Source organism: Fictibacillus barbaricus (assembly GCF_031457135.1).
In the GTDB taxonomy this organism is placed as follows: Bacteria; Bacillota; Bacilli; order Bacillales; family Fictibacillaceae; genus Fictibacillus; species Fictibacillus barbaricus_A.
The window spans coordinates 288358-346028 of record NZ_JAVDWA010000003.1; the positions used below are offsets into that span (position 1 = coordinate 288358).

General features: G+C 34.8%; 41 protein-coding genes (2 of these 41 only partly in view). 9 read left to right on the forward strand and 32 right to left on the reverse strand.

What is annotated here, in order from left to right; translation table 11 throughout:
• Window positions 1–594: the 5' portion of a sensor histidine kinase gene (locus tag J2X07_RS10570; RefSeq protein WP_310258664.1), read on the reverse strand. The gene continues 555 nt to the left of window position 1, outside the view; 594 of the gene's 1149 nt are visible here — the first part of the coding sequence; it begins with the start codon at window positions 592–594; its stop codon lies off the left edge, out of view.
• 310 nt (window positions 595–904) lie between these two features.
• Between J2X07_RS10570 and J2X07_RS10575 the strand changes: the two genes are divergently transcribed.
• Both J2X07_RS10575 and J2X07_RS10580 read left to right on the forward strand, forming a co-directional pair.
• Window positions 905–1540 (forward strand): YigZ family protein, encoded by a 636-nt coding sequence (locus J2X07_RS10575; RefSeq protein WP_310258665.1) that lies wholly within the window; start codon window positions 905–907, stop codon window positions 1538–1540.
• Window positions 1541–1697: 157 nt separating this feature from the next.
• On the forward strand, window positions 1698–2711 hold the full coding sequence (locus J2X07_RS10580; protein ID WP_310258667.1) for an LCP family protein: 1014 nt from the start codon (window positions 1698–1700) through the stop codon (window positions 2709–2711).
• Between the two features lie 25 nt (window positions 2712–2736).
• Here J2X07_RS10580 and J2X07_RS10585 read toward each other — a convergent pair whose 3' ends face one another.
• The gene (locus J2X07_RS10585; RefSeq protein WP_310259032.1) at window positions 2737–3795 is read right to left on the reverse strand and encodes a glycosyltransferase family 4 protein; all 1059 of its coding nucleotides are present in this window, start codon (window positions 3793–3795) and stop codon (window positions 2737–2739) included.
• A gap of 148 nt (window positions 3796–3943) precedes the next feature.
• Window positions 3944–5026: a glycosyltransferase family 4 protein gene (locus tag J2X07_RS10590; protein WP_310258668.1), complete on the reverse strand. Its 1083-nt coding sequence runs from the start codon at window positions 5024–5026 to the stop codon at window positions 3944–3946.
• 385 nt (window positions 5027–5411) lie between these two features.
• On the opposite strand from J2X07_RS10590, the gene J2X07_RS10595 reads away from it, so the two are divergent.
• The 3 genes from J2X07_RS10595 (at window position 5412) to J2X07_RS10605 (ending at window position 10052) form a co-directional block, all read left to right on the forward strand.
• The gene (locus J2X07_RS10595; protein WP_310258669.1) at window positions 5412–6899 is read left to right on the forward strand and encodes an O-antigen ligase family protein; all 1488 of its coding nucleotides are present in this window, start codon (window positions 5412–5414) and stop codon (window positions 6897–6899) included.
• Window positions 6896–7540 (forward strand): Wzz/FepE/Etk N-terminal domain-containing protein, encoded by a 645-nt coding sequence (locus J2X07_RS10600; protein WP_310258670.1) that lies wholly within the window; start codon window positions 6896–6898, stop codon window positions 7538–7540. Before J2X07_RS10595 ends, J2X07_RS10600 begins: the two co-directional genes overlap by 4 nt.
• 250 nt (window positions 7541–7790) lie before the next feature.
• Window positions 7791–10052, forward strand: coding sequence for a cell wall-binding repeat-containing protein (locus tag J2X07_RS10605; protein WP_310258671.1), 2262 nt, complete (start codon window positions 7791–7793; stop codon window positions 10050–10052).
• 38 nt (window positions 10053–10090) lie between these two features.
• Here the strand turns inward: J2X07_RS10605 and J2X07_RS10610 are convergent, their stop codons facing one another.
• The 9 genes from J2X07_RS10610 to J2X07_RS10650 all read right to left on the reverse strand — a co-directional run bounded on the left by J2X07_RS10610 (window position 10091) and on the right by J2X07_RS10650 (window position 20926).
• Window positions 10091–10801 carry an acyltransferase gene (locus J2X07_RS10610; protein WP_310258672.1) on the reverse strand — a complete coding sequence of 237 codons (711 nt, stop codon included), beginning with the start codon at window positions 10799–10801 and terminating at the stop codon, window positions 10091–10093.
• 71 nt (window positions 10802–10872) lie between these two features.
• Window positions 10873–11988 (reverse strand): DegT/DnrJ/EryC1/StrS family aminotransferase, encoded by a 1116-nt coding sequence (locus tag J2X07_RS10615; RefSeq protein WP_310258673.1) that lies wholly within the window; start codon window positions 11986–11988, stop codon window positions 10873–10875.
• A gap of 90 nt (window positions 11989–12078) precedes the next feature.
• Window positions 12079–13170 carry a glycosyltransferase family 4 protein gene (locus J2X07_RS10620; RefSeq protein ID WP_310258675.1) on the reverse strand — a complete coding sequence of 364 codons (1092 nt, stop codon included), beginning with the start codon at window positions 13168–13170 and terminating at the stop codon, window positions 12079–12081.
• Between the two features lie 45 nt (window positions 13171–13215).
• Window positions 13216–14445 carry a glycosyltransferase family 4 protein gene (locus tag J2X07_RS10625; protein ID WP_310258677.1) on the reverse strand — a complete coding sequence of 410 codons (1230 nt, stop codon included), beginning with the start codon at window positions 14443–14445 and terminating at the stop codon, window positions 13216–13218.
• Window positions 14446–14475: 30 nt separating this feature from the next.
• Window positions 14476–15528 carry a non-hydrolyzing UDP-N-acetylglucosamine 2-epimerase gene (gene wecB, locus J2X07_RS10630; RefSeq protein ID WP_310258679.1) on the reverse strand — a complete coding sequence of 351 codons (1053 nt, stop codon included), beginning with the start codon at window positions 15526–15528 and terminating at the stop codon, window positions 14476–14478.
• 201 nt (window positions 15529–15729) lie between these two features.
• Window positions 15730–17067, reverse strand: coding sequence for a nucleotide sugar dehydrogenase (locus tag J2X07_RS10635; protein ID WP_310258681.1), 1338 nt, complete (start codon window positions 17065–17067; stop codon window positions 15730–15732).
• A 32-nt stretch (window positions 17068–17099) separates the two neighbouring features.
• The gene (locus J2X07_RS10640; protein WP_310258682.1) at window positions 17100–18113 is read right to left on the reverse strand and encodes a Gfo/Idh/MocA family protein; all 1014 of its coding nucleotides are present in this window, start codon (window positions 18111–18113) and stop codon (window positions 17100–17102) included.
• A gap of 223 nt (window positions 18114–18336) precedes the next feature.
• On the reverse strand, window positions 18337–19662 hold the full coding sequence (locus tag J2X07_RS10645) for a flippase (protein ID WP_310258684.1): 1326 nt from the start codon (window positions 19660–19662) through the stop codon (window positions 18337–18339).
• Window positions 19655–20926, reverse strand: coding sequence for a glycosyltransferase (locus J2X07_RS10650; protein WP_310258685.1), 1272 nt, complete (start codon window positions 20924–20926; stop codon window positions 19655–19657). The genes J2X07_RS10645 and J2X07_RS10650 overlap by 8 nt, the downstream gene beginning before the upstream one ends.
• 289 nt (window positions 20927–21215) lie before the next feature.
• On the opposite strand from J2X07_RS10650, the gene J2X07_RS10655 reads away from it, so the two are divergent.
• The gene (locus J2X07_RS10655) at window positions 21216–22685 is read left to right on the forward strand and encodes a cell wall-binding repeat-containing protein (protein ID WP_310258688.1); all 1470 of its coding nucleotides are present in this window, start codon (window positions 21216–21218) and stop codon (window positions 22683–22685) included.
• A gap of 48 nt (window positions 22686–22733) precedes the next feature.
• Here J2X07_RS10655 and J2X07_RS10660 read toward each other — a convergent pair whose 3' ends face one another.
• The 7 genes from J2X07_RS10660 to J2X07_RS10690 form a co-directional block, all read right to left on the reverse strand.
• Window positions 22734–24941, reverse strand: a complete 2208-nt coding sequence (locus J2X07_RS10660) for a N,N-dimethylformamidase beta subunit family domain-containing protein (RefSeq protein ID WP_310258689.1) — start codon at window positions 24939–24941, stop codon at window positions 22734–22736.
• A gap of 250 nt (window positions 24942–25191) precedes the next feature.
• Window positions 25192–26514, reverse strand: coding sequence for a UDP-glucose dehydrogenase family protein (locus J2X07_RS10665; RefSeq protein WP_310258690.1), 1323 nt, complete (start codon window positions 26512–26514; stop codon window positions 25192–25194).
• A 66-nt stretch (window positions 26515–26580) separates the two neighbouring features.
• Entirely contained in the window at window positions 26581–27711 is a 1131-nt protein-coding gene (locus J2X07_RS10670) for a glycosyltransferase (protein WP_310258691.1), read from the reverse strand.
• A 1-nt stretch (window position 27712) separates the two neighbouring features.
• Window positions 27713–28960 (reverse strand): polysaccharide pyruvyl transferase family protein, encoded by a 1248-nt coding sequence (locus J2X07_RS10675; RefSeq protein WP_310258692.1) that lies wholly within the window; start codon window positions 28958–28960, stop codon window positions 27713–27715.
• 1 nt (window position 28961) lies between these two features.
• On the reverse strand, window positions 28962–30416 hold the full coding sequence (locus tag J2X07_RS10680; RefSeq protein ID WP_310258693.1) for a lipopolysaccharide biosynthesis protein: 1455 nt from the start codon (window positions 30414–30416) through the stop codon (window positions 28962–28964).
• A gap of 24 nt (window positions 30417–30440) precedes the next feature.
• Window positions 30441–31685 (reverse strand): glycosyltransferase family 4 protein, encoded by a 1245-nt coding sequence (locus J2X07_RS10685; protein ID WP_310258694.1) that lies wholly within the window; start codon window positions 31683–31685, stop codon window positions 30441–30443.
• Between the two features lie 26 nt (window positions 31686–31711).
• On the reverse strand, window positions 31712–32479 hold the full coding sequence (locus J2X07_RS10690; RefSeq protein WP_310258695.1) for a glycosyltransferase family 2 protein: 768 nt from the start codon (window positions 32477–32479) through the stop codon (window positions 31712–31714).
• Between the two features lie 365 nt (window positions 32480–32844).
• Between J2X07_RS10690 and J2X07_RS10695 the strand changes: the two genes are divergently transcribed.
• Window positions 32845–33825 (forward strand): LytR family transcriptional regulator, encoded by a 981-nt coding sequence (locus J2X07_RS10695; protein WP_396194008.1) that lies wholly within the window; start codon window positions 32845–32847, stop codon window positions 33823–33825.
• 130 nt (window positions 33826–33955) lie between these two features.
• Here J2X07_RS10695 and galU read toward each other — a convergent pair whose 3' ends face one another.
• The 3 genes from galU to J2X07_RS10710 all read right to left on the reverse strand — a co-directional run bounded on the left by galU (window position 33956) and on the right by J2X07_RS10710 (window position 40041).
• Window positions 33956–34843, reverse strand: coding sequence for a UTP--glucose-1-phosphate uridylyltransferase GalU (gene galU / locus J2X07_RS10700; RefSeq protein ID WP_310258697.1), 888 nt, complete (start codon window positions 34841–34843; stop codon window positions 33956–33958).
• Window positions 34844–35041: 198 nt separating this feature from the next.
• A complete protein-coding gene (locus tag J2X07_RS10705) occupies window positions 35042–36454 on the reverse strand; it encodes a N,N-dimethylformamidase beta subunit family domain-containing protein (protein WP_310258698.1) in 1413 nt (470 codons plus the stop codon).
• 125 nt (window positions 36455–36579) lie between these two features.
• Entirely contained in the window at window positions 36580–40041 is a 3462-nt protein-coding gene (locus J2X07_RS10710) for a S8 family peptidase (RefSeq protein ID WP_310258699.1), read from the reverse strand.
• Between the two features lie 286 nt (window positions 40042–40327).
• Between J2X07_RS10710 and J2X07_RS10715 the strand changes: the two genes are divergently transcribed.
• Window positions 40328–41959, forward strand: coding sequence for a cell wall-binding repeat-containing protein (locus J2X07_RS10715; RefSeq protein ID WP_310258700.1), 1632 nt, complete (start codon window positions 40328–40330; stop codon window positions 41957–41959).
• A 133-nt stretch (window positions 41960–42092) separates the two neighbouring features.
• Here J2X07_RS10715 and J2X07_RS10720 read toward each other — a convergent pair whose 3' ends face one another.
• Window positions 42093–43331 carry a hypothetical protein gene (locus J2X07_RS10720; protein ID WP_310258701.1) on the reverse strand — a complete coding sequence of 413 codons (1239 nt, stop codon included), beginning with the start codon at window positions 43329–43331 and terminating at the stop codon, window positions 42093–42095.
• Window positions 43332–43533: 202 nt separating this feature from the next.
• Between J2X07_RS10720 and J2X07_RS10725 the strand changes: the two genes are divergently transcribed.
• Window positions 43534–44745 (forward strand): acyltransferase family protein, encoded by a 1212-nt coding sequence (locus J2X07_RS10725; protein ID WP_310258702.1) that lies wholly within the window; start codon window positions 43534–43536, stop codon window positions 44743–44745.
• 98 nt (window positions 44746–44843) lie between these two features.
• Here the strand turns inward: J2X07_RS10725 and J2X07_RS10730 are convergent, their stop codons facing one another.
• The 9 genes from J2X07_RS10730 to J2X07_RS10770 form a co-directional block, all read right to left on the reverse strand.
• Entirely contained in the window at window positions 44844–47057 is a 2214-nt protein-coding gene (locus J2X07_RS10730) for a N,N-dimethylformamidase beta subunit family domain-containing protein (protein WP_310258703.1), read from the reverse strand.
• A 159-nt stretch (window positions 47058–47216) separates the two neighbouring features.
• Window positions 47217–48884 carry a cell wall-binding repeat-containing protein gene (locus tag J2X07_RS10735; protein WP_310258704.1) on the reverse strand — a complete coding sequence of 556 codons (1668 nt, stop codon included), beginning with the start codon at window positions 48882–48884 and terminating at the stop codon, window positions 47217–47219.
• Between the two features lie 127 nt (window positions 48885–49011).
• Complete coding sequence (locus J2X07_RS10740) at window positions 49012–50238, reverse strand: LTA synthase family protein (protein WP_310258705.1); 1227 nt, start codon at window positions 50236–50238, stop codon at window positions 49012–49014.
• 81 nt (window positions 50239–50319) lie between these two features.
• Window positions 50320–50886: a hypothetical protein gene (locus J2X07_RS10745; RefSeq protein WP_310258706.1), complete on the reverse strand. Its 567-nt coding sequence runs from the start codon at window positions 50884–50886 to the stop codon at window positions 50320–50322.
• Between the two features lie 113 nt (window positions 50887–50999).
• Window positions 51000–52013, reverse strand: coding sequence for a UDP-glucose 4-epimerase GalE (gene galE / locus J2X07_RS10750; RefSeq protein WP_310258707.1), 1014 nt, complete (start codon window positions 52011–52013; stop codon window positions 51000–51002).
• A gap of 167 nt (window positions 52014–52180) precedes the next feature.
• Window positions 52181–53050: a LysM peptidoglycan-binding domain-containing protein gene (locus J2X07_RS10755; protein WP_310258708.1), complete on the reverse strand. Its 870-nt coding sequence runs from the start codon at window positions 53048–53050 to the stop codon at window positions 52181–52183.
• A 256-nt stretch (window positions 53051–53306) separates the two neighbouring features.
• A complete protein-coding gene (locus J2X07_RS10760) occupies window positions 53307–55289 on the reverse strand; it encodes a cell wall-binding repeat-containing protein (protein WP_310258709.1) in 1983 nt (660 codons plus the stop codon).
• A 137-nt stretch (window positions 55290–55426) separates the two neighbouring features.
• Complete coding sequence (locus tag J2X07_RS10765; RefSeq protein WP_310258710.1) at window positions 55427–57436, reverse strand: penicillin-binding transpeptidase domain-containing protein; 2010 nt, start codon at window positions 57434–57436, stop codon at window positions 55427–55429.
• Between the two features lie 158 nt (window positions 57437–57594).
• Window positions 57595–57671 carry the end of a peptidoglycan-binding protein gene (locus tag J2X07_RS10770; protein WP_310258711.1) on the reverse strand. 1192 nt of this gene lie beyond the right edge of the window, so the window shows 77 of its 1269 coding nt (coding positions 1193–1269); its start codon lies beyond the right edge, outside the window — the gene reads right to left on this strand; it ends in the stop codon at window positions 57595–57597.

A 57671-nucleotide genomic window follows, 5' to 3' on the forward strand; every position in this document is an offset into this window, starting at 1 on the left:
CATTAACTGTGCCGGTCCATCATGAATTTCACGCGATAAGCGTTTTCGCTCTTCTTCTTGTGCTTCAATGATTTGAAGACCAAATTCCTGTTTTTGCTTGGCATCCCGAACGAGCTCATTAATCTTGCGCAAATCACCGTTCAGATAATTCAAGACAACTGAAATTTGACCTGAGAGATTCTCTGCCTTTTGAACCGTTTCCTGTAGTCCAAGAATCCGCCTCTCCAGCTCGTCTCTCTTTTCTCTAAGCTGCTTTTCCGTCTGTCTTATAATCGACAGGTCAATTTGATACTTGTTGGCATTCTCATAAGCGTCACGAATATCGGATTCGCTGTACTTCTGAAAATGCTTGCTCACTTCTGCAAGCCGTGTTCTGGCAAGCATGGCATGATTTTCAGTAAGATCAACCTTACTGATTACTTCTACAACCTGTGCTTTTACCGCTGCCAAATCACGCTGCAGCTGCTGATATTGCTGACGAGAATTTTCATTAATCTCAAAAATTTGAGATTGGCTTTCTGTTACAGTATCGATGGTTTTATTTAAAATTCCGTCTAATAAATGCGGATCTATCGCTAATTTTGCTGCAGACATGTAAATTTCCTCCAATTAAAACGATAAAGAAATACAAACGGAAGTTCTAGAACCATCTTACCTAATTATGAAATAGGACTTCTTATCCATGAAAGTAGTGTAATCATGAAAGAAAAAAATCCACCTTATATAGTACATTCGGCAAGATGTGGAATTTTATGACTTTTTCTGATAAAAAAGTTTACCGATTTGTATGAATATAAATATCACCTTATAATGAAGAATATCATGTATTCCAACGAGATTAAAGATTATTCGACAATTTTGACAATAAAAATTTAATTCTTTACCGTCTTAAAGGAGATATAATATGCTATCCGACTATCTTACTGTTAAAGAAACCGGCCATAATGAGATCATTATTGATAAATCTCGGTTCATTGCCCATATTGCCAGAGCCACAACCGAAGAAGAAGCCGCCGCATTCATACAAGCCATCAAAAAAGAACATAATAGTGCGACCCATAATTGCTCTGCCTATTTAATTGGAGAAACCGACAATATCCAAAAAGCCAATGATGATGGTGAGCCGAGTGGTACTGCTGGTGTTCCCATGCTTGAAGTTATCAAGAAACGCCAGCTGAAAGATACTGTCGCCGTTGTTACCCGTTACTTTGGAGGCATCAAATTAGGAGCCGGCGGATTGATCCGCGCTTACGGAAAATCCGTCTCAGAAGGATTAAATTCAATCGGGGTTGTAAATCGGCAGCTGCACCAAATTGTCCATATCCTAGTGGATTACACCCTCATAGGCAAAATGGAGAATGAGCTTAGAAACTCTGACTATCCGATAAAAGAAATGAACTATACAGAAAAAGTGGAAATTCAAATGTACGTACCGATAAATGATACAGAGACATTTCGCGAATGGATCACAGAACTATCTAATGCACAGAGCGAAATATTATTTGGGGCCAAGGATTATTTGGAAATAGATGTGAAATGATAATGATATCCCCATCTATTTATTTGATCCGCCGAAACGTATAATGTTAATTTTTCGACATTGTTTTTTTAATGAAATGGGATATGTTATGATCAAGAAGTTGTACAGGGATACTATCACTCCAATTTATGATTGGGTTTAAGGAGTTTAGAGGTATATGAATCAACAAAAACCAACAAGACAGCGTAGAAGAAGACGTAAGCGAAGTCCTTTTCGTCGTCTTATACGATTCGTTGCATTAATCGCTATTTTATTTTTTATTAGTGCAGCTAGTTATGGCGGATACTTGGCATACAAAATAAAAGCAAACGCTGATAAAAGCTATGTCGATACAAAAAAATCCGATCTTCGAATGGATAATGTAAAACTTGGAAAAGATCCCGTTACCATATTGTTAATTGGAATAGAGAATTACCAAGAAGGTGATGTCGGACGAGCAGATGTTATCAAGCTCATCACCATTAATCCAGAAACAAAAGAAGCTGCTATGGTTAATATTCCGCGTGATACAAGAACGTATCTATCATCAATAGACAGAAAAGATAAAATTAATCACTCTTATGCATATGGGAAAAAAGGCGAGAGAGAAAAAGCTGTAATGGAAGCAACAGAAAATCTTATGGGTATTCCGATTGATTATTTTGTTTCAACAAACTTTAATGGCTTTGAAGATGTCGTTGATGAATTAGGCGGAATTACGGTAGATGTACCATTTGATTTTAAGCAAGGATCATTTAAACGAATGATTACCTTCAAAAAAGGTCCTATGAAGATGGATGGTGAGGAGGCACTTGCTTTTGTACGTATGCGTAAGCAGGACCCTCGCGGAGATATAGGAAGAAACGAACGTGAAAGTGAAGCAATTCGTGCGATCATGGATGAAGCGATCTCTGTTCGTTCAATTACTAAAGCCGATAACGTAATCGATCAGCTTGGGAACAATGTAAAAACAAATATTACAACTACAGAAATGTTTGCGATGAGAAACTTCTACAAAACGATTAAAAACAAAGAGATAAAACCGATACAGCTTGAAACGTACCCAGAAACAATTAATGGGATCTCGTATGAAATTCCAAGAGATGAATCCATTCAAGAAATCAGAAAGAAGCTATCGAAAATCCTGAATATTGAAGATGAAGTTCCTAAAACCGATAATTCAAATGAATAATCAAAATGGCCCCGGTTTACTGGGGTTATTTTTTTTGATGTACTTTACTAAGTATATTTAAAAATGGGGTAAATCTCTCGTTTACTAACCCAATTTTTTCAGCCAAGAATTGCAGGAACAGGACTAACAGTAAAATAATCACGATCGTTCCTCTAAGCGTTGTTAAAGGTAATATGATGGCTGTTGCACTAAACATTAAACCCATCCCATAAATGAACAAAACCGTTTTTCGATGTGATAAACCCTTTTTTAATAAACGATGATGCAGATGACCTTTATCAGGCTTTACGATAGACTGTTTATTCACAATTCTTCTAATGATGGCAAAAGCTGTATCAAAAATCGGAACTCCTAACAAAAGAATGGGAACGATAAAACTAAATAATGTAACGCTTTTATAAAGACCCAGCAGTGAAAGAATTGCTATACAATAACCAAGAAATAGCGCTCCTATGTCCCCCATGAATATCTTTGCTGGATGAAAATTATATAAAAGAAATCCAACCACACTTCCAAAGATAATGATTGAAATCGTAAATATCATTTCTTTTCCACTTAAGAAAGCCATCACTCCAATTGTAAATACAATAATAGATGATGTTCCGGCAGCCAATCCATCTAACCCATCAATTAGATTAATGGCATTTGTTATAGCGATAATCCAAAAGATCGTTAAGGGATAGGAAAAATAGCCAATTTCGAAAGCACCTATAAAGGGAATATTAATAATTTCAATGATCAGCCCGCTCATCACAACCAGCATACCAGCTACCGCTTGAGCAATCAGTTTTTTGAGTGCCGATAAATGATAAATGTCATCAGCAAATCCAAGTAAAATGATGACTAAAGCACCTAACGTAATTCCCAGAATTTGTTTTTCAAATAATCCGCTTAATAAAAATCCAATACCAACACCAATCACAATGCTGAGTCCGCCTAATCTCGGCATAACTTTTGTATGCACTTTCCTTTGGTTCGGTTCATCTACCGCGTTTATTTTTATTGCCAGCCGAATAACGAGAGGAGTTACTGCGATAACGGTTAAAAAACATAGTAAACCAATTAAAAATGGGTTGTTTATCATACATTCGCCCTCAATCATTGATTTTGCTTCCATCCTATAGAGTTCCATGAAATGGGTTCATTTACTTATGTAAGTTTTTTCCGTAAATGGGTTGAATAAAGTTGATTTTGGGCATAATAAAAAAACTTGCTATATAAGCAAGTTTTTATTATTTTTCAATTTTAATTTGTTGTGTAGAATTTGAATTGAATACTTTTTTCCAAATGAATAATAGTGGTCGATACTTGTAATGCACAAGTCCGATCAGCTCAGCTATTAATTCAAGTAAAACTAACAATCCAGCTGTAATAGCTATGGCTCCCCAAACTGTTGTGGATGAGAAAATAGCTGCAGCAAAACTGAAGATAATACTAAGACCGTAAATCAACAATACCGTATTTCGGTGTGATAGACCTAATTGAAGCAATCGATGATGTAAATGGCCTTTATCAGGTGCTGAGATAGGCTGTTTATTTGCTAACCTTCTAATGATTGCAAACGTTGTATCAAATACAGGTACTCCTAAAATGATAATCGGAACGACAAAACTAAACAATGTAACACTTTTATATAAACCGAGCAGCGAAAGTACTGATATGCAATATCCTAAAAACAATGCTCCTGTATCACCCATGAAAATTTTAGCTGGATGAAAGTTAAAAAATAAGAATCCAATTGTAGAACTTAATACGATAAGTGACAATGTAAGGATCATCATATTACCATTTAATCCGGCCATGATGGCAATAGTCGAGATAACAATAGCAGATATTCCACCTGCAAGTCCGTCCAGGCCATCAATAAGATTGATCGCATTTGTAATGGCTAAAATCCAAAATATCGTAATTGGATATGCCCAGATTCCTAAATCGAACTTTCCGACAAAAGGAATACTTATAAAATCAATTGTTAATCCTGTTCCTACAATAACTAATGCAGCAAGCAGCTGTCCTAAAAGTTTCATTTTTGGTGAGATTGTTAATTTATCGTCGAGAAGACCAACAATCACGATAATAATCCCGCCTAATGTGATACCTGATACAGCTTGATATTGGAGACCTGCAGTAAAATATCCAGCTACTACACCTATTACAATTGCAAGGCCGCCTAATCTCGGCATTACTTTTTGATGTACTTTTCTTTTGTCTGGTTTGTCTGTCACACCAATCAAAATGGCTAACTTAATAACAAATGGTGTAACAAGCAAAACAGTTAGGAACGAAATAAAGCTTGTTAACAGCAATGTTTTCATTATATCCCCTCTTTATTACAAATCACTTTTGTATATGAATTTCATTTATTTTTAGCATTCGTCGAAATATCTGTGTACCTAAGATGAAATTATAAAGATAAACTTTCAAATACACAACCAATAACAAAGAATTTTCATATTCTCTTTACATTATATTTTTCGACAAAATCTTACAATAACTGTCCTTACTTTATTTTAATTGATAATTTCCTTATTATTATTAACGATAAACCTATTAACTGTAATAAATTCAAAACATTGCAAAAAAAGTTACAGTTCTATAACACTCATGTAAAACACTAGTATACCGGATAATAAGCGTCTTAGATTATGATATACTCAGTTATTGTGATAGGAGAAATGGAAAGGAGTTTATGCGCGCTACATGTTATATTCAAAGACACAAAAAAGTCTAATTTATCAGGTTATTACAGCCTTACTATTTTCTTTGCTGATGGGGTGGATCGTTACCTCAAGCATATTTACAGTTAACTCGAATAAAATCCTTCTTTTACCTGGATTTTTAATTTTGTGCTTGCTGATTTTTATTGCTTGCAAACCATTTCTAAATAAACATTCTTTCTTGGAAAACCTGTTGTATTTACTAATCATCAGTTCCTTTTTCGGTCCTGCTGTAGCAAGTGTAAATATTGGTCCATTCAGCTTATTTCCATATAGACTTTTATTTTTAATTGCGCTTCCTGTATTTTTCTTCAAATATTTTCAGAAGGATCAGTTAACTCCCTGGTCAAAAATAAATGTGAAAAATATCATCATGTTTCATGTGGTCTGGGTTACCTATGCCCTTATCTCATTAATATGGGCTAAAACGATTAAAGCAGGAATAGCTGATTTTGTCTTTTTAGTTATTGGGATCAGTTTAATTCTTTTCGTTACCTTCGTTTTTAAAAGAGAGCGAGATTATGTAAATTTACTATACATTTGGGTAGCGATGTTTCTTTTACTCTTGATCTTTGGATTAATCAATCATTTAACTTTAATCCATTTTCCGACTTCAAGATTTTACGGAATAGACACCTATCAGAAATCCATTCCAACATCTGTCTTCGCAAATGAAAATGATTTTGCCAGTTTTATATCGATCAGCTTCTTTTTTGCATTAGCTCTAGCCAATCACACGAAGCATTTAATCGTAAAAGCTGGAGCAGCAGGGATCATGCTTTTTTCGCTTTATATTATGTCTCTGACGTCTTCCAGAGCAAATTATATTGCAATATTGCTTGGACTAGTATTCTGGTTTCTGTTTTTAACTTCACGTAACATTAAAAAAATCATTATACTTGCTGGTGCTTTTATAGGAATACTTGCCATTCTAGCTGTTCCTCATAAAATATATAATGCTTTTATTTCAGTATATGGTTTGATTGCAACACTTGGGAATAATACAGAAGGCAGTTCAGTTGATATTCGCATCAACCTGATAAAAAATTCTTTTCATTTTATAAGCGAATCTCTTGGCTTTGGTATTGGTGCAGGAAACTCTGAGTATTATATGAAAGAATTTGCGCTGTATCCTACTCATACAATTATCAATATTCATAATTGGTGGATTGAAATGATGGTCAATTATGGTATTTTTATATTTACAGGCTATTTGCTTATCTATGTAGGATTGATTTATTATTTGTTTAATATCTTTAGAGAATCTACCGGTAACAATCGCATGATAGCTGAGGCTTTGTGTACAGCACTTATAGCCTTTTTCTTAGCAAGTATTAGCCCTAGTTCTCAAATTACATTGAATTATTTATGGCTGTTGTTTGCTTTTGCTATTGGCTTTATTAATTATTGGAGATCAAGTCAGTTGAATATGGCCTATCATTCAACTTTAAAATCGGAGGAAAACATATGAAAGAAACGTTAGACAGAATATTAGCAAGACTAAAAAAATGGTTTATCTTATTAATTCTAATCCCAATATTAGCTGCTGGTGCGGCTTATTTGTTTCAAAAGGAAGGACCGTCATCTTATACGGCGAATGCAGAAATTCAACTAGCTACATTTGACAAAGATAGCAATCAATTTGACTATACTGATGCAGAATATGCAAAAACGTATATAACTAGTGACAAATTTATTGAAAAGCTAAAAAAGGAAGATTCAAATATAGATCCAGGTAATATTAAATCAAAAGTAACTTTTGTCATTAAGCCAGCTAAAGTACTTGGCCTTAGTTATACCGGTAAGAACGCAAAAGAAGCTAAAAAGACACTAGAATTAGTTGTGAATCAATATATTAATGATTCAAAAGATGCTAAAGAAGATATTGAAAAATTTTACAAAAATTCAAAGTCAGAAGCTGGACCTCAAAAACCTAAGACCAAAAGTGAATATGACATTATCATATTTGGTTTACATGAAGCTAAAGTCTTAAAAAACGTAGATATCGACACAGTGCAAGAAAGCGCAAAGACGAAAACTGTATTCGGCTTTTTGATTGGTTTAATGATTAGTTTTATGATTCTCCTTTTGCCAGAAGTATTTAGAAAATAATAATCTTAATATCTTAAAACACCTTCCGACTTTTATATGTCGAAAGGTGTTTTTTGCATTTTTATTCAAAATTCCCTAAAGAAAGTGAATAACAACCCGATAATGATTATGAACGATAGTTATACAAAAATAATGTAAATATGATATATATTGTATAATTTTATCTTATTTTGTAAATTCATGTCCGTTGTTTTACTATTTTTGGTAGAATTTAATTAGTAATGATTTACTTTAATTAGGGGGAGATCTTTTGAAGAAAAGCAAGAAGATTAATAGACTGTTTGTTTCCACTCTATTAATTTCGTCCATTGTATTTACACCCGTAAGTAAAAGTTCAGCCGCAGAACCATCCGTATCCATTAAATTAAAAAATTACATAGGTAACAAAACTGCATTAAACATTAATACACAAGGAGAGTACAGAATAAATACAGACAATTCATTACGACTTGATGGAGCTAACCGTTTTGTCGTGGCTTCGAAAGTTTCCGGAAATAGTTGGGGCAATAGTGCTGAGACTGTCATTTTAGCAAACTATGATGCCTTTGCTGATGCTCTTTCAGCTGCACCGTTAGCTTACAAATACAAAGGTCCTATTTTATTAACTCAGAAAAACTTTTTAACGGCAGATACAAAAAAGGAAATTCAAGATATCAAGCCTAGCCAAGTCATCATTGTTGGTGGAACTGGAAGTGTTTCTAATCAAGTAATCAACGACATTAAAAATATTAGCAGTAACATTTCTGTAAGAAGAATTGGCGGAGCTGACCGTTTTGAGGTTGCCCAAAAAATCTCTAGTGAATTAGGTACTCCAGGAACGTCTATTGTTGCAAATGGATTGAATTTCCCTGATGCATTAGCAATCGCACCCTATGCAGCAAGAAAAGGATATCCGATTCTTTTAACTCAACCGGACAAATTACCGACTAAAACTGCATCAGCGTTAAAGTCGAACAAAACGACTAAAACGATAGTCGTAGGTGGAGAGGCGAGTGTAAGTAAATCAGTTGCTAGTAAACTCCCAAATGCTGACCGAATAGGAGGAGCAAACCGTTTTGAAGTTGCTGCAAACATTTTAAAAGAATTAAAGATGAGTCCTGATAAAGCATTTGTCGCTACTGGACTTACGTTTGCTGACGCATTAACTGGTTCTGTTTTAGCAGCAAAACAAAATGCTCCATTGCTGTTAACAATGCCTACTTATGTTCCTGCTGCTACCAAGGATGTAATTAACTCGAAAGCCATCTCTGATTTTACGGTTTTAGGCGGAACGGCATCTGTTTCCCCTAGCGTTATGGCAGATCTGCCTGCAGTCTTAGATGATAATACCGATTATACGATTAAAAAAGCTGGTGAAGATCTTGTCTTATATAAAGGATCTACAATAATTAAAGATTTCAATGCATCTTCTTTCACTTTAAGTCCAGATCAGTATGGTACTTCTTCTGTTATTGAACTCGACAACAATTTATCTTATCTTGGTGATATGACATTTGCGGTTGAAGGCAGCTATATTAGACCCACTAACGACAACGTTCCTTTGGAAGATTACCTGAAGGGTGTATTACCAGGCGAAATGAGTTATTCATGGGAAAAACAAGCCTTAAAAGCCCAGGCTATAACAGCTAGAACGTTCGTTTATAGAAAAGGTGACATGGCTATTGATGACACACAATCAAACCAAGTATATAAAGGCTACATTTGGGGTTCTAATGAATATGGGACAAGCAATTCAGCTGTAACTGAAACGAAAGGTATTATTTTGACTCACCCTTCAGAAGTGACAAGTAAAAACCCAATGGGTGTTGCTCAAACATTCTACTACTCTTCAAATGGTGGTCAAACATTATCAAACATGAACTCTTGGGGAACGGCAAGACTTCCTTATTCAATGTCAGTTGAAGATACATTTGACGTAAAAAATGCAAGTAAATACAGTTATTATAAAGGTGATTGGTCATATGAATTAAAGAAAACTCAGATTGACACCTCAAAAATTGATTATACAACTGCGACATCAATAAATAACTGGTGGAATAATGCGAGCGAAACTGATTCAAAAATAATGACACAATTCAAAACGATGCTAAAAGCTGACGGGTACGCTTATATCCCGAAAACATCAGATATAAAAATCATTAAAATAGATAATGTGGATTTCACAACATCTTTTGATGAAGATAACAGATTAGATGGATCCATTACTTTCAAGTACCTTGAAAAAACATCTAACGGTTATGCAATGGCTGATAACAAATTATCGGTTAAAACACTTACCGTTAAACGCCGTTCATATGATATTCGCAACATGATTGGTTCAAGCATTATGTACAGTCCTTATATCAAATCTGTTACTAATAATACGGATCGATTCGTAGTCAATGGAGCCGGTTATGGTCACGGAATCGGTATGAGCCAATTTGGAGCAAAGCAAATGGCAGCTGAAGGTAAAGATTACAATTTTATATTGGATTTTTACTATCCAACAACAGTACAAAAAGATATTTATTAAAAAACAAAAAGCACACGACGAGGTCGTGTGCTTTTTGTTTAGTCTTGATTTCTTAACAATTGATTTTCAGGAACTTTTCTTAATACGCGGGCAGGAGAACCAACTACTAGGTTTTCCTTTTCTACATTTTTCGTTACAACACTTGCTGCAGCTACTGTTCCGTCTTCCTCAATTACTTTACCAGGGAGAATTGTAGAATTAGCTCCTACACGCCCTCCATTTTTGATTGTTACACCTTTAAATTTATCATAGCGTTCTTTAGATCTTGCCATATAATTATCGTTTGTTGTAACAACATACGGTGCGATAAACACGTTATCTCCAAGTTCTGAATAAGCAGTGATGTAACAGTTTGTTTCAAGCTTACACTTTACTCCTACTGTACAATCATTCTCTACTGATACGCCGCGGCCAACAATCGTTTTTTCACCGATTGATACACGTTCACGAACCGTGGCTAAGTCTGCTACAAAAACATCATCAGCTAGTTCAGCATTTGCATAAATAATTGCAGAAGTTCCGATCGTAACTCCTGAACCGATTACAGTTGGAGGAAGTTTTTTGACTTCTGGCAGAATAGAGTTTTTAGCGCGTGTAGGCTGCTTCCCGATCACTGCATTATCTTGAATGATACAATGATTTCCGATTGTTACTCCATCATAAATAACAACATTGTGTCCAATCGTTACATTTTCACCTAATTTAACATCATCACCGATTACTACGTTTTGACCTTTTTGTACTGTCATCAGAGACACCTTCTTCCGTTAATATGTAAAACAGTGTTCACCCAAAGTACGAGTGAACACTTTTTTTGTTATTAGTTTTTATTATAAAATTCAGCAATTTTTTCTACTACATATTGCTGTTGTTCTACTTTTAATTCTGGGAACATCGGTAAAGAAATTGCTTCAGCAGCTGCTTTCTCCGTTTCCGGCAGATCTCCCTCTTTATATCCTAACTCTGCAAATACAGGCTGTAAGTGCAAAGGTTTTGGATAATAGATCATTGTAGAAACGCCTTGTTCTTGTAAATATTTTTGAAGCTCGTCACGACGTTCTACACGAATTGTATACTGGTGGAAAATATGGTGGTTGTAATCTGCAATAAATGGTGTTACTACTTTATCACCTAACTGCTCATTTAACAGCTTCGTATAATTCTCTGCTTTCTCTCTGCGAAGATCGCTCCACTCATCAAGATGTGGGAATTTCACATTAAGGATAGCAGCTTGCAGCTCATCTAAACGGCTGTTGTATCCAAGTACATGGTGGTAATATTTCGGCTTACTTCCGTGTACACGGATAACACGCATTTTTTCAGCAAGCTCATCATCATTCGTAACAACCATTCCGCCGTCACCATATGCACCAAGGTTCTTTGTTGGGAAGAAGCTGTAAGTTGCAGCAGTTCCAAGCTCACCTACGCTCTTGCCTTTGTATTTAGAACCGATTGCTTGGGCAGCATCTTCTACGATTCCTAAGTTATGTTTTTTAGCAATTTCTACGATAGCATCCATATCAGCCATTTGACCATAAAGGTGAACAGGAACAATCGCTTTTGTTTTGTCAGTTACAGCTGCTTCAATTTTTGCTGGATCAATGTTGAAAGTCTTTGGATCACAGTCAACGAATACTGGTGTTGCACCAGCACGGGCTACAGCTCCAGCTGTTGCGAAGAACGTGAAAGATGGAACGATTACTTCGTCTCCAGGTCCTACGTTTAAGGCAGTCAATGCGATATGGATCGCATCACTTCCGTTAGCCACCCCAATACCATGATTGACATTGCTATATTTCGCTACATCCGCTTCAAGTTTTTTTACGTTGTCGCCCAAAATAAATCTTGCATTGGACATTACGTCTTCCATTGCTGGCAGGATGTCGTTTTTAAGGTTTTGATATTGTTCTGTAAGATCAAGCATAGGTACTTTCATTACATTTAACCTTCTCTCTTCAAATTATTAATGATTGTTATTAGCATTTCTACATCATTCAGAATATATGAATGAGCTTTGTTTTTCAATCTATGACAATCTTTCATATAATTCAATCAGGCGTTCGCTTTCTTTCTCCCAATTGTATTTTTCTTCGATTGCCCGTCTTCCGTTCTTCCCCATCTCAGCAGCTTTTTCAGGGTTATCCAGTATGGTTTGAATCGCTTTTGCAATTTCCTCAATGTTTAAAGGATCTACGCAGATGCCGCATTCATTAGCGCTAACGATTTCTTCCCAAAGCGGGAAATTTGAAGCAATAACCGGAAGACCAGCTGACATGTATTCGAACAGCTTGATAGGATAAGAAACGACAAAACGCGGCTCTGGATGCAATAATACGAGCCCTGCATCAGCATGACTAAGCTCTTCTTTCACTTCTTGCCGATTTAGAAATCCAAGATAATTCACATACTTCCATCCACTCATCTTTTTCACTTCATCCTCTAATGAGGCAGGTGCAAAAGATCCTCCTAAGCGGAATGTTACCGGCAGTTTTTCGTTGACCTTCTCAACAGAAGAAATCATTTCTTTTATGCCTCGTAAAAGATAAATACCTCCTAGATAAACAACACTTCTTTGTTTATTTTCAGTTGGAGATGCTGTTTCTGCGCTATCCATCCCTTTCATGAGCTCTTGAAGCAGTGGATAGTTATGAATCGTAACAGTATTTGGATTATATGTTTTAAAACGTTCATTGATATAGGGTGTAGCTGTTACAACCGCATCAAATCGCTTGGACGCATACCTTTCAAAACTTTTAGCGCCATAAGCTACACTTTTTCGGAAAGGAGTTGGAATCCACTGCTTTGAAAGCACTTGTTCAGGCAGATCCTCATGAACATCGTAGATCACTTTTTTTCCTTTTCCTTTAAGCTTAAGTCCGATAGGCATTAGTTCTGGATCATGAAAATGATAAACATCAGCATCTTGCCTAAGAGCTTCCTCGAAAACTAAAGAGGTCGTGTTCATCATTCGTTTCAGACGATTCTTAGCTATCGAAGTAACGCCTTTAATCTTCACACCAAAATGTTCAGCATCTTCGGCATTTGGAACAATATAAACGACTTCATGTCCAGCCTTTTGTAAGGATTGGCACTCTTTAATCAAGATTCGTGTATCCATAGCGGAATGCACTGAGGTTAAATGACAAACTTTCATTTGCATTCCCTACCTTTTCTTATAATCTTGAATATTCTCGAGTAAGTCATCGACAATTCTTCCCCAAGAAAATTCTCGGCAAACGAATTCTCGGCCACTTAAAGAATATTTTTCATATTCTAAATTAGTTAAATTAGCACATTGGATGATCTTTATTGCGATATCTTGATCATCTTCAGGAGCAGCAATGATTCCACTGCCGCTATCCTCAATTAATTTTGCACTTTCCCCTACACCACAATATAAAACAGGAACACCTGAAGCGAGTGCTGGAAAGATTTTTGAAGGTCTTGCACCTTGGAACAAAGCAATGTTTCTAAGTGACACAATACTAAAATCAGATATCGAAAAAACATCGGGCATCATTGTTACAGGAACAGAATCATGGAAAATGACGTTATCTGCCTGAATGCTATTTTTCAACTCGACAAGTTCTTCTTTTTCAGGACCGTCCCCTATAAATAAAAATCTGATTTCCGGATTTGTTTCTTCAACAATTTTAGCTGCCCGTATCACTGAATCAAGACCTTGTGCATATCCCATTCGCCCTGCAAAAGTAAATACTTTTTTCCCTTCAAATCCTAATTTCCGAAGCCATTCTTCATTTTTTACTCCAGGCTGGAAGGTTTCAGTATTAACGCCATTAGGCAACAGGAAAACTTTTTCTTTCTTTTTCCCTTTTTTAAGCATGTAATCGGCGATACCCTCAGTAGCAGTTGCAATTTTCCATGCTTTTTTATATAAAAATTCTTCTAGTTTTTCAGCTAAAGAGATAAACTTTTTATTTTTTAATATGCCTAACTCTACAGCTGATTCTGGCCAAATATCCGCTACATTAAAAACAAACTTAGCTCTTTTAAGCTTTGAAGAGATATAGCCTGTAATCCCTAAAAATAAAGGAGGAGAGGTACAGATAATCACATCTGTCTTCTTCGCCTTGATCATAGAATAAAAAGCGCTGAAGGTGAACGAAAAATAAGACATCAGCCTTCTCCAAAACGTGCCTTTGGGACTTGGATAAATCCAAGAACGGTGCACAGGAATACCTTCATACTCTTCATATTGATAAAACTTCCCTTTGTACTCATCAGGAATAATACCATGAGGATGATGAGGAAAAGCTGTTATGACTTCTACTTCATGTCCTCTTTTTAGTAATTCCTTACTGACTTCATACAAACGGATTTGTGGAGCACCAACCTCTGGAGGAAAGTGCTGACTTAATAAGATGATTCTCATAAATTATTTACCTCATTTTTAAACAACTGTTTAATTGAAATGTTTAGCGATCTTTCCAGCTGCATTTGCGTCTCCAAACAGATTCTTATAAACAGGAGATACATCCTTCCGAACGGCAGCTAAAATTTTCTCTTTGTCTGTACCGACAAGAATATTTGCTTCACTATCGAGAGTTTCTACCCATTCGGTTTGTTCTCTAAGCGTTACGCAAGGAACTTCCATAAAGTAGGCTTCCTTCTGCACACCGCCAGAGTCTGTAAGGATTTTCTTTGCATTGCTTTCTAGCTTTAGCATGTCCAAATAACCAACAGGTTCAACAATCATCAAATTTGGAATAGAATCTAAGCTCAAATTCAAACGTTCAATTACATGCTTCGTTCTTGGGTGCATCGGCCAAACTTTAACTTCTTCGATCTTAGAAAAAGCTGCAAGAATATCAGAAATTTTTTCAGGATCATCCGTGTTCTCAGCTCTGTGTACGGTGATTAAATGATATTCTTTGGAATTAAGTCCGAATGTATCTAAAATATTTGAATTACTTTCTGCGATTTGTCTGTTATATTCCACAGCATCATACATGACATCTCCAACATTAATAACGTTGTGAGTCATGTTTTCATCCGTAAGATTGTTAACAGCTGTGTCTGTTGGACAGAAAAGATATTCAGAAACATGGTCTGTCATGATGCGATTGATTTCTTCAGGCATCTTTTTGTTAAAGCTTCTAAGCCCGGCTTCAATGTGTACAACAGGTACATGAAGTTTTGCAGCGGCAAGCGCACCTGCAAGTGTTGAATTTGTATCTCCATAAACCAATAGATAGTCTGGTTTTTCTTGCAAAATAATTTCTTCGATCTTGCTTAACATTTCACCGGTTTGTTTACCGTGAGAAGCAGAGCCGATTCCTAAATGAAAATCTGGTTTAGGAATATGTAATTCTTCAAAGAAGATATCAGACATATTTTTATCATAATGCTGTCCCGTGTGAATAATCAATTCTTCATGATTTTTTCGCAGTTCACGGGAAACAGGAGCTGCTTTAATAAATTGTGGTCTTGCTCCTAATACAGTTAAGAACTTCATGTTTTAATTACTCCTTCATGTATACTCGATCTATTCCATACATAACAGTTTTCGCACAGCCATTTGCCTAGTTGTCCATTTCTTTCAAAAGCGTGTATATAAAGTTTTTCCAACTCAATAAACTTCAAAAAATTCACATAAAAACCGTTCTAAAATCAGGAAAAGAGATAGCCAAAAAATGGTTATCTCATCCTGTTTCTTTTATAATAAGTGATATTTTTTAATAGAAGGAGCTTGTTCTTTCAATGCATTACGAGTATCAAAGATAACTGGGCTCGTTTCCGCAATCATATTGTAGTCAAAGCTAGTATGATCCGTTGTAAGCATTACGAGGTCCGCACCTTGCAATAATTCCTTCGTTAACTCATGTGTTTTATGCATCTCACCGTTTAATTTAAACTGCTCAACATGAGGATCTACAACGACCCAATCAGCACCTGCCAGCTCTAACTTCTCTAAGATCGGCAATACTGGGGATTCACGCATATCGTCAATGTCTTTCTTGTAAGCAACTCCAAGTAATACTACTCGTGCTCCATTCAAAGCTTTTTTGTCTTCGTTTAGGATTTTCATCGTACGCTCTAGTACGAAATCAGGCATAGAGTTGTTGATTTCACCTGCAGTCTCGATTAAGCGTGTGTGATAATCGTATTCACGAGCTTTCCATGTTAAGTAGAACGGATCGATTGGGATACAGTGTCCGCCAAGTCCAGGACCAGGGTAGAACGCCATGAATCCATAAGGCTTTGTTGCCGCAGCATCGATTACTTCCCAAACATTGATGTTCATCTTGTTACATAGGATTGCCATTTCGTTTGCAAGTCCGATGTTAATGTTACGGAAAGTATTTTCGAGGATTTTTTCCATTTCAGCAACACGAGGGCTTGATACTTCGTGAACGTCTCCTTCAAGTACTGAACGATACATAGACGCTGCGATAGCCGTACATTGTTCTGTAATTCCACCAACCACTTTAGGTGTGTTTTTAGTGTTATAAACTTTATTCCCTGGATCGACACGTTCAGGAGAATATGCTAAATGAAAGTCTTTTCCTGCAACTAAGCCTGTTTTTTCTAAAATCGGTTGCAATACTTCTTCAGTAGTCCCAGGGTAAGTTGTGCTCTCAAGTACAATCAGCATACCCGGGTGAATGAATTTTGCAATTTCTTTCGCTGAGCTTTCAACATATGAAGTGTCAGGCTGCTGGTACTTGTCCAAAGGTGTTGGAACACAAATTGCTACTGCATCCACTTCTTTAATGTAAGAATAATCGGTTGTAGCAAAAATTTGCTTAGAAGAAGTTAGTTCTGCCAACTCTTCATCGACAACGTCACCGATGTAGTTAATACCGTCATTAACCAACTGTGTTCTTTTTTCTTGTACATCAAATCCGATAACTTTATAGCCAGCTTTCGCTTTTTCAACTGCTAATGGTAATCCTACATATCCAAGCCCTACGACACCGATCGTAGCTGTTTTTGATTCGATTTTTCCTAATAATTCTTTTGATACTGAACTGAATTGTAACTCGTTAGACATTCTTATTCCTCTCTTTCAGGGGGGGAGATTCTTTATAGTTTAACTGGTTTATTTGTGTCTGCAGATTCGTATAAAGCAAGAACAAGACTCAATGCACGTTTTCCGTCCTCTCCTGTTACGATAGGCTCACGGTCTTCTTTAATGGCTTCTACCATATCTTCAATGATGCATTGATGACCTGGCTTGCCAAATGGATCAGCTTTCACTGATTCCATAATGTCCGTTACCTGTGCTTCATCCATCTCTTTAACATCCCAATGCTGTATATAATTAGCAGTTTTTCCGCCAATCTTAATTGTACCCGTTTCACCGAAAATACTCAAAGATTCTTCATAATTAGATGGGTAAATAGTTGTAGCTGCTTCAATAACGCCTAAAGAACCGTTCTTAAATCGAACAACACCAGTTGAGACATCTTCAGCTTCAATATTACGCAATCGAGTTGCTGCCATACTATAAACTTCTTCAACTTCGCCCATCGTCCATAAAAGCAAGTCCAAATTATGAATGGCTTGATTCATTAATACTCCGCCATCTAGTGACTTTGTGCCTCTCCAAGGAGCTTGATCGTAATATTCTTGATTACGATTCCAGCGAACAGTTGCATTCGCATGGCTCAGTTTACCCACTAAGTCTCCATCAAGTGCTTTTCTTAATTCCATGATTGCAGGACGGAAACGATTCGGGTGAACTACAGAAAGCTTCACGTCGTTTTCTTTACATGCTTTGATGATTGCATCTGTATCTTCTAAAGTTAGTGCAATCGGTTTTTCAACAACCACATGTTTTTTTGCATTTGCGATTTGAATAGCAAGAGGTGCATGATAGCCGCTTGGTGTACAAATATTGACAACGTCGAGTTCTTCTACTTTAAGAAGCTCTGCTAAATCTGTATATGCTGCTACACCATATTTTTCTGTGTAATATTCCATGCTCTCCGGTACCATATCGCATACAGCGATAAGCTCAGTGCCTTCAGCTTTTTCAATGGCCTCAGCATGTTTTTTTGCGATGTGGCCGCAACCGACAATGGCGAACTTAGTCATCTAGGTAACTCTCCTTTTAACTAAATGTTTGTTAACTAGTTTATTCCAAAACTTATTTTAAACTAATCAACCATAATTTCAATCATATTCACTCTCTATCTAATACTACTAAACATCATTTCGTTCAACATTTCACATTTTTGACTTTATTAGTGTACCCGTTTTATAGGTATTTCCTTCCTCTTTTAATTAATTTTATGAAGATTAGGCTAAGATTAACGTTTTATCTTGCTTTAATCTTTTGTAAGAGCGATTTATAAACGAGGAAATCACTTTTCTTTACGAGAAGGAAATTCAAATAATTTTCACCAGTAAGCCTCTTAAAAATACCAATCTTCAGCAAGAAACTGAACAAGTAAGTGATAGTGGTAGAAATAGCTGCTCCAATAACACCATATTTAGGTACCATAAACAGGTTCAAGATCACGTTGAAAATGACATTATATACGGATAACCACATATTTAAATCTGGTCTGCCTCTTCCTGCAATGTCATTGGAAAGAACTTTCTCTACAGCAAGCAAAGCAAAACCAGGAAGCATAATTCTTAATAGTAAGGGACTCTCCGTGTAATCTTTTGAAAATATTAAATTAACAATGAAATCGGATAGCACAAAAGCAACCACGGCCATAATGATTGTAATTAAGAATACGTTGCGGCTAACTATGGATGTAATACGATTCCGATCTGCTTCTGAATTCGTCGAACTAATTTTAGGATAGAGAACACTTGAAAAAGATACTGCAAAAATAGACAATCTTTCACCTAGATTCATCGCTGCACTATATACCCCTACTAATGCACCTGTTGTAAAAAAACCTAATATAAAAACTACAGTTCGATAATTTAAAAAGCTCGCAAAATTACTAACATGTGCCTTTAATCCATATTTTACAGATATCTTAAAATAATCCCAGGAGAAACTATTCCATTTAAAAGACACACTATGATGCCGAACGAGCTTGTAGATCATTGTAAAGACAGTTACGGCATTCCCTAAAATAAAAGCCCACAGTGCACCTTTTAAGCCAAGGTTCAAAACAACGACAAATAACACTGCCAAGCCTAGGATGGACATTTGATTTTGCACCATTAAAGCGTTGTAAGTCTTAAAATCTTGCAGTCCCTGAAAGACAGTTTGGAAATACTCTCTTAAAAATAAAAACGGCACAGATAACAAACTTAAATACAATAAAGAAGTTGGTGTATCTTTAAACAATTGTTCAGAAAAGAAGATAACTGCAATTAAACCGACAACAATACTGATAAAACTTAATACGGTACCAATTATAATATTGTTGTTAAACACCGTATTTAAATCTACTTCTTTTCGGCTCACAAAATAGATTGTAGAAGTATTTACACCTAATGTTAGAAATGTGAGTAAGACTGTTGGGAATAAAGTTAAAAGCGTATACCCTCCGAACCCTTCCTTACCTAAATAATTTCCTAACACATGAAGCAGGATCATTCCGACAACAATATTTGAAATTTGTCGTGTGAATGTTATGAAGCTGTTTTTTATAAAGCTGCGATCCGTATCACTCATTGTTTTTTCCCTCAAATTCTTTTAACGTCTTTGCAAATAGAGAATAATTTGTTTCTGAATAAAAAGTGCTTTCCCACTTTTTATAAGCTTCTTTTCGATAGTTTTCTCTTTCCTCTTGGCTTAATGCGGCAAAACGGTCAATATCTTTTGCTAATTCCACAGTATCAAAATCTTTTTCAATTAGGTTTCCATTCGTTTCGTCCACTAATTCTTTTGTTCCGCCAACATCTGTCGCAAATGATGGAATTCCAAAGCTATAAGCTTCCATAATAGAAACAGGTATTCCTTCGCTTGAACTTACATTGATAAAAAGATCCACGGGATGTTTTTGATAGTAAGCCAATACCTCTGCATTCTTTTTTCTCCCAAGGAACTCACACTGAACATTTGACGGTAATTCCTCAGTAACCTTCTTCTCCAATTCAGCTTTAAGAGGTCCATCACCAATATGTGACCAGATGATGGATTGCTTGCAATGTTTTAAAGTCTCTATCAGCAAATCTAATCTCTTTACCGGGAGCATGTTAGAACACGAAAAGATTCGTAAAACTCCGTCATACGAAGGAGAGGATTTTCCCGGAGATTTTTTTGTACCTAATCGGCTCACAGAAAACTTCGAAGAAACTTCTGGATATAAGTCACTTAAGTACTCACTTCCGTCTTGTGAGATGACGAAAACTCGATCCAATCTTTTTACGGTTTCCTTCTGTGTTGGCATATAAGGGGTGCTGTGGCGATACGCGTAAAGATCGCCTCCATGTGCTCTGCTTATCACTTTTATGGAAGGCTCGACTTCTTTTACCATAGCTAAAGCAGTTGCTGCAGGTCCAAGCCAGTAGGAATAGAAAATCGTATCCGAAAGATCAAACTGATTTTTCTCAATAATGGATAGTAGATTTTTACGAATTTCCACAGCTAAACCGACCCAGTTAGCGACCTTAAAAAGAGCAGATAGATAACTTGGAATCACATTTTTACACTCTCTAAAAAACCATTGTTTTCCTTGAGGATCTAGAAGCATTTTCTTTATAAGATCTGTTTTTTTAATAGAAGGAAGTTCTGGTTGTAAACCATGGACATGTACATTTTGAGGTATGTCTCGTGGTTGTCTTGAATCATCCCGCTTCACATTGACTGGAATGATATGTATTTCTTGAAATTCATTACTTAAATATTTTATTTCCGTCTCAAAAAATTCCTCACCCGGAGGAAAAGGAAATCTGCTCGTTAACACAACTAATCGTTTATTTTCACTTAAACTCATCTTTTAAAACCCCTATATCATTCAATATAATTTCAAATATCATAACATACTCCATCCAATTATTCGTTTTTCATCTATACATTTTGACGTATGTAAATCGAATTTTAATTATCCGAAAACATAGAATGCTGTCTAAATAGAACGAATTGACTATAAAAATGTAGAAATAAGTACCGATATTATAATCGTAGAAAATATATGTCTTATTTAAAAGAGAGGAGCGTCAATTCAAACGGTTACCGAGAAGAGTAACGAATTGTGTCGGAATAAATAAACAGGAGTGTACCACATGTTACGTAAATGTATTCTAACTCTCTTTCTGGGTGGAATCTTCCTACTGTTCAATCAGCCTCAAGCGGAAGCTGCGGCTCCTCGTATAGATGGCAAAGACAGATTTGAAGTTGCGGTTAATATTTCAAAAAAGGGTTGGTCAACTTCCAAAACCGTCGTACTTACCAATTATCTTGCGTATGCTGATGCTCTATCAGCATCACCATTGGCATATAAGAAGAATGCTCCCATATTATTAACTCAAAATCAATTCCTTACCCCATCTACAAAAAATGAAATTTACAGACTGAGATCAAAAGAAGCTGTGATTATCGGAGGAACTGGCAGTATCTCTAATAATGTAATTAATGAACTCAAATCCATGGGTTTAACAGTAACAAGAATAGATGGTAAAGATCGATTTGTTGTTGCTCAAAATATCTCTAGACAATTATCAAATAAAGGCATAGCGGTCATAGCTTATGGATTAAACTTTCCAGATGCACTAGCAATTGCACCATATGCAGCAAAAAATGAATATCCGATTTTACTGACGGGTAATGGTTCTTTACCTTCTGCTACAGCAGCAGCACTAAGAGAAAAAAACATAACAAAAACGTACATCATTGGCGGAGAAGCAAGTGTAAGCAATGCGGTAAAAAGTCAATTGCCTTCTCCTACTAGAATCGGAGGAGCAAACCGTTTTGAAGTAGCTGAAAACGTAATACGTCAGCTAAACCTTTCAACTGCATCAACCTACTTAACTTCTGGAATGAATTTTGCCGATGCTTTAACAGGATCAGTACTTGCAGCGAAAAGCAATGCTCCACTGCTTCTAACAACGCCAACATACTTGCCAAATGAAACGAAAAGTATTATACAAGATAAGATTGTTAAAAGCTTTACAATTCTAGGTGGTCCAGCATCTGTTAACACTAACAGCACATTACTTTTAGGAAAGTTTGTTGTCCTTGATCCCGGTCATGGAGATTTCGATCCCGGAGCTCTTGGAGACGGTCTTAAAGAGAAAGATGTAGTGCTGGATGTAGGTTTACGTACTAGAACTAAAATGGTTAGTGCGGGCGCTAAAATCATTATGACAAGGGATGATGATACATTTATCCCATTAGCAGACCGTGCAAAAATAGCTAATAGTTCTGGAGCAGATACTTTTATCAGTATTCATGCTAACTCTGCAGGAAGTACAGCTAGCGGATCTGAAACTTATTACAACACCGCTTATAACGGTGCCGCCAGTAAAGAACTTGCGGTTGAAATTCAAAAAGAAATCATCAAGCGGATGGGAACTTCAGACCGCGGCGTTAAAGAAGCTGATTTTTATGTAATTAAGTACACAAAGATCCCAAGTATCCTTGTAGAACTTGGTTTTATCACAAATCCTTCAGATGCTGCGAAATTAGGTTCTACCACCTATCGTCAAAAGTTTGCAGATGCCATTTTTTACGGGACAGTGAATTATTTTAATTAAAAAAGAGCAGATCCAAATTTTGTTTTGGATCTGCTCTTTTTTTACTTTTTAATGCCCAAACCTTTTTAAGACATTACTCACTATTTTTGATAGTTGAGCATCGACTGCTAAGCTTCCTCCAAAGGTTATTGAACCAGTAGAGAATACTCCTCCTCCTCCTGAATGATCATAATAGATCATGTCTGCACCTTTACCAATCAAATTTATCCCTCTTGCTAAAAGCACATAATTTTTAGGTGTAAACTGATCCACCTGGTCGGTCTCCCAGCCTGATGCACCGCCATTTGTGCCATTTACTGTATTTAATCCAGTTCTACCTATCAAATCCCCGTTTTTAATACCGGTATTTGAAAAAATCCAATGCGTATTATTCATAACTTTATAGGGAGCAGAAACAGAAAATCCTGTAGAGCGGTACCCAACGCCAATCATTGAAGTCTCAGGCATGCCAATCTTATAAAAGTTTCCACCCTTTTCAGAGGTAAAAGTATGATATCCACCATCTTTTTTTGCCTCAATTTGGTTTCCTTTCAAAGCAACCTTCCAATAGACACCATTACCAGATAAGTATAATAGATTGCCACCACGATTCAGATAATTTTTCAACCCATTGTACATGGCTGTCGACCAATATTCACTATGAGTACTAATGATTACGGTTTTATAAGAGTTTATAAGAGATGGATTATTATTAAAATCATAATCTGTAAATATATTATAATTGTAATTATTCTTTTCGAGCCATTTTAATATATGCTTTTCACCCTTAGCCAGATGTCCAACAGCACCGATTGGACCAGCCTCTAGATTCGGTCTCGCCAAACTTACGACTTCATTGTATTGCCTCACACCATTAAGAACTTCGGAAGTATATAAACTTTTTCCACCCCAGCTATTATAGGCTTGCCACGTGTTCGTAGAAGACAGTACCGCAATATCATTTTTTTGAGGAGTATTATCCTTCACTATAAAGGTGATATGATAATCATTGTTTCCATCTGATAGTTTTGCAGAAAACATTCCTGATGGCCAACTGGCAGGTATTTTATAAGAAAAATTGGTTTTCCAATGAGCACCTTCACGATAAGAATCTGCAAAATAATCTTGAGGAGTTCCACTAATATTACCTGATTGATAATAAGTTTTGTCTTCTTTACCATGTCTGACAAAACCAACAGAAAAAAGTTTTTTTGGAGTGTGAACTTTTAATTGTATCGTTTCTCCAGGATAGAAACTGATTTTATCACTATACCCTTCAATTGAATGAGAGTTCACTACTGGAGTTAGCAGATTAGCCACTGTATCCTGAACAGAAGCTTTTCCTCCCAACACTATAAAACTATTTATATCTTTTTCTATAATAATATCTCTCGTAGAATCAGGAATCTTATTCGGCATAGTTAATAACATCGGTAACCCATTTTTCGCTGCAAGAACTGATCCAGTTAAAGCATCAGCAAAAGTTAAACCTGTCGAAATATAACTGCGATCAGGATTAATTTCTAACGCGCGAATAATATTGGAAGCTACTTCAAAGCGGTCTTTACCGCCAATTCTTTGTTTACCTTTAAGCTGATTGTAAACAGAAGGGTGAATGCTTCCTTCTCCACCAACAACAATAGTTGTCTCAGTTTCTTTTAAAGCTATCAACGTACTGTCTGGGATACGATTTTCTAATGTTAATAAAATAGGAATCCCCTTTTGCGCTGCATATGGTGCGATTGTCAAAGCATCAGGAAATTTCAACCCGTTAGCGACGATTGCTTGTTTTTTATTTTCTAATCGTTTTGAAATATTTAGAGCTACTTCAAAACGGTCTTTACCGCCAATACGTTCTACTTTTGGTACCAATGTTTTGATTTCACTCATTACTTTATCGGAAATACTAGCGGGACCTCCGACAATAATGACTTTGTTCGGATTGAGCCTATTGATTTCTTGTTTTGTTACTGCAGTTAAAATATTTGCTTGTGTCAATAAGATAGGTCCATCTTGCTGATAGGCTAGTGGTGAGGCTGCTAAAGCATCAGCGAAGGTATCATAGTTAGCTACAATAACTGTATCTGCTCCGTCTTTCCAACCCTTTAATGAAACATTGACAGCTACTTCAAAACGGTCTTTTCCTGCCAATCTTTCATTAGAAACTCCTGCAGCACTTGGCATACTAATAAACCAGTTCCAGAATAATAATGTAAAAAAGAGTAAAGTAAATAACCTAAACAATTTTCCACTTAACCCCTCTCTTCTTATATTCACTTGTTCTATCCCAAGCATCTATATATAAATATTATAGAAGAAAAAGTAAAATATTACCATTATATAATGGGGGTTAATTCAAAATTTTAAGGTGGTTTTTTCAGTTTTATTTTAAATTAATAGCCAAATTATTACTTTTTTCGCCTCTTCATACAAAAAAAGCCCTTTTAAATAAGGACTTTTTTATATGTTTTTAAGCTTTGCTTATTATTTAAAAACTAATGTTATCTCTAGAGTCTACAGAATAAATTTATATTAATACATACGAAGATAATATATCAGGACGCCCAATAGAATGGTATTCAATAGAATAATTTTTTACACTTTCAAGTGCAAAACAATTTCTACCATCAAAAACAATCGGCTGTTTCATTAATTTTTCAAATAGAGACAAGTCGATATTTTTAATCTCATCCCACTCTGTTAAAATAAATGCAGCATCAGCGTCTTTAAGAGCATTTTCTACAGAGTCTGCATAATTTACTTCTGAATGTAATTCCTTTTTTGCATTACTCATCGCTATAGGATCGTAAGCAAGAACTTTAGCTCCAAGTTTTATTAAATGGTCAGAAACCACAATAGATGGTGCTTCACGCATGTCATCTGTATTAGGTTTGAATGCTAGTCCTAATAATGCAATTTTTTTACCCTTCATATCTTTTAATCTATTGACGGCTTTATCAACAAGGAGTTGCTGTTGCTTATTATTTACCGTAATTACAGATTTTAATAAGTCAAATTCATGTTCATAGTTTCCTGCAATTTGAACTAATGCGTGTGTATCTTTAGGGAAACAAGATCCACCATAACCAATACCTGCATTTAGAAACTGGCTTCCGATTCTTTTATCCTGCCCCATCCCTTTTGCTACATCCTCGATGTTTGCTCCAACTTTTTCACAAATATTAGAAATTTCATTAATAAAACTTATTTTTGTCGCTAGAAATGCGTTTGAAGCATATTTAATCATTTCTGCACTATGAATATCAGTTTTAAATATCTCAATACCAAAAGGTTCATAAACCTTTACCAAGGCTTCTACGGCAGAATCGTTCTCTGCTCCAATTACAATCCTGTCTCCTTCAAAAGTATCCTTAATAGCGGAACCTTCACGTAAAAATTCAGGATTAGATACTATATCAACTGAAACATCATTTTTTAAGTATTTTTGAATTATTTCTTTTATATAAGCATTTGTTCCTACTGGTACAGTGCTTTTTGTTACCACGATTGCGTTTCGTTTAATATTTTGTGCAATATCCTTCGCTACTTGTTCAATAAACCTTAAATCTGCAGAACCATCTGCTTTTTGAGGTGTTCCAACAGCAATATAAATAATATCTGAACTTCCAAATCCTTGTTGATGATTGGTTGTAAAATGTAATCTTTTGTCATTAATATTTTTAATCATTAAATCTTCTAAACCTGGTTCATATATGGGTGAAATACCTAGTCTCATCTTACTAACTTTTTCTTCATCAATATCAATACACGTTACGATATGTCCTACCTCTGCCAGACAAACACCAGTAACTAATCCTACATAGCCAGTACCAACTACTGAAATATTCATTGTTAATCCCCCAATATAAAATTCTAAAATCGCCTATTTTCCATTACTACCCGACTAATTTTATTTTTAAATAAATGATTTATAAAAATTAGTCAATTTAATTGATTGGCTGTTCCAACTAAGTTCTTTTCGAACTGCTTCTTGCCCTCTCAATCCCATTTCCTTTGCTATAGTAGGATTGTTGGCTAAATATTTAATTGCATCTTTTATTTCATCTTTATTAAATGGATCGACTGCAATTCCGCAACCATATTTTTCAACAAAATCCTTCCATACTGGAAAGTTAGAACAAATGATAGGTAACCCTACATTCATATACTCAAAAAACTTTGTTAACTCTTTTTTAGCGTAATGTTCAGTTGGCGGAAATAAAGCTAAACCAGCTAACCATTTTCCTTCTTGATATTTTTCATTTATTTTTTCTCTTGGTATAAATGTATTTACACCATCAATTACGATATTTTCTCTTCTATGTTCTGATGCATCAAATATTTTTTGTGCAAGTTCGCTCGAGCATTTCCCTACAAAATTTACATGTATTTTGTCATCTATTAAAGGTAAGCTTCCGTGAATTAATGCCCCTCTATCTAAAGTTACATTTCCAGTATAAATTAAATGATATACCGAATTATTAGGAAGAGTATGTGATTCTTTTTGAAAATTATGGTTTTCAATAATAGGGTAATTTAAAATAAGTGCCCCATGAGGAAATTTTTCAGAATAATATTTTTCGGCCAAAACTATTTCAAAAGACTTTGTAAATCTTTTTTCAATAAAACGATAAATTTTAGACAGCATTTTAGCAACCGGTTTAGGTAAATATGTTTTTTGTTTAATACTAGTCTCATAATCTTCATGAATATCATAAACAACAGTATTCCCGTCATTTTTCAAAAGATTTCCTATAAGAATAAGTTCTGGATCATGAAAATGATAAATATCAGCATCTAATTTTTTCGCTTCTTTATAAGCTAGGTAACTAGATTTAAAAATTCTTGTAAATCTGTTTTTAACTTTTGGAATCGTTATAATATTAAAACCGTAATCATCTTGTTTTTTTAAATCCGGATGTTCTGAAACAATTAAGTTTACATCAAAACCAGCCTCATGCAGTGACTTGCATTGCTTGTGGAAAATTCTAGGATCAAACGGATGATGTACTGTTGTTAGATGAACAACTTTTCGTTTCTTCTCCAACTTAAACCACCTTGCTTTTCATCATTTCATTGTCGGTATGAAGCAATAGCTTTGCTGGTATTAAACTTTCAGCGTTTTGCTTAGGTAATTGTTTAACAATTTGATTTTTTATTTCTTGGTTATTTTCCATTGCGCTCTGAACTAGGTTAAATAGTTTTTCAGAATCCACATCTTCTATATCTACTAGATATTTAGTTAAGTTAAATTGCTGCATGAGACCGATTGTTTTGTCTTCATAACGAATAGCAATAATAGGTGTTTCAGAAATGATAGAAAAAATATTTGTGTGCATTCTCGTACCAATATTAAGATCTACTTTTTTGTATAATTGCATTAATTCAAAAGCTTTCAGATCTTCATTGATAAGATAAACATTTTTCTTGTTTTCAATCTTTTCATAAATTTTCTTTGCTGTCTTTCTATCATCTTGCTTATAACCATCAGTACCAGTACATGAAGAAACAAAATAGACTTCATACTCTTCTTCTAAAGTGTTTAGTTTATTTACTAGGCCAGAGATCGCATTCTCATAATTTTCTTGACTGCCATTCTCAAAATGAGTCCAATTTCGTACTGAAATGGTTATTTTCTTTTTATTGTTATTACTAATTAGTTTAGAAATATTTTTTTCTGAGGTTTTTCCAGCATCATCTTTTTCCCATAGTGAAAAGGCTGAATCAGCTACTAATTTAATTGGCGAACTGACATTAATATTTTTTAACACTTCTTGTGAAGGTATATCACGTATTGTTAATAAATCTAGTTTATTAAAGACATAACGAGCTAAAACACGATAAAATTTTCGATTGAATGGACCAACAGATGCAGAATAAATAATAACTCTTTTCCCTAATTTTTTTGCTGCATATAAGGCAATCAATCTTGCTAGGATTGCAGGGTGATAATTATCATTTAAAAATCCACCACCTGAACAAACAATTACATCTGACTCTAAATAATCTTTTATTACCGGAAATCTTTTTAAAAACCACTTTGCATTAGGAGTACAAAATAAACCAAATAAAAATAAAGGTACTTTCCACAATTCTTTTCTTCCAAAAACACTAATTAATGGTTGAATGCTTTTTATTCCAGTCATTCTTTCAGTAGTTTCAGGATATGCACAGCTAACTTTTATTTGGGCATCTCTATTTTGGGATTTAATCGCTTTAGCCATACCTAAAAGGATTGCTTCGTCTCCATGGTTTGCAGATGTATAGAATTCTGTTATTAAAACCTTTGTTGTCATATTAGTTCTCCAAAATTTTAAATTTTTTTTTCATAATATCTAGCTTTGAAATTATTGTTGTATACATAGGTCTATTAAATAATAAAACTCCTGCAGCATAAGAAAGAATACATACAAGAATTATAATTATTAATTCTATAAAACGATTATTGAAGCTAATATCAGCCAGTGAATAACAAATAATGATTGCGCTCATGAATATCGTTGAAAGAAGCGAATTCTTAAGCGAGTTTAAGTAATCAGATAAACTTAGATGTAAAATTTTCAAAACTTTAATCGTCATTACAATGTTAAAAGTAAAGGAATTTATCAATACGGCGTACGCTACTCCTTTAAGTCCTATTGTAGATCCGAGTAACAATAAGATTGTAAAACTAATAAGTGAGTAAAAATTAATTTTTAGTTCAATATCCGGACGGCCTATCCCTTTTAATATTGCCCCAACAACTGTTCCGATAGATGAGATTAATCCTGCTATCATTAAAATTTGTAAAATTGGAATTACGTCTACCCATTTTTCTTTATATAAAGCCAAAATAAATTCTGGAGCGACCAACGCCATTCCAATACAAAAAGGAAATGTAACAAACGAAATATTTTTTATTAAATTCAAATAAATTTTTCCAACTTTTTCGTAATCATTTTGATATTTCGCTACTTCTGGAAAAGCCACATTTGCTATGGACTGAGAAAAATAAAATCGAGCTACCGTACTCCACTGAAAGGCAATAGTATATAGTCCTAAACTGTAGCTGCCAAGCATTTTCCCAATTAATAGATAATCAATATTATTTCGAACGAAATTGACAACTCTAGTTCCAAGGACGTTAATACTAAATGGCAAAATCACTTTTATTAAACGAAAATCAGGTTTTCCAACAACATCTTTTATACCTACTAATAATAATAAGAAAAAAGATTGTATCGCAGCTCTAAAAAGCATACTAAGACCTACTGCTAAAATGGGATATCCTAAAAATGCTAATAATATTGATAATACTCCTGTGAGTATTTCTGCAGATAAATCAATCAAAGTTAGCTTTTTAAACTGTTTATTTCTCATTAGCAATCCACGTTGAGTGATACTTACAGAAGCAATGATAATTCCTGCAGATGAATAATATAAAAGATTCTCAATACTAGGCTGATGATAAAATCTAGCAATAGATGGTGCAGCAGCAATTACAAGGATTACGAGAATAATTGAAAAAATAATATTTAAAAAAAACGCAGTTGACAGTATTGATTTTGTTAAATCTTTTTTTTGAACGATTACGGAACTGAGTCCGGCCTCTTGAATGACATATAGGAAACCCACAACTACAAGAGCCATACCCACAATTCCAAAAACACCAGGCGTCAGTAGACTAGCTAAAAAGATGGAAGTTAATAATCCTGCAATTCTTACTCCAATTGTCCCACTTAAGGACCATAAGATATTAATAAAAAAATTCATATTTATTTCAGTCCTTATAAATATTTAGTGAACTAATTGTTTTTCCATTAAATCAGCTAATCTTTCGACATTACTTTCTAATAAAAACTCATCTTTTAAATGTCTTATCGCGTTTTCGGTTAATTTTTTTTTCAAACTTGAATCATTTATTAACATGCTCATCTGCTTATAAAGACTTTTTGCATCATTAGGTTTAGCTAGTAACCCTGTTTGATTATTAATAATGAGTTCAGGTATTCCTGAAATTTCAGTAGTGATTACGGGTACGTTATTAGCAATGGCTTCCATGAGAACAACGGGTATACCGTCCATATCACCGTTTTCTGACTTTTTACAAGGTAAAACAAAAAGGTCCGCACTAGAAAATTCCTTTTGGATTTCATTAGAAGATAATGCACCTAAAAAGGAAACATGATTTGATAAATCATTCGTTTCTGACCTTTTCATTAATTCTTCTTGTAATCCTCCATCACCCACAATTCGGCATTGAAAATCAAACCCTTTTTCTTTGAGCAATTTTAATGAATCAATTAAAACATCAAAGCCCTTTTTTTCTACCATGCGTCCGATAGTTAAAATAGTAGTAGGTTTCCGATCTTCTTTAATTAGTGTAGCAGTATTATCAGTTACAAGATCTTTTTCAATACCACATCGAATAACATGCAAGTTTTCTACACTTTTTGTTCCGTAATTTTTTTCTAATAAATCATAATTGTAATTAGATATGGTAACGGCAAATTTACTTTTTTCTAATTTCTCTTTTATTAATTGGGGTTTAACAAAAATATCAACTGCATGTGATGTAAAACTTAATGTGTTGTTGTTAAGTAAACTAATAAAATAAGCAATATTAGTTGGACTATGAGCAAATTGTGCATGAAGATGAATGTTTTTATCTAATTTAAGGTTTTGAACAACCCACCCTGCTCTTAATAAATCTAAAAACAGCTTTGAATTTCCTGACATCGCTCTGAACAATGCCTTTGAATATCGAATAGGTCGTGTAATACATACCCATGCATTTGTTTTAACTAATGAAAGTAATTTTATTCGATTCTTTGCAACATCAGGAATGTAATGCACGCTATCCATGAATGTTTCAGAACCTTTTTGTTTTATTTCATTGTCACTGCTTCTCATAGCACAAATTTTAATTTGAAATCCCATTGATTTAAGATGATTTATTTCTCTTAAAACAAAAGTTTGACTAGTTGAAGGAAAATAAGAAACAATATACATAATTGTTTTATTTTTCATATTTTTATTCATTATGTTTTACCAAACTCTTCTCTATTCTAATTTTTTTTGTAAGCATTCCATGCATAATTCATAAAACTCCAGGCAGCTCGAGTAATAGACAATTTTTCTATGTTTCTATATACCTTCCAATTCATTTTTGCAGCTTTCAGTTTATTACTGGAAATTGAACCATTTACTTTTCTATAATAAGCCAATTCTTCTTGCATTCCGTATGCCACGAAGCCCTTTTTAAGGATACTTAACCATAATACAAAATCTTGTCTTGTACGAATATTCGGCATGCTGACTTTCCCTATTTTTTCAACATCAATCATTACAGTCAAGCATCCAATAATGGTGTTTTTTAACAATCCATTATAATCAATCTTTTCAGGAACTTTAATTAGTTTTTCAGTATGAGTTCCATCTTCATTCATAATGCGATATTGAGAAAAGGAGAAAGCATAATCATTCTCCTGCATAAATCTAATTTGTTTATTTAATTTTTCAGGGTGCCATACGTCATCACTGTCCAAAAAAGCAATGTACTTACCCCTCGCTTCTTGTATTGCTGTATTTCTTGCTATGGCAGTACCGCTATTTTCATTTAATAAAGTTACCTTTATCCTATCATCTTTTTGCGCTAATTCTTTTAAATATTGTTGTGTTCCATCCGTTGAAAAATCATCTACAATGAGCCACTCCCATTTGCTGTAAGATTGGCTAATTATTGAATTTGCAGTGTATTCAATGAATTTTAAGCCATTAAATGTGGGGGTTATTATAGATATTAAGGGAGTTGAAGTAGTTTTATTTTGTTGCATTGCAAATACTCCTTATTATTGTATAAATTTAAAATCCCCCATATTTAAGTTTGAGGGCTTAGGAAAGATTTATGAAATTCATAGTTTTATATATTACAAAGGTTTTGTCTATAAATTCTTCCAAGCACTTCATTGCATTTTTATATAATCCTGCAAATGTCAACGTATCATAATATAAGGTTTTCTTCTAAAATTAAACATATTTTACAACCATACTTATATTAACACTAAGAATAGTAAATTCAAATAAAAGTTTGATGTTCTATTGTAAAATAACAAAAAAAATGATTTGAAATAAATTCCTATGAATAATATAATAGTATAGTTGTAAAAGTATGTAAATACATGCTACAAATTGTCATAAAATGCGAAAAAAGTTAATTATAAAAAAAGGACTGAGACAATTGGCAAACAGATCAGAAATAAAAAAAGGAAAGAGAAAAAAGAAAACTCTTAAAATACTAGGTTCAATAATAGGAATTTTGTTATTAGCGGGAGCGGGATATGCGTATTATGTATATTCTTCTGTAAAGGATACAGTTGGCAAGATGCATGATGACAGTGAGTGGAGTGGTTCAGATAAGAGGGATGATGAATTAAATCTATCAAACCAAGACCCAATTTCTATCCTGATTTTAGGAGTGGATGAACGCAAAGGAGATCGCGGCCGTTCTGATACTACTATCGTCGTTACGGTTAATCCTAAAACAAATTCTATGTATATGACTAGTATTCCCCGCGATACTAGAACTGAAATTATTGGAAAAGGAACGCAAGATAAAATTAATCATGCATATGCATTTGGCGGTACAAAAATGGCAATAGAAACAGTTGAAAACTTTCTTGACATCCCTATTGATTATTTTATGAAAGTTAACATGGAAAGTTTTAAAGGGATTGTTAATGCGTTAGGTGGAGTTACTGTGAATAATGAAAAATTTGGGTTTAGTTACGAAGGGCATAACTTTCCTAAAGGTTCATTAAATCTTTCTGGTGAAGAAGCATTAGCTTATTCCAGAATGAGAAAGCAAGATCCACGTGGAGATTTTGGACGTAATGAAAGACAAAGACAAGTTATCAATTCTATTATCGATGAAGGGGCTCAGTTATCATCTATTACAAAACTAGGAGAAATCTTAGGAGTAATGGGTGATAATATTACAACAAATATGTCCTTTGACGAAATGAAAGAGATTCAATCTAATTATAAAGGGGCAAGGAAAAATGTTCAGTCCCTTGAAATTAAAGGACGAGGCGGTAAGATTAACGGAATCTACTACTTTAATGTTAGTGATGAAGAGAAAAAACGTATTAGTTCACTTTTAAAAGAACAACTAGAACTATAATAGTAAAAAGGGAATCTCATAATGAGATTCCCTTTTTTTTTGTTAAGACTATTTCTCGATACTAGCTTATTTTAATGAATTGATTCTAACCAAAACACCCCAATATATGTTATTTGGCGTGTTTTGTATTTTAGTTCCTTACTAGACTTTTATTTTGTTCTAATAGTTTTTCTAATTCAGGCAACAGGTGTTTACTGATTTCACAATCTCTAAGTGCAAAATCAAGTGTTGTCATAATGAATCCCAGTTTTTCCCCGACGTCATACCTTGTTCCCTCGAAGTCATAAGCAAACACACGTTGGAACATATTTAGCTTTTGAATAGCATCTGTTAACTGAATCTCTCCGCCTGTTCCAATTTCTTGTTCTCCCAAGAACTGAAAAATCTCAGGAGTCAGTAAATATCTGCCCATAATCGCCAACTTTGAAGGAGCAGTGCCAAGTGCAGGTTTCTCGACAAAGTTATGTACACCATACAAACGGCCGTCTTTGTTCATTGGATCAATGATTCCATAACGGCTTGTCTGCTCATCAGTTACTTCTTGAACACCAATAATAGAAGAACCCGTTTTCTCATACTGATCAATTAATTGCTTTAAACATGGTTTTTCACCTTTTACAATATCATCACCTAAAAGTACAGCAAAAGGTTCGTCTCCAATAAACTTCCTGGCACACCAAACAGCATGACCTAGTCCTTTAGGTTCTTTTTGTCTTATATAATGAATATCTGCCATTTTAGAGGTATGCTGAACTTTTTCAAGCAATTCTGTTTTTCCTTTTTCAAAAAGGTTTTGTTCAAGCTCAAACGCATGATCAAAATGATCTTCTATTGCTCGTTTACCTTTTCCAGTAACGATAATTATGTCTTCAATCCCTGATTCAATAGCTTCTTCCACTATATATTGAATAGTAGGTTTATCAACGATTGGTAACATTTCCTTCGGCATAGCCTTAGTAGCAGGTAAAAATCTTGTACCCAATCCTGCAGCTGGAATAATTGCCTTTTTAACTCTCATTCTACTAAACTCCTCTATTTTGTTATTTCAGGAAAATTCATTAAAAACTCACCAAGTTATTCTAACACATTTTTTTACAATAAAGTACCTGTTTTTAAGCAACTTTCAAATAATTTACAAGTTAGAAACCAACATGAAAGTTGATTATTTTTTTATTAAAAAACCCCCTCTCAAAAATTTGGAGAGGGGGTTGATTTATCAATTTTTTAATAATCCATTTAATGCATTGATCGTTATTTGTTCAATTTGTTTATTTGGCTGCGCGAAAGTCTCATGACCAAATGAATCTAAAAACCAACTCCAATAGAATGTACCTGTTGCAAATACTTTGCCTCCGCCTGGCTTTTTATACCAAATTACATGAGAGACTGAATCAACTCCGTATAATCGAACAGGTGAGGTTGCAAGTATGTCTGCATTTTCTTTAGGGCCATCATAGCGATCAACCTCTCCACCTACCACACCAGGAATTTCATCTCCTTTTTTCAATCCTGTTCCTTTAAAAATCCAGTGTGTGGGATTAGAAATTACTAGTGGCTGTTGTTTTTGTTCGGGAATCCCTCGGTACATTAAACCGAGTACTTCTGATTCAGGACGACTTACTGGCGCATTTCGAAACTTTGTGCTCACTTCCTTCGGATGCGTTTTTAAGTATGGGTCTTCAGCTGCCCTGCTCTTATAACCAACCATTAATCGATCTTTTTCGTTAAGCCTTACTTGCCAATAAGCAACATTGGAGTTAAAAACAGCTAAATTCAGTTGGCTGTTCGTTCCCTCTTGAATGCTATCCCTCATTGTTTTTGTCCAATACTCGTCATGGCCGGGTATAAGTAATAATTTTATTTTAAGCTTAGATAATAGACCATTATCTATATCTGTATCTGTAAAATACGTCATGCTGTATCCTTTTTTCTCCATCCAGCGAATCATATTGTATTCGTAAGCTAAAAACTCTCCAGAACCTCTCCCATTATTATAAGGACGATCGAATGATACGGTTAAGGCTGCTTCTTTATTTGTACTATTATATCCATAGAGACTCTTTCCGCCCCAGTTATTGTAGGCTTGATACGTATTTGTAGAAATCAGCATCCCTATCTGCGCCTTAGGACTTTTTTCTTTTACTACGAAAGTAATGTAGCTTTCCTTTTGATTGGAATTAATTAATTTAGCTAAATAAACACCGGATTTCCATGATTTATTTATTTTAACTGATATAGTAGGTTTCCAATTTGCCTTCATCGTTTTTCCATCTTGAGAGGACCCTTGTAAATTAGGAGACAGGTTATTTATTGTAGTTACCAGTTTTGCTCCCTTTTCTCTATAATATCCCATGCGGTAAATTTCAATTTTATAAGAGTCCTCACTGTTAATATATAAATCTAACTTCTTACCTGGGAAAACAGAAGTTTGCGAAGCATACCCTTGAAGTCCTGGCCCAGCTGGTTTTGTTATCTCCCACTGAAACGGTCTCTCTGGAATTTCGTCTTTAAAATCTTTCTCACCACTAAGCACAGTAAAATTATTTACAAGCGTGCCTACAGATGAATGTTCTTGAACTGTAAAACTTCCTGTAAGAAAAGTTAATAAAGCAATCCATTTTAGTAACATGTTATATTCCTCCTATTTCATATAATAATAGGGAAAGTGTTCCAGGTATACTTTAATTTACAAAAATACAAATTATTGACACAAAAAAAAGACGACTCAATCTTATCTGAGTCGTCTTTTTACTATCAATAATATACGTTTAAAGAATAAGGGTTGAGACTCGCGTTTCTGTTTGTATCCTTAACCTCAATATAGTATGTTCCCTTTTTCAGGTTAGCTCGTAATATTTCCGAATCTCCCAATCGATAATAATCAGCTTTTTGTATCAGCTGACCATCTTTATAAATTGACACTACACCATCAATATCGTTTTTGAAACCAAACGTAACTTGAACAATTCTGTCTTGGTCAACATTCAGTGTATACCAATCAGAATCTCCGTTTGGAACACCTGCATTCAAATATCCTTGTGCGTTATACTTTTTGGAGCTTTCTTTTTTAAAGGCTAGCGGCTTTGACGGTTTGTTTTCCTTAATAACCGATCCAGCATCTTCATCTTTTGTATTTACAGGAGCAATCGTCGCAGAATATGGAAGTAAGGTTGAATTAATTCCTTCTGTAAATCCAATAATAGCGACCACATACCCTTTTCCTTTTTTAGCAAGGAATGATCCACTCGTGTTACCGGATTCCCATCCTCGTTCAACAAACCTCATCGTATCGAACTCATTATCATCTAGTTTGCGGTTATTATTCGTGTCTTCAAAAATAACGGCTGCACTGTAGAAGTTTTCTAATAATTCAGCGGGATATTTTTTTAATAAATCTTTTGTTACACTTGATCGGTCAATATTTACACCGAATAATGTATCAAGTTTATTTGGTTTTAAATAAAATACGTCTTGATCATTCGGCATAGCAAAATTACCTGTAAAGTGTGCCGCTGGAAGATTTTTAATGTTTTCTAAGCTATCATTATTTTCATATTTATCTTCAGGGTTGTTTACCTTTAAACTTGAGGTAAACGAATAGCTGTTATACAACATGCTATTTTCGCTATATTGATCATTCATTACTCTGATATAATACGATTTTCCTTTTCTTAATCCTACGTTTAATTCGTTTTCGAGGTTTACACCGTACCAATCCCAAGTAAAATTCCCGCTAATTTGATTAAAGTATTCAAACGATTCACCGTTATATACCTCTTTAACATATTCATATACTTCTACCATTGGCTTATTATTGAAATTAAAACCATAAATCCCAGTCGTACCAGGTTTTACTACATACCAATCTTCATCTTCATAGTTTTGTAAATAGGCAGTTTTAGATTTCCCTATTTCATATTTCAATGCGGACTCTTTAATTAGTTCAAAGTCTACTTCGCCTTCATCATCTTCTCCATCCTCTGCCTTGCCTAGTTTATGAAGAAGATGTCTGGAATCTTGTTTTAATTTAACATAATTTTCTTTATTAACTGCCCCATCATCATATTCATCGTCAGTCATATCCTCATTTAAAGGATAGTTATCTTCATCTGGGGGAAGGACTTTTCCTTCTGCAGACAATACATATGACAAATTAGAAGAATAGTACTTATTTGGAAAATATACCATATCTTCATTCATATAGAAGTCGTATTCCCAATCATAATAGTTTCTCATATTTGAAACTGAAATGGCATATTCCATATCTGGCTCAGCTTCAAACACTAATGTTTCTCCTTCTCCATATCCTAGAGAATCAGAATAAAACATGGGTTCGGCCGTTTCATCCTCTGGTTCTGAAGACGTCAATTGATCAGCAAGAAAAACATTCAGGTTTGAATCAATACCAGGTACTCCCGTTACCTTTAAACGTATAAGCTGCTTGGTTTTTACAGAAAATTTAAAGTAATCCTCATCTCCTTCACTCCCTGTTAAAGTTAATGCTTTACTTTTTGAAGAATAAGGAAGCGAATTGATGACGACCGGATGAGCCAAGTCGACATTATCTTCTAGCAGCTTACTATCTTTTTGAATATTTAATGTAAAGTGTGACAAGTCTATTCCAGAATCATCAAAGCTTCCGTTTACATCTTTTATGCCAATTGCCAATGTCCCCGAATAAGGAACCTTATATAGCTTGCCTTCTGTTTTTCCTTCTCTTACTTGATTAACATCAATATATTTGTTACCCTCTTTAGAGTATAAGTTCAATTTATACTTATAATCATATGCAGCAGCTCCGGTTAGAGATGTTTGAATATATTCCCCTTTTTTCACTTCAAATTTAATCCAATGAATTTCATTGGCTTTTGTAATTTTCCCACTATACGTATACTTTCCAGTTAAATTAATTGGCTTTGCTTTTGCTAATATTTCTGTCTGAGTTACTGGATTTTTTACGGAAGCTGGAATTTTCTTAACATCATAATTCAAAGCTCCAACTGGATTTATTAACCCATTTGCATATCTGACATCAAAACCTCTAGAGCCAAGATCCTTTGCCGTATGCTCAAGCACATATTCTACTTGTGCAGGTGTTAAATTTGGATGCTTTGCTAAAAGAAGTGACGCAACACCAGATACTACTGGTGTAGCCATTGATGTACCGCTTAAATAATCAAAGCTGGATTTACGCTCTAATTCATAAATCGGAGCATAAATATTTTCACCCGGTGCAACTAAATCAACAGAAGGCCCATAGGATGAATAGCTAGAGAGCTTATTTTCACTGTTTGTCGAACCGACTGAAATTACCCCTTCATATGCAGCAGGATAACTTATAGAATCATTACCTTCATTCCCAACAGCAGCCACAATCGTCACCTTGGCGTTGATTGCTTTTTTCACTGCATCTTCAATTAGTGGTGAAGGCATTGAACCGCCAAGACTCATATTTATAACTTTAGCTCCATGATTTACCGCATAAATAATAGCATCTGCAATAGCAAAGTCATATGCACCACCGTCACGGTCAAACACATCGATATTTAATAGCTTTGCATTAGGATTTACCCCATAACCTCCGATACCATTGTTCTTTTTTGCAGCTATAATACCCGAAACATGTGTACCATGAAAATCTGGAGTAGGCTGATTTGTAGGATTTACTGTATTGTAGCCTGGCAAAAGCTGACCCTGAAGTTCAGGGTGGTCTCTGTCTGCCCCTTGGTCGATAACAGCTACTTTAACAGAAGCATTGCCTGCAAGCTGCTGCGCTTTTTCCAATTGTAATAGAGACAAGTGATATTGTTTTGATGCTTTAGGATCGTTTGTCGATTGTGTTGTATACAAAACACTTGGGCTTACTATTTCCACTTTTCCTAATTTTTTATAGGCTTTTAAAACCTGATCCATAGTGCCTTTTTTCTTTATTTTCACTACCGTATAATTTAATGAAGATACACTTCTAATAGGTGTCGCTCCTGCACTACTATGCTCACTTAACGTAATTGGACGATTATATTTGATGATAAGCGTATCTTTGCTGAAAGAGGGCTGGTCTTTTTTCTTCGCATCAAGCTTAGTATTAAAATATTGACTCAATAACCTATTTTCATTTTTCACACTGCTTATAGCTGATGCCTTTAATGGTATACCTGTTGCTACTAAACTAGTACTTAAGCCTAGCACAGCAAGTTGTTTCTTCCACTTATTCATCTTTTTCCCCCTACCATAATTTTACTTATTATGTAAAAATAAGCTAAGATGAGTATAGCAGAAAACACGAATATTCACAGGGACTAAAGTCCTACTAAGATGATATAAATGTAATTATTTTCTAAATTATTAAGTCGTTATACTCTATAACTTTAAAGGTTATTTTTAAATATTCGGATTGTTAAATTTATATAATATTAGTAAATTATCCCTATTGTATTCATGTTATTTTCCTATATTATTATCTTGCATGCCGTCGGTATAGCTTATAAAAAGGGGAACGACCATGAAGTCTAAAAAAATAGCAAGTGCTGTTTCTTTTTCCTTATTAACCTCACTTTTCTTAACAACTGCTGTAAGCGCAGAAAGCAACAATCAACAAATTCACCCATTATCAGAACGCAATACGATTCAGAGTCCAAATTTCAGCATGCAAGCCTTGCAAACGTCGGTAACCTATAAAAATAATATCGATATATATACAATGCATGAATACTATTTTTCTACGAACGGTGGACACTTTGAAGTTTCACAGCAAAACACTGAGACAGAAGAAATCTATTTTTCTATCATCGATGCGAATACGGAAGAACCATTTGAATTTGATGATCCCTACACATTTGATCTGCCACCTGGTGAATATATATTTGAAGTTGAAGGGTTTAGCGATAAGCCAACACCCTATGAATTTTCGCTCTCTGGTTCTTTTACGGATCAGCCAGCAACACAGCTTCCTTCTATAGCCATAACATCACCTGCAACTCATGAAGTACGTTTAGCAAAAGGCAGTACACGCATGAGTGTTAAAGGGACTACAGATGCCGATGCTCTTGACTTGTATTTCAATTACAATGATCCAAAAGAACTTGATGTTACTTTTAATGAAACGTTAAATGTACAGCCCGGTTTTAATACATTTGCTTTAAATGCTTTAGACAGTACAACTTTAAATGCTGTTTGGTCCACGTATAATGTAATATCTCCTGGGCTTAAACGTATTGGTGGAAAAGATCGTTATGAAGTGTCGACAGGAATCAGTCAAGAACTTGACAGTAGAGATGCCTACTCAGGTACTGTCATTATTTCACGCGGCGACTTATATACAGATGCTTTATCAGGAGGTCCTTTAGCGGCATCAGAAGGTGCACCTGTGTTATTAACAGCAACAAAAGCACTCCCAACAAACACGGTTACTGAGCTTAAAAGATTAAAACCCGAAAAAGCCATTATTTTAGGTGGTACAGGCTCAGTTTCAACAAATGTAGAAAATCAGCTGAAGTCATTGGGAATTCAAACGATTCAAAGAATTGGCGGAAAAGACCGTTTTGCTGTTTCTGCTGGAGTAGCTGCAAAAGTTGCTGATTATGCAGATACAGCTATTATTGCTAGCGGTATGAACTTTCCCGATGCTCTCTCTGCTTCAGGCATGGCTGGATACATGGGAATGCCAATTTTGCTAGTAGGTACAAACTCGGTTCCTGATTCCATTCAAACCTTTATTAAAAATAATGCTAATATCAGTCATTTCATCATCGTTGGTGGGCCTGCAACAGTTTCCGATAACGTAAAGACAAAAATTTCTCAATTGCGAACTGGTGCTAAGGTTGAAAGAATCGGCGGGCTGAATCGTTATCAAGTTTCTGTAAATGTAACTAACTATGGAATAAAAAATTATGGCATGGATTTAAGTACGTTAGTTGTTGCTAGGGGTGATGTTTTTGCTGATGCATTATCAGGAAGTCCTCTCGCAGCTTTTATGGGTGCACCAATTTTATTAACAACTTCTAACAAGTTAGAAGCAAATATTAATAACTATCTAACTCAAAACAAAGGTGAAACAGATTACACATACATTCTAGGTGGAACAGGTTCAATCACTCCTGCTGTAGAACAACAGTTATCTAACTTTATTAAATAAGAAAACAAAAAGATGAGGCATGACTCCCAAAGTAGAATAACTTTAGGATCATGCCTCATTTATCTTTAATAAAAATATAATAAAAATGTTTTCTTTCAAACAATGATATCCTTAAAGCTGCTAAGAGGATCTATTAATCTACCTTTTCGCTTTCTCTTTGTTTCTTATACAAGACTAAAGCAATCCCGGTATAAAACATAATTAACATTGGATAATTCCAACCACTTAAGGTTTCAACTTGGTAACCAATGATGAATGAAAACGCAATGTACTGTAAACCTAATAGACTAAACCTTTTATCTTTTAATCGTAAAAAATAATAAGCAATTACCAAGTACATAATGATCATGACAAGTGTCCCTATTATTCCATAGTTTGTAAGTGAATAAAGTAAATCCTTATCTAGTACTCTTAAAGAGCCCGGTCCTAAACCAAATAACCATGCGTTTTTTTCATTTAATAGTATTAATGCGTTGTCCCACATTTTTGTCCTAAAACTAAACGAACTAACGCTTGAAAGAGAACCTGATCTAACAATCAATACCAATTGTCTTAAATAAGGAAACACATGACCAAATTTTAATATTAACCAATAAGCTGTAACCATGGCTAATCCTAATCCGCTTATAAATAAGGGTACTTTTATTATGAAGAATTTCTTATCCTTTTTGCTTCTTACTAATTCTATAAAGATAAAAACGAGTGGAAACATTACAAGAACAGAACGTGATCCAGATAAAACCATAAGTATTAACCCAATAAATAACCAAGCCCATTTTTTACGTTTGTTCATTTCAAAAAGATAAATAATTACGGTCATTTGTGTAATTACCCATCCGAAAATATTAGGGTTAGCTAGTGTTCCCGTTGTCCTAACAAGTTTCCAAATAGGATAAGATTTGCTATCGTCATAAATAAATCTAAAAATAGGTAAATCTAAAAGTTGTGTAATACCTACAATAATCTGAGCAATTACTATTATGTAAGCACTTTTAAGTAAAGCTTTCTTGATTGTATCGGAGTTAATTCTTAAAGCCACCAAATACCCATATGACAACACCATTAAGAATAAAATCGGTTTAAAGAAATGTGGTATAGCTTTTAAAGATAAATCATTTATATTTACGAAATAAGAAATTCCCATGCAAAAAACATATATTAACAAAAGAGATGCTACAATTGTGAAGTTTCTATCGGTTATTCCCAATGTTAATTTCTCATCTTTTAAAAGTGTGTAACCTGCACCTAATAATATCAGTCCTAAAATAGGATAAGTAATGAATTGACTTCCTTCAAATTTAGGCATAAGAATAAAGATTATTGGAAACAACATTGCTAACTTAAGAGATTTGTTGTGACTTATTAATCGCATTTTGAATCTCCCCCCTCCTTTTTATGTAATTCTTCCGCCTTACATTGTACTCACAAGGAGAACAATTTTTCAATGCTTTTTTCCCACTTACTTCCGTTTCATGCTAATAAACACCTAAGCATAAGTTTGTATTCCATTATTAATCAAATTATTGTAATATTGATAGGTATTTCCAGTGCAACTTATTTAGGAGGTTTTTCATTTGAGCGGTCGTATCCATTCTCTGGATTCATTACGTGGAATATCTGCATTAATTGTATTAATTCATCACTGTTTGTTGATGACGCCTTTGTTTTATGCTGCGCATTATAACGAACCATATAATAATTGGGTAGTAAGTTTATTTGATAATACCATTCTTCATACAGTTTGGGCAGGTAGTGAGGCAGTCTTATTATTTTTTGTTTTAAGTGGTTTTGTACTTGCGCTTCCATTTCTTAGTTTTAAAAACAACTATAGCTATGGGGATTATATAATTAAAAGAATTTGCAGAATATATATTCCTTATATCTCAGTTATGACTATTGCTGTCTTATTAATGGTCTTCATAGCAGATTATCACGGTCATACAGGATTGATGGATTCTTTTAGTGAGAGAAGATGGGCACATCCGCTATCTTTAGAAGCAGCTATTTCTTATATAATAATGCTTGGTTATGACAATACAAATGTAAATGGACCAACTTGGAGTCTTGTTCACGAAATGAGAATTTCTTTTTTCTTTCCATTTTTAATGCTTTTAGTAATAAAATTTGATTGGAAGAAAGCTATCATCTTAGGATTTGGCGGATCTATGTTCTTTTGGTTAGTGTTTTACGTAATGAATATATTTATAGATAACGGTTTTACTAGTGCAGTAATAAACTCTTTTAAAGATACTTTTTTCTATACAACATTTTTTATAATAGGTGCTTTATTTGCAAAAAATTATAAGAATATTTTACCGCTTTTTAACAAGATAAAGTCTTTAAATAAAATTTTCCTTTTTCTTATAGCTCTTATTTTGTTTAATTTTGAGGATGTTTTTCCATTCTTCCAAAAATTTCATGGCATAGTTGGATTAGGAATTAATTTGGGAGTCGAATGGATTGCTGCAATTGGAGTATTAATTATTTTTACTTTTGCAATTTCATCCCAACCATTTAATAAACTACTCACTAAGCCTGTATTCAAATGGTTAGGAAAAGTTTCATATAGTTTATATTTGGTTCATATGGTGGTTCTTATAACAATGATGTATACGCTTGGAAAAATCATCCCGGTGTATATTGCTTTGAGTTTTGTTCCAATTATATCTATATTGTTTGCTGCAATAACTCATAAATTCATAGAAAAACCTGCACAAAATTTAGGCAATTACCTTGTAAATAAAAAGAAACGTTCAGAAAAAATTCCTCAGAAACAAATCGTTTAGAACTTTAATTCCTTATATAAAATAAAATCGCTTAATTTAGATAATTATCCTAATTAAGCGATTTTTTCATTTTGAGCAACTCGAAGGTTTTAAAAACACTACTCTTTTAACAATTTTATTAAGGAATTTGTTGTTATTTTTTCAATTGTTTTATTTGGCTTAGCAAACGATTCATGACCAAACGAATCTAAAAACCAATTCCAATAAAAAGTACCTACAGCAAAGGTTTTTCCTCCAGAAGGTTTGTTATACCAAATAACATGGGACATTGAATCTTCACCATATAAACTGACTGGCGATGCGGCAACGACCTCTACACCTTTCATTTGACCATCATAACTATCGACTTCACCACCAACAACTCCTGGTATCTTATCTCCTTTTTTCAATCCTGTCCCGTTATACAGCCAATGAGCAGGATTTGATATGACTAGAGGCTGCTGCTTTTGTTCTGGAATTCCAGAATACATTAATCCTAATACTTCCTTTTCTGGGCGATTCACAGGATTATCTCTAAATTTAGTAGTCACTTCTAAAGGGGTTGTTTTCATATAAGGATCTTCATTAGCTCTATATTTATACCCGATCATCAACCTGTCTTTTTGTTGTAATCGAACTTGCCAATAAGCAATATTTGCATTAAAAACAGCTAAATTCATCCGGTTTTTTGTTTCATATTGAATACTGTCTCTCATGGCTTTCGTCCAATACTCTGCGTGGCCCGGTATGAGTAGTAATTTAGAATTTAGATTACTTAATAACCCATTATCAATATCAGTATCTGTGAAATATGTCATTTCATAACCCTGTTTTTCCATCCAGCGAATCATATTGTATTCATAAGCAAAAAATTCACCTGAGCCTCTGCCGTTATTATATGGCCTATCAAACGAGAGATTTACGGCTGCGTCACTATTCGTACTGTTGTAACCGTAAAGGCTTTTCCCACCCCAGTTATTGTAAGCTTGATAAGTATTCGTTGCGATCATTACTCCAATCGAAGCTTGTGGAAGTTTATCTTTTACAACGAACGTAATATAGCTTTCCTTTTGACTTGAATTTGTTAATTTACCTAAATAAACACCTGATTGCCAGGAGTCTTTAATCTTTAATGAAACAGCAGGACTCCAATTTGCTTTCATTGTACTTGGATCTGCGGCAAATGATTGCTTTTTAGGCTGTAAATTACTTATTGTATCTACAAGTTTTGCCCCTTCGCCTTCATAATACCCCATTCTGAATACCTGAATTTTATAGGGCTCTACACTATGAATATAAAGGTTAAGCTTGTCTCCTGGAAAAACAGATGTAGCAGAAGCAAATCCTTGAAGAGCTGTTCCAGAAGGTTTAGTTATTTCCCATCGATGTGGTATATCTAATACCTTATCACCGACCGATCCTGTACCTCCAAGAACCGTGAAGTTGTTGATATTCTTGTCATAAATAACCTCTTTTGATTCACTTGGCAGACGGTCTGGCAGTGTTAATAAAATAGGAGCGTTTTGTTTTGCCGCCAGTACGGAACCCGTTAGAGCATCAGCAAACGTCATTCCCGTTGATAAGAAAGCATTCTCTGTGGGCAAGTTCAGCTTTCGAATAATGTTAGAAGCGACTTCAAAACGATTTTTACCGCCTATTCTAACAGGAGAGGGCAAAGCTGTTTCTACTCCTTTACCTACACTCCCTTCACCACCAACAATTATCGTATGATTTACATTCTTTTCTCGCAGGCCCTTTTTTGTATCGTCTGGAAGCTTATCCTTCAATGTAAGAAAGATGGGAGTCTCTTCCTGAGCTGCATAAGGTGCAATCGCTAAAGCGTCAGGAAAATTCATACCATATGCGATAATAGCCTTTCCTTTGTTCGAGAGTTTCTTAGAAATTTTATAAGCAACTTCGAACCGGTCTTTTCCGGACACTCGTTCTATCCCTATTCCCATATTCTTTACTTCGTTTGCTGCTGAATTTGAGATACTCCCAGTTCCACCAACGATTATTACCTTTTTTGGATGAAGTCTAGCAATCTCTTTTTTTGTAGCAAGCGTTAATTTATTCGGTTGAGTTAACAAAATTGGAGAATTAAGTTTATATGCTAAAGGAGCTGCAGACAAAGCATCTGCGTATGCAATATTATTTGTAAGAACGATTGTTTCTGATGAATTGGGCCATCCTTTTTTCGAGACATTTACAGCTACTTCAAAACGATCAGCCCCAGAAATCCGCTCTTTTTGAATTTCATGAGCATTAACCTCTATAGTAGTAATTAGAAATAATATTGGCAGTAATACCGCGCAAAAAAATCTATAAAACATTAGGTGTCCCCCTTTTTTATTTACCAATAATATAATAATAGGAATTAATAGCAATGTATACATAAAATTACATTTTATATAATTTATTAGAATAATTGTTAAATAAATATAAAAAAGAATCTATTTAAACAGTGGTTTAAAAATAGATCCTTTTTAGTGTTATCTATAATAATTTTCAATTGCTTTGGCAAGTGATAAACTTCTAGCATTTTGTACACTTTTTTGTGACAGCAAAGATACTTCTTTACTGTTTGAAATATAACCCATTTCAATAAGAAGGGAAGGCATCTTTGTCCATCTCGTTACATATAAGTTACTGTCCTTTATATAACCTGTACCTATGCCATTATATCTTATTGCATTATAAAAAATGGGTGCTAGTTTAGAACTTTCCTTCGCTGCCTGTGAAGGAGAAATTGTATCATAGGCAATGATGTCTCCTTGATAGCTCATACTCTTAATTGTACTGCCATCTTTGTAATAAAATAATTTTCTGTCTGTGTCTTCCCTAACGAATGGATATGTTCTCCCAGCATATTTCACGTATACATCTTTTGTTTCAATCCCAGGACGATAAGTGCTGTAATGAAGACTTTGTCCAGTTGCTGAACTATCTACCGACGAATCATGATGAATACTTATAAATAAATCAGCTTTTTTATTATTGGCGAATAACGCTCGATCTTCTAAAGAAATATATCGATCGTAGGCAGGGTCACGTGTATAAATAACTTCAGCACCAAGATTTTTCAAATGACCAGCAAACAGCTTTGTAAAACTAATATTTAAGTTTTTCTCTGAATAACCGTTTCTTACTGCTCCTGGATCTGAACCACCATGGCCCGCATCAAGCACAATTCGCTTTCCAGCTAGTGGAAGCTCGTTTTTTAATTGTGAGACAACAGAGGTGCTTACAGAACCTGTTCCTCCAAAAACTATAAAACTGCTAACTTGTTTACTATCAATAAATTGTTTTGTAACAGCTGGAATTTTATTTGATTGAGTTAATAGTAATGGCATGTTTTGTTTTGCAGCCAAAACAGATCCCGTTAGCGCATCAGCAAATGTCATCCCATTCGATATGGCAACTTTTGTCGTTGATAAGTTAAATGTTTTTGCGACATTCACGGCTACCTCAAATCGATCTTTCCCGCCTACTCGTAATGGGTTATTCAGCTTCTTCTCAACACCAGTTGACACACTTCCAGTCCCACCAACAATAATCGTTTGCTGCGGGTTTTTCTCCTTTATGGCTTGTTGAGTTTTTGAAGGAAGAACGTCTTTTGTTGATAATAATATTGGGTATTGATGCTTGGAAGCGTACGGAGAAATACTTAACGCATCAGCAAATGTAGTACCATTCGTTATGATGACTTTTCCTTCCGCTCCAAGCTTTTTCGAAACGTTATACGCTACTTCAAATCGATCTGCTCCGCCAATTCTTTCGACTTGAACATTTAGTTTAGATAATTGAGATGCCACATTTTGGCTAACGGTGGCTGTACCGCCAATAATAATAGCCTTTGAAGCTTTTAATCTTTTTATCTCAGTTTCTGTTTTAGCATTTAGCTGACCTTGGTTCGTTAATAGAATAGGTGCATTTACTTTGTAAGCAAACGGTGATGCAGAAAGCGCATCTGCAAAAGCTTCGTAATTAACAAGCAAAACCGTTGAACTGCCTGATGCCCATCCCTTTTTTGACACATTTACTGCTACATCAAATCTGTCATTCCCATCCAAACGTTCTACCGATGCAGCGCTCGCACTTACTGAATAATTGGACAATAGCAACATGACTAGTAAAAATAATATACTAAACTTTTTCATATATCCCCCTAAAAATTGTTTTACTTGTTAATTATAACGTTAATTGATAAATTTTGTTAATATTCTAGTAAACTTTTTTCCACAAATAAAAAACTCCATTGCTGTGAAAAGCAATAGAGTCTCACGGTTAAAACGATTTCTCATCTTTCTCAGGTAAATTATTTAAATAATAATCTGCTAGATTTAGGAGTTTTAGAATGGTCTCCTTTTTTTGTTCAGATTCGCTACCTTCTTTATAAAATTCACTATTATTATTTACAGTTGTTTTGCTTTTCATATCAAAGACTTGGCCTCTTCCCTCATCCTCACGATTTACGAAAAGAAAATCCTTATTGATATACGAACCTGCTGGTAGATAATAGCGCATACCTAATAAGTTATGATTTGGATAATTTATCAGATCTTGCCCAAAATGAATCTGTTTGTCAAGATCAATACCTAAAAGATTTGTTATTGTTGGCATAATATCGATCTGCCCGCCTATGCTTTTGTTTTCTCCCTTATGATTCCCAGGAACATGAATAAGTAAAGGAATATTAAAGCGATCTACTAAACCATAAGGATGGCCTAAAAGCTCTTCAGCTAACTTTTTATCCTTAGCATCTTCTGGTTTAGGATGAAATCCAGAGTGATCACCATATATAGCTACAATTGAGTTATCCCAAAAACCTTTTTGCTTAAGTCCCTCAATAAATTTCCCTAAAGCATAATCAGCATAATGTGTAGCTGTTAGATAATTACCCGTCTTTGTTTCGTGATATTTAGATGGTAATGATAATAATTGCTTATCTTTTGGAAGCTCAAATGGTGTATGGCTCGTCATGCTTAATACATGGGCATAAATACGCTCATGCTTTTCATTTAAGGCTGTTAACTCTTCAAGCGCTTTTTCATAAAGCACTTCATCAGATGGTCCAAATCCAACTAGGTCTTTTTTTCCAAAAAACTCTTCTTCATAATATTTATCAAAGCCTAATGCTGGATAAAGCTTTATTCTATTCCAATATTCAACATTATCAGCATGAAAAGTTGAGGTGTAGTATCCTTCTTTGCTAAGTATACGCGGCAAAGAAGGAATAATTTTGTTTTCATATACTTTTGACGAAGGTTTGTTTCCAGCTGGATAAAGTGATGTATTAATTAAAAACTCCGCATCGGATGTATTCCCAGCACCAATTTGCTGATAAATATTACTAAAATAAAAGCTATCGTTAACTAATCCATTCAATGTAGGAGTAACTTCTTGTCCCTTTACCTCCATATTAATCAGCATATCTTGGAAGGACTCCAGCTGTATAATGATTACATTTTTATCCTTTGCTGCACCGAAAAAATTTAAATCTTGTTTTTTCATTTTTTTTATATTCTTTAATGAATAAATTTGCTTATTTGATATTCCCTCTGAGTTTGCGAGTGCAGGCAATGTTTTATCTTGTTAATATTGGATCATTTCATATTGCAGAATTCCTTTGTTGTTTGCCATTGATATCACATCTGTAATTTGTTCGTTTTTATTCAAATAAAACTGAAGAGAAATACCAACTATACAAACCAAAGCTAGAGCAGAACTAATGGCTGGTTTCATCTTCGCTTTATTTTTCATCAATAGAGAAATGATAAAAAGAATAAACACATCTATAAATATAATAAAGTACTTTGGTTTAATTAGATCATAAACATCTTCTTTAACTGTACCTAACTGGTTGACTTGGAATAAATCGAAATAGGTAGGAAGGATTTGATAATACTTTACATATACAATAAGGACAAAAAAGAAAGTGCTCGTTACTAAATTAACGAGAAATAAATTAAATTTTTCCCCAAAAGGTAAGAGGACTGCAAGTGAGAGGAACAAAAGAAAAAAGGGCATGTCATAAAATAAAGAATGAATTAGATTTATCTCATGAAATAATATGTACCTGATTCCAATTATCTTCAATAATATTACGGTCGAATAAATAGAGATAATAAAGATAGGATTTCCTATCATTTTTTTGTACAAAACGCAACAAACCTTTCAATATTTAATAAAACCTCCATTTAATGTTAAACTACTTTGAAGTAATTTGGAAGAAATAATAAAAAAAGCAACCTTATTAAGGCTGCTTTTTAAAATTAGTTATGGTAACCATTCTTATTTTTTTCTTGCCAATTCCATGAATCACGAAGCATATCCTCAAGAGAACGTTCTGCAACCCAACCTAATTTCTGTTTTGCTTTTGCAGGATCAGCATAACTGACAGCAATATCTCCAGCACGGCGTTCTGTAATTTCGTATGGAATCGTTATTCCCGTAACAATTTCAAATGTTTTCACAATGTCTAAAACGCTATACCCCTTACCTGTCCCTAAATTGTAAGCTTCAACACCATCATTTGTTAGCACTTTATCCAAAGCTTTCAAGTGTCCTTTTGCTAAGTCTACTACATGAATATAATCTCGCACTCCAGTACCATCATGTGTGTCATAGTCATTCCCAAACACTCTTAGTTTATCAAGCTTTCCAACCGCAACCTGTGTGATATAAGGAGTTAAATTATTTGGAATCCCGCTTGGATTTTCACCAATTAGTCCGCTTTCATGAGCACCAACCGGGTTGAAATAACGGAGTAAAGCAATACTCCACTCATTATCAGAAACATAAAGATCTCTAAAGATTTGTTCTAGCATCAATTTCGTCCAGCCGTAAGGGTTTGTAGCACCAAGAGGAGTATCTTCAGTCAAAGGTACTGTTTCAGCAGTGCCATACACAGTTGCTGAAGAACTAAATACCATTTTCTTTACCCCGTATTCCTTCATAACTTCACTTAACACAAGTGTGCCCGTAATGTTGTTGTGATAATAATAAAGAGGTTTCTCTACTGATTCCCCAACAGCTTTTAAACCAGCAAAGTGTACAACAGCCTCTATTTTATTCTCTTCAAACACTTTAGAAAGACTTTCTTTATCTAAAAGGTCGGCATGATAGGATTTTATTTCTTTTCCTGTAATAGTTTGAATACGATTGATAACTTCTGGATTACTATTTGCATAATTATCTACTACGATTACGTCAAATCCTAAATTTAAAAGTTCAACAACCGTATGACTTCCTATGTATCCCGCTCCACCTGTTACGAGTATTGCCATTTTTAAAATACCCCCAATTATTAACTAAAATCTATTATTCCCATTTTAACAGAGACAAACTAAAGAAGTACATAAAATTACTTTATAATGTTTACTTCTTTGATGATGCGGGAAATGTAAAAATAAAGAAAATGAAAAACAGCCCTTTTAAGGGCTGTTTGGAACAATTATTTAACAATTTTCAGTTTTTGACCCGGATGGATTGTGTTAGATTTTAAGTTGTTGCTATCTACTAATTGTTTTACTGTTATACCGTAGCTGTGGCTGATTCCCCAAAGTGTATTACCTGATTTTACAACATACGTAGTTGCTGAAGATGAAGCAACTTTTGTTGGAGGAGCACTCACAGTTTGAGTAGCTGCAGTTGTTTGTCCGCTTACTTTTAATGATTGACCAATGTAAAGATTAGTAGACTTTAATAGATTTAACTTCTGAATAGCAGCAACTGTTGTATTGTACTTACGGCTAATTCCCCAGAGAGTATCTCCCTTTTGAACCTTATGTACGCGAGACTGTACAGAACCATCAGCATTATAAACGACAGTTGGTTTTGGAGCTGCAGCAACTACTTTTGCAGCTTCTGCTTTATCATTGATTACACGTCTTGCAGTTACATAACGTGATCCCCAGTAATACGGTGAAAAAGCATCCGCAAAGGCTACACCTTTTCCTTGGGCATTCAACATTTGTCCATTTCCAGCATAGATACCTACATGGTTAATTGTTCCGTTAAAATCAGTATCATAAAATACAAGATCACCTTTTTGCAGGTTAGCTTTAGAAACAGCTGTTCCTACTGATGCTTGTCCAACGCTTGTTCTTGGAAGCGTAATGCCGTGTTTAGAAAAAACGTAAGATGTGAAAGATGAACAATCGAATGAACTAGTGTTTCCAAACGCTGATCCATATCTATAAGGTGTTCCTAAATAATTATCCCCTGTGTTAATAATGTCATCACCAAGTGAAGCGTGTACTAAACCACCGTTTGACAATATTACTCCTGCTGCTAGTGCTAAAGACATAACTTTCTTCTTCATGAATGTATGTACCTCCAATTGATTATGTTATGTTTCCGTTTAACCAATTGGGTTCAAGTTGCATTAGTAGATTAGTAAATAAGTAATAGTTAAATTCGGATATATAATGTATGTTTCTACCTTTTCCTTGACCCCATCGCCCTAAGTCTATGGTAGCACATTTATCCATGGTATTTTATTACATGTTTATTACATATCCGACGTTATTTTTGTAATTTTTGTAACAATTTGAAAAAATATGTCGTTATTTTGTATTTTATTGATTTTCTAATCTTGTTTGTATAGCCCCAGAAACCGACCCATTTCCGCCTAAAATCGTCATTTGTAATGTTCCTTTTTCCTTAACTAATGTCGAAACAGTTTCAGGTAATCGATCTCTTCCTGTTAGTAATAAAGGCGCATTATTTTTAGCTGCTAATACTGAGCCAGTCAGTGCATCTGCAAAAGTTAAACCAGTAGCCAAAAAGGCCTGATTTGCTGTTAATCCTAGGTCTTTAATAATGTTTGTTGACACTTCAAAGCGATTTTTACCGCCAATTCTTATTGGATTAGGTAATTGTTTATAAACATCATTACTCACACTTGCAGGTCCGCCCACTACAATTGTCTTTTTAACACCTTCTAGAGCATCATTTGTCTTAGCAGGTAATCGATTAGGAATTGTCAGTAATATAGGAAACTTATTTCTTGCTGCATATGGAGCGATCGCAAGAGCATCTGGAAAGTTTAAGCCATTTGCAACAATAGCAGTCTCTGTACCTTGAAGTTCATTAGCAATATTAAAAGAAACCTCAAAGCGATCTTTGCCTGAAATCCTTCTTACCTTATTCACTAAGCTATCTACATCATTAAATACCTTGTTTGTTACACTCCCGCTTCCACCTACAATAATAACCTCATCAGGTTTTAGCTTAACAATTTCATTCTTCGTTTCTGTAGTTAATTTATCAGCTTGAGTGAGCAAAATAGGTGCATTATATTTATAAGCTAATGGAGAAGCAGCTAACGCATCCGCAAAAGCATCGTGATTCGCTAATATGACGATATTGCTGCTACTGTCAGAAGCAAATCCTTTTTCAGCAATATTTACGGCTACTTCAAAACGATTTTTACCTGCTAATCTTTGAACTTTGCCTTTGTTAGATGGAGCTTGAATCAATCCATAACCATAAAAAGGGTCTTTGCCGCTCGTTCCCATTTCTAATGTAAGTTCTAGCAGTTTTGAACGAAGTGTTGTATTGGACGCTCCTGGATAGCGTTCCTTTAATAAAGCTAGATCTCCAGTTACAAACGATGAGGCAACAGATGTTCCGCTCATTCTTGCGTATCCGTTATTTAAATAGGTACTATAGATGTTTCCACCAGGTGCTGAAATTTCAACAGTTGATCCTGTTGCCGAATTTGATAGCCGTCTGTTTGAAGAATCTACAGCTGCTGCTGCAATGACTGTATTGTAACGAGCAGGATATTCCACCGTATCTCCACTGCCGTTAGATCTTCCATGATTACCTGCTGCACCTACTATGAGAATGCCGCTATTATAAGCTTTTTCTAAAATCGCCCTTAATGCTGGCGAATCGACTTGTTCTTCGAGTGATAAACTTAAATTGATTATGTCCATCTTATTAGTAATAGACCATTCAATTCCTTTTATAAGCGTATCAATTTCACCTCTACCTGTTTTATCTAGAACTTTTACTGCATAAAGACTTGCGTTTGGGGCAATTCCAACTGACCCAAAATTATTATTTTTAGCACCGATAATTCCTGCCATATGTGTGCCATGTCCGTTATCGTCAGTATATGATTTTGTATACGATTTAAAGGAAATTCCGCCAGAGATTTGAAGATCGTTGTGAGGTGAAATACCAGTATCAAGTATGGCTACTTTCACACCTTTACCTGTAAAATTAGAACTCCACGCCCGTTGAGTAGCCGTCTTATTAATTCCCCAATCAACGACTTGCCCTTCTGCTTGAATCTTTTGATTGATTTGAACGGATTTAATACTAGAATCATTTTCTAATAAAGAAATCTTGTTCTCGGGCACCGATGCAGTAACCATTGGAAGCTGCTTAAACATATGTTTAACTTGCCCTCCATTTTTTTCTACGATATCTTTATGAATTTTTTTATTGAATAAGATAATTACTTCTTCTTGCTTACTTTCAGCTTCAACAAAATTTATTTGCGAAAAGAAAATAGTGATTAATAACATACACAGTGCTATTTTTTTCATAAATATCTCCCTTACTTGTTCTAGTAATCATTACTGTAATTTTAATAATTAAAGAAAATAAATCTATTAAAAATTATATTTCGCACAATACTAATAGTATAAAATAAAACCTCCCATTAAAGGAGGTTTTAGGAAATTTATTTTATATTTTCTTCAAATACTTTTTTCACTTTAGGAACAAGGTAGTGGCTGCCGCCTCTGTTTTCCACACCTTCGACCATCATCGTAACTAATAATGAAGGGTTTTGCGTGTTATACGCTACAAACCAGCCTAGTTCTTTTCCTTTTTCACCCTTCGTTGCTTTTAATTCTGCTGTTCCCGTCTTACCTGCAAGCGGTAGCTTAGGCATAGCTGCTGCGTGTGCCGTTCCTTTTGGATTGGTTACCACTTTAACTAAATCATCATTGATGAGTTTTGCCGTTTCTGGTGAAATCACGTTTTCTTTCCAGACCGTGGACCCTTTTTTTTCTTGATCTAATTTAGGAGCTAATAAATTTCCATTGTTGATAAAAGGTGTGTACGCTAACCCGACGTGCAGTGCACTCATCTGGATCTTCCCTTGGCCATATCCACTGTCTGCAAGCTGAACCTCGCTCATACCTTCTTCACCGATGGTAGAGTTACCGAATGGAAATGAGATTGGAAGCTTCTCACCAAATCCAAATTCCTTAAGTCCGGCTACAAATTTATCTTGTCCAAGGTTTAATGCCGCTTGTGCAAAATAAATATTATCTGAATAAATCAACGCTTTTTCAAGATTCACACTAGGTACATCGCTAACTCTCGTCACATGGTATTTCCCCCATGATTTATCCTTTTGCCATGTCTTACCCTTTATCTGAAATTCCTTATTCGGATCCAACGTTTTGTTTTCCAGACCGATTGCTGTTGTTACCGGTTTAAGAGTTGAACCTGGTGCATATGTGTATTTAAATCGGTTCATCTTAGGATTATTTGGATCGTTAGCCCACTTATTGCGCAGGTCATTAGATAAACCAAATACATACTGGTTCGGATCATAAGAAGGACTGTTCACTAATGCGAGTACTTCCCCTGTTTTCGGATGGATAGCAGATGACGTCCCTACATTACCTTTTAACTGATTGTAGATGGAAAGCTGCACTTGACTGCTAATTGTCGTCTTCACGTCTTTTCCATTCACGACATCGGTTTGAGCAAGTACGGATTTTTCTTCTTTTTTACTGTTTAAAATCTTGATCGTTCCGCCGCTTGTACCGCGTAATTGATCTTCGTAAACTTGTTCAAGACCTGCTTTTCCGATCCAGTCTTGTGAAGAGTATCCCTTACCTTTAAGATTCTTAAGCTCTTCTGCATTCACAGGACCGATATAGCCTGTAAGATGTGCTGCTGCCTCTTTTAAAGTATATAAACGTGTTTCCTTTTTCTGAGACTTTACGCCTTCAAGTGCCACTGCCTCATGGATTTTCGGATCATCTGTCGCCATTTTTTTTATCGGGACACTGTATTCCGGCTTTACCCAAGACTGATTCAGTTTTGCCTCAATTTCTTCTGGGGACATGCCTAAAATTTTAGCTAACGGAACGATGGTTTTGTTTTTATTTACCGGCAGCTCTTGCGGAACTATTAACACTTCGTATGCTTCTCCATTGAATGCGAGAGGATTTCCTTCTCGGTCTAAAATCGCTCCTCGGGTTGGTGATATGGTCGAAGCCGAGACCTTATCTCCTTCTTTCATTTCCGGGAAGATGTGTGACGGGTTCCACTCGATTTTCCATTCTTTAGAGTCCTTCTCTTCCACAAGTTTCATACCCATTTTATGCGTATAGGAGATTGGACCGGCGAGCGTATCCATCTTAACGGTGTAAGGAAGGCTTACATTCTCGCTATCATCCTTTTTCTTATTCTTTTGAGCTTTCATTTTGATAGCTAGATTCGTAGCTTCGATTCCCCCATATATGCCTTTATAACGTTTTACAAATTCGTCTTTTGATATTTGCTTTTGAGATTCGGAATCTAGCATTTCATACATTTTGTTAAAGTCTTGTTTCTGCCATAAAGTTAAATATTTATTTAATGTATTCTCTGGTTTCGGAGGCTCAGAACATGCCGTTAATAATCCGAAACATAGCACAGCCAGCACGATCATTTTATAAAAATTCTTCAAACCATTTCTCCTTTCAAACTCTCGTAAATTTAAACACTTGTTTAAAAAACAAGCTATCCTTAAATAGTATAACAAATACCTTGGTAATATATGACTGATATACTCATGATAAAACGATTAAACACCATGTGAGCAGATGCCCAATGGTGTTTTTCGTTTTAATAGTTTATGTGTTTTGAACCGAGATAAATATTTTGCCAATATTTAAGACTTAAATTGCTAACGGTGACACCCG

Bases quoted from the DNA above. Each gene is read 5' to 3' on its own strand.
- J2X07_RS10575 (WP_310258665.1), top strand. From the start codon at position 905: ATGCTATCCGACTATCTTACTGTTAAAGAAACCGGCCATAATGAGATC.
- J2X07_RS10580 (WP_310258667.1), top strand. From the start codon at position 1,698: ATGAATCAACAAAAACCAACAAGACAGCGTAGAAGAAGACGTAAGCGA.
- J2X07_RS10585 (WP_310259032.1), bottom strand. From the start codon at position 3,795: ATGATAAACAACCCATTTTTAATTGGTTTACTATGTTTTTTAACCGTT.
- J2X07_RS10590 (WP_310258668.1), bottom strand. From the start codon at position 5,026: ATGAAAACATTGCTGTTAACAAGCTTTATTTCGTTCCTAACTGTTTTG.
- J2X07_RS10595 (WP_310258669.1), top strand. From the start codon at position 5,412: ATGTTATATTCAAAGACACAAAAAAGTCTAATTTATCAGGTTATTACA.
- J2X07_RS10600 (WP_310258670.1), top strand. From the start codon at position 6,896: ATGAAAGAAACGTTAGACAGAATATTAGCAAGACTAAAAAAATGGTTT.
- J2X07_RS10610 (WP_310258672.1), bottom strand. From the start codon at position 10,801: ATGACAGTACAAAAAGGTCAAAACGTAGTAATCGGTGATGATGTTAAA.
- J2X07_RS10615 (WP_310258673.1), bottom strand. From the start codon at position 11,988: ATGAAAGTACCTATGCTTGATCTTACAGAACAATATCAAAACCTTAAA.
- J2X07_RS10620 (WP_310258675.1), bottom strand. From the start codon at position 13,170: ATGGATACACGAATCTTGATTAAAGAGTGCCAATCCTTACAAAAGGCT.
- J2X07_RS10625 (WP_310258677.1), bottom strand. From the start codon at position 14,445: ATGAGAATCATCTTATTAAGTCAGCACTTTCCTCCAGAGGTTGGTGCT.
- wecB (WP_310258679.1), bottom strand. From the start codon at position 15,528: ATGAAGTTCTTAACTGTATTAGGAGCAAGACCACAATTTATTAAAGCA.
- J2X07_RS10635 (WP_310258681.1), bottom strand. From the start codon at position 17,067: ATGTCTAACGAGTTACAATTCAGTTCAGTATCAAAAGAATTATTAGGA.
- J2X07_RS10640 (WP_310258682.1), bottom strand. From the start codon at position 18,113: ATGACTAAGTTCGCCATTGTCGGTTGCGGCCACATCGCAAAAAAACAT.
- J2X07_RS10645 (WP_310258684.1), bottom strand. From the start codon at position 19,662: ATGAGTGATACGGATCGCAGCTTTATAAAAAACAGCTTCATAACATTC.
- J2X07_RS10650 (WP_310258685.1), bottom strand. From the start codon at position 20,926: ATGAGTTTAAGTGAAAATAAACGATTAGTTGTGTTAACGAGCAGATTT.
- J2X07_RS10655 (WP_310258688.1), top strand. From the start codon at position 21,216: ATGTTACGTAAATGTATTCTAACTCTCTTTCTGGGTGGAATCTTCCTA.
- J2X07_RS10665 (WP_310258690.1), bottom strand. From the start codon at position 26,514: ATGAATATTTCAGTAGTTGGTACTGGCTATGTAGGATTAGTTACTGGT.
- J2X07_RS10675 (WP_310258692.1), bottom strand. From the start codon at position 28,960: ATGACAACAAAGGTTTTAATAACAGAATTCTATACATCTGCAAACCAT.
- J2X07_RS10680 (WP_310258693.1), bottom strand. From the start codon at position 30,416: ATGAATTTTTTTATTAATATCTTATGGTCCTTAAGTGGGACAATTGGA.
- J2X07_RS10685 (WP_310258694.1), bottom strand. From the start codon at position 31,685: ATGAATAAAAATATGAAAAATAAAACAATTATGTATATTGTTTCTTAT.
- J2X07_RS10690 (WP_310258695.1), bottom strand. From the start codon at position 32,479: ATGCAACAAAATAAAACTACTTCAACTCCCTTAATATCTATAATAACC.
- J2X07_RS10695 (WP_396194008.1), top strand. From the start codon at position 32,845: ATGCGAAAAAAGTTAATTATAAAAAAAGGACTGAGACAATTGGCAAAC.
- galU (WP_310258697.1), bottom strand. From the start codon at position 34,843: ATGAGAGTTAAAAAGGCAATTATTCCAGCTGCAGGATTGGGTACAAGA.
- J2X07_RS10705 (WP_310258698.1), bottom strand. From the start codon at position 36,454: ATGTTACTAAAATGGATTGCTTTATTAACTTTTCTTACAGGAAGTTTT.
- J2X07_RS10710 (WP_310258699.1), bottom strand. From the start codon at position 40,041: ATGAATAAGTGGAAGAAACAACTTGCTGTGCTAGGCTTAAGTACTAGT.
- J2X07_RS10715 (WP_310258700.1), top strand. From the start codon at position 40,328: ATGAAGTCTAAAAAAATAGCAAGTGCTGTTTCTTTTTCCTTATTAACC.
- J2X07_RS10720 (WP_310258701.1), bottom strand. From the start codon at position 43,331: ATGCGATTAATAAGTCACAACAAATCTCTTAAGTTAGCAATGTTGTTT.
- J2X07_RS10730 (WP_310258703.1), bottom strand. From the start codon at position 47,057: ATGTTTTATAGATTTTTTTGCGCGGTATTACTGCCAATATTATTTCTA.
- J2X07_RS10735 (WP_310258704.1), bottom strand. From the start codon at position 48,884: ATGAAAAAGTTTAGTATATTATTTTTACTAGTCATGTTGCTATTGTCC.
- J2X07_RS10740 (WP_310258705.1), bottom strand. From the start codon at position 50,238: ATGAAAAAACAAGATTTAAATTTTTTCGGTGCAGCAAAGGATAAAAAT.
- galE (WP_310258707.1), bottom strand. From the start codon at position 52,013: ATGGCAATACTCGTAACAGGTGGAGCGGGATACATAGGAAGTCATACG.
- J2X07_RS10755 (WP_310258708.1), bottom strand. From the start codon at position 53,050: ATGAAGAAGAAAGTTATGTCTTTAGCACTAGCAGCAGGAGTAATATTG.
- J2X07_RS10760 (WP_310258709.1), bottom strand. From the start codon at position 55,289: ATGAAAAAAATAGCACTGTGTATGTTATTAATCACTATTTTCTTTTCG.